This window comes from Acidithiobacillus sp. (assembly GCF_027322205.1).
Classification (GTDB): Bacteria; Pseudomonadota; Gammaproteobacteria; order Acidithiobacillales; family Acidithiobacillaceae; genus Acidithiobacillus.
On record NZ_DAHVHY010000006.1, the window covers coordinates 1 to 52,606 of the forward strand.

48 protein-coding genes and 4 tRNA genes are annotated in these 52,606 nt (G+C 56.8%); 45 read left to right on the plus strand and 7 right to left on the minus strand.

All coding sequences use genetic code 11. The features are described from left to right. The first annotated feature begins 95 nt into the window (after positions 1 to 95). Positions 96 to 1,175 carry a Druantia anti-phage system protein DruA gene (locus tag M7F93_RS01940; protein WP_298168228.1) on the plus strand — a complete coding sequence of 360 codons (1,080 nt, stop codon included), beginning with the start codon at positions 96 to 98 and terminating at the stop codon, positions 1,173 to 1,175. Continuing rightward, positions 1,154 to 1,906, plus strand: a complete 753-nt coding sequence (locus tag M7F93_RS01945; protein WP_298168362.1) for an ISAs1 family transposase — start codon at positions 1,154 to 1,156, stop codon at positions 1,904 to 1,906. The genes M7F93_RS01940 and M7F93_RS01945 overlap by 22 nt, the downstream gene beginning before the upstream one ends. Before the next feature lie 227 nt (positions 1,907 to 2,133). On the opposite strand, the gene M7F93_RS01950 is transcribed toward M7F93_RS01945, so the two are convergent. Beyond that, positions 2,134 to 2,209, minus strand: a tRNA-Thr gene (locus M7F93_RS01950). A gap of 58 nt (positions 2,210 to 2,267) precedes the next feature. After that, the gene (locus tag M7F93_RS01955) at positions 2,268 to 3,491 is read right to left on the minus strand and encodes a class I SAM-dependent rRNA methyltransferase (RefSeq protein WP_298168232.1); all 1,224 of its coding nucleotides are present in this window, start codon (positions 3,489 to 3,491) and stop codon (positions 2,268 to 2,270) included. Between the two features lie 154 nt (positions 3,492 to 3,645). Here M7F93_RS01955 and mtnA point away from each other — a divergent pair, with 154 nt between their 5' ends. The 22 genes from mtnA to M7F93_RS02065 all read left to right on the plus strand — a co-directional run bounded on the left by mtnA (position 3,646) and on the right by M7F93_RS02065 (position 27,534). Then, positions 3,646 to 4,698 (plus strand): S-methyl-5-thioribose-1-phosphate isomerase, encoded by a 1,053-nt coding sequence (gene mtnA, locus M7F93_RS01960; RefSeq protein ID WP_298168235.1) that lies wholly within the window; start codon positions 3,646 to 3,648, stop codon positions 4,696 to 4,698. A gap of 56 nt (positions 4,699 to 4,754) precedes the next feature. Continuing rightward, positions 4,755 to 7,292: a DNA gyrase subunit A gene (gene gyrA, locus M7F93_RS01965; RefSeq protein ID WP_298168238.1), complete on the plus strand. Its 2,538-nt coding sequence runs from the start codon at positions 4,755 to 4,757 to the stop codon at positions 7,290 to 7,292. A gap of 6 nt (positions 7,293 to 7,298) precedes the next feature. Beyond that, positions 7,299 to 8,387 carry a 3-phosphoserine/phosphohydroxythreonine transaminase gene (serC, locus tag M7F93_RS01970; protein ID WP_298168241.1) on the plus strand — a complete coding sequence of 363 codons (1,089 nt, stop codon included), beginning with the start codon at positions 7,299 to 7,301 and terminating at the stop codon, positions 8,385 to 8,387. 15 nt (positions 8,388 to 8,402) lie between these two features. Continuing rightward, positions 8,403 to 9,479 carry a prephenate dehydratase gene (gene pheA / locus M7F93_RS01975; RefSeq protein ID WP_298168243.1) on the plus strand — a complete coding sequence of 359 codons (1,077 nt, stop codon included), beginning with the start codon at positions 8,403 to 8,405 and terminating at the stop codon, positions 9,477 to 9,479. Beyond that, positions 9,479 to 10,576 carry a histidinol-phosphate transaminase gene (gene hisC / locus M7F93_RS01980; RefSeq protein ID WP_298168247.1) on the plus strand — a complete coding sequence of 366 codons (1,098 nt, stop codon included), beginning with the start codon at positions 9,479 to 9,481 and terminating at the stop codon, positions 10,574 to 10,576. Before pheA ends, hisC begins: the two co-directional genes overlap by 1 nt. 4 nt (positions 10,577 to 10,580) lie before the next feature. Continuing rightward, positions 10,581 to 11,597 (plus strand): 3-deoxy-7-phosphoheptulonate synthase, encoded by a 1,017-nt coding sequence (gene aroF, locus M7F93_RS01985; RefSeq protein ID WP_298168250.1) that lies wholly within the window; start codon positions 10,581 to 10,583, stop codon positions 11,595 to 11,597. 1 nt (position 11,598) lies between these two features. Then, positions 11,599 to 12,474 carry a prephenate dehydrogenase gene (locus tag M7F93_RS01990; protein WP_298168253.1) on the plus strand — a complete coding sequence of 292 codons (876 nt, stop codon included), beginning with the start codon at positions 11,599 to 11,601 and terminating at the stop codon, positions 12,472 to 12,474. A gap of 3 nt (positions 12,475 to 12,477) precedes the next feature. Further along, positions 12,478 to 13,779 (plus strand): 3-phosphoshikimate 1-carboxyvinyltransferase, encoded by a 1,302-nt coding sequence (gene aroA, locus M7F93_RS01995; RefSeq protein ID WP_298168255.1) that lies wholly within the window; start codon positions 12,478 to 12,480, stop codon positions 13,777 to 13,779. Then, positions 13,776 to 14,456 (plus strand): (d)CMP kinase, encoded by a 681-nt coding sequence (gene cmk, locus M7F93_RS02000; RefSeq protein WP_298168257.1) that lies wholly within the window; start codon positions 13,776 to 13,778, stop codon positions 14,454 to 14,456. Before aroA ends, cmk begins: the two co-directional genes overlap by 4 nt. 77 nt (positions 14,457 to 14,533) lie before the next feature. Then, positions 14,534 to 16,240, plus strand: a complete 1,707-nt coding sequence (gene rpsA / locus M7F93_RS02005; protein WP_298168259.1) for a 30S ribosomal protein S1 — start codon at positions 14,534 to 14,536, stop codon at positions 16,238 to 16,240. 162 nt (positions 16,241 to 16,402) lie between these two features. Further along, entirely contained in the window at positions 16,403 to 16,708 is a 306-nt protein-coding gene (locus M7F93_RS02010; RefSeq protein ID WP_298168262.1) for an integration host factor subunit beta, read from the plus strand. Continuing rightward, entirely contained in the window at positions 16,709 to 17,878 is a 1,170-nt protein-coding gene (locus tag M7F93_RS02015; protein WP_298168265.1) for a tetratricopeptide repeat protein, read from the plus strand. Next, the gene (gene pyrF / locus M7F93_RS02020; RefSeq protein WP_298168268.1) at positions 17,875 to 18,597 is read left to right on the plus strand and encodes an orotidine-5'-phosphate decarboxylase; all 723 of its coding nucleotides are present in this window, start codon (positions 17,875 to 17,877) and stop codon (positions 18,595 to 18,597) included. The genes M7F93_RS02015 and pyrF overlap by 4 nt, the downstream gene beginning before the upstream one ends. 71 nt (positions 18,598 to 18,668) lie before the next feature. After that, a complete protein-coding gene (gene pyrE, locus M7F93_RS02025; protein ID WP_298168271.1) occupies positions 18,669 to 19,256 on the plus strand; it encodes an orotate phosphoribosyltransferase in 588 nt (195 codons plus the stop codon). Positions 19,257 to 19,329: 73 nt separating this feature from the next. Continuing rightward, the gene (gene tig, locus M7F93_RS02030; RefSeq protein WP_298168276.1) at positions 19,330 to 20,616 is read left to right on the plus strand and encodes a trigger factor; all 1,287 of its coding nucleotides are present in this window, start codon (positions 19,330 to 19,332) and stop codon (positions 20,614 to 20,616) included. A gap of 45 nt (positions 20,617 to 20,661) precedes the next feature. Next, on the plus strand, positions 20,662 to 21,306 hold the full coding sequence (gene clpP, locus M7F93_RS02035) for an ATP-dependent Clp endopeptidase proteolytic subunit ClpP (RefSeq protein WP_298168279.1): 645 nt from the start codon (positions 20,662 to 20,664) through the stop codon (positions 21,304 to 21,306). 18 nt (positions 21,307 to 21,324) lie between these two features. Continuing rightward, on the plus strand, positions 21,325 to 22,596 hold the full coding sequence (gene clpX, locus M7F93_RS02040; protein WP_298168283.1) for an ATP-dependent Clp protease ATP-binding subunit ClpX: 1,272 nt from the start codon (positions 21,325 to 21,327) through the stop codon (positions 22,594 to 22,596). Between the two features lie 86 nt (positions 22,597 to 22,682). After that, a complete protein-coding gene (gene lon / locus M7F93_RS02045) occupies positions 22,683 to 25,112 on the plus strand; it encodes an endopeptidase La (RefSeq protein ID WP_298168286.1) in 2,430 nt (809 codons plus the stop codon). A 243-nt stretch (positions 25,113 to 25,355) separates the two neighbouring features. Continuing rightward, complete coding sequence (locus M7F93_RS02050; protein ID WP_298168289.1) at positions 25,356 to 25,628, plus strand: HU family DNA-binding protein; 273 nt, start codon at positions 25,356 to 25,358, stop codon at positions 25,626 to 25,628. A 12-nt stretch (positions 25,629 to 25,640) separates the two neighbouring features. Then, positions 25,641 to 25,716, plus strand: a tRNA-Val gene (locus M7F93_RS02055). Positions 25,717 to 25,727: 11 nt separating this feature from the next. Next, positions 25,728 to 25,804 (plus strand) — tRNA-Asp (locus M7F93_RS02060). 161 nt (positions 25,805 to 25,965) lie between these two features. Beyond that, the gene (locus M7F93_RS02065; RefSeq protein WP_298168292.1) at positions 25,966 to 27,534 is read left to right on the plus strand and encodes a SurA N-terminal domain-containing protein; all 1,569 of its coding nucleotides are present in this window, start codon (positions 25,966 to 25,968) and stop codon (positions 27,532 to 27,534) included. Between the two features lie 323 nt (positions 27,535 to 27,857). On the opposite strand, the gene M7F93_RS02070 is transcribed toward M7F93_RS02065, so the two are convergent. Further along, positions 27,858 to 28,271: a DUF2147 domain-containing protein gene (locus M7F93_RS02070; RefSeq protein WP_298168295.1), complete on the minus strand. Its 414-nt coding sequence runs from the start codon at positions 28,269 to 28,271 to the stop codon at positions 27,858 to 27,860. 341 nt (positions 28,272 to 28,612) lie between these two features. Here M7F93_RS02070 and M7F93_RS02075 point away from each other — a divergent pair, with 341 nt between their 5' ends. Both M7F93_RS02075 and lexA read left to right on the plus strand, forming a co-directional pair. Then, positions 28,613 to 28,948: a hypothetical protein gene (locus M7F93_RS02075; protein WP_298168298.1), complete on the plus strand. Its 336-nt coding sequence runs from the start codon at positions 28,613 to 28,615 to the stop codon at positions 28,946 to 28,948. Positions 28,949 to 28,999: 51 nt separating this feature from the next. Continuing rightward, the gene (lexA, locus tag M7F93_RS02080) at positions 29,000 to 29,620 is read left to right on the plus strand and encodes a transcriptional repressor LexA (protein ID WP_298168301.1); all 621 of its coding nucleotides are present in this window, start codon (positions 29,000 to 29,002) and stop codon (positions 29,618 to 29,620) included. A 209-nt stretch (positions 29,621 to 29,829) separates the two neighbouring features. On the opposite strand, the gene M7F93_RS02085 is transcribed toward lexA, so the two are convergent. Together M7F93_RS02085 and M7F93_RS02090 are read right to left on the minus strand one after the other, a co-directional pair. Further along, positions 29,830 to 29,914: transfer RNA gene (locus M7F93_RS02085), tRNA-Leu, on the minus strand. Between the two features lie 220 nt (positions 29,915 to 30,134). After that, on the minus strand, positions 30,135 to 30,452 hold the full coding sequence (locus M7F93_RS02090) for a hypothetical protein (RefSeq protein WP_298168304.1): 318 nt from the start codon (positions 30,450 to 30,452) through the stop codon (positions 30,135 to 30,137). A 319-nt stretch (positions 30,453 to 30,771) separates the two neighbouring features. Here M7F93_RS02090 and M7F93_RS02095 point away from each other — a divergent pair, with 319 nt between their 5' ends. Beyond that, entirely contained in the window at positions 30,772 to 31,047 is a 276-nt protein-coding gene (locus M7F93_RS02095) for a DUF481 domain-containing protein (RefSeq protein ID WP_298168364.1), read from the plus strand. A 50-nt stretch (positions 31,048 to 31,097) separates the two neighbouring features. On the opposite strand, the gene queF is transcribed toward M7F93_RS02095, so the two are convergent. Further along, a complete protein-coding gene (gene queF, locus M7F93_RS02100; RefSeq protein WP_298168307.1) occupies positions 31,098 to 31,523 on the minus strand; it encodes a preQ(1) synthase in 426 nt (141 codons plus the stop codon). A 61-nt stretch (positions 31,524 to 31,584) separates the two neighbouring features. Here queF and smc point away from each other — a divergent pair, with 61 nt between their 5' ends. The 5 genes from smc (at position 31,585) to polX (ending at position 39,473) form a co-directional block, all read left to right on the plus strand. Further along, positions 31,585 to 35,040: a chromosome segregation protein SMC gene (smc, locus tag M7F93_RS02105; RefSeq protein ID WP_298168310.1), complete on the plus strand. Its 3,456-nt coding sequence runs from the start codon at positions 31,585 to 31,587 to the stop codon at positions 35,038 to 35,040. A 79-nt stretch (positions 35,041 to 35,119) separates the two neighbouring features. Beyond that, entirely contained in the window at positions 35,120 to 36,127 is a 1,008-nt protein-coding gene (locus M7F93_RS02110) for a zinc-dependent alcohol dehydrogenase family protein (protein WP_298168313.1), read from the plus strand. After that, positions 36,124 to 36,903, plus strand: a complete 780-nt coding sequence (locus tag M7F93_RS02115) for a L,D-transpeptidase (protein ID WP_298168316.1) — start codon at positions 36,124 to 36,126, stop codon at positions 36,901 to 36,903. Before M7F93_RS02110 ends, M7F93_RS02115 begins: the two co-directional genes overlap by 4 nt. 168 nt (positions 36,904 to 37,071) lie before the next feature. Then, a complete protein-coding gene (locus M7F93_RS02120) occupies positions 37,072 to 37,740 on the plus strand; it encodes a phosphoribosyltransferase (protein WP_298168319.1) in 669 nt (222 codons plus the stop codon). A gap of 2 nt (positions 37,741 to 37,742) precedes the next feature. Further along, positions 37,743 to 39,473: a DNA polymerase/3'-5' exonuclease PolX gene (polX, locus tag M7F93_RS02125; RefSeq protein WP_298168322.1), complete on the plus strand. Its 1,731-nt coding sequence runs from the start codon at positions 37,743 to 37,745 to the stop codon at positions 39,471 to 39,473. 346 nt (positions 39,474 to 39,819) lie between these two features. On the opposite strand, the gene M7F93_RS11900 is transcribed toward polX, so the two are convergent. Further along, entirely contained in the window at positions 39,820 to 40,164 is a 345-nt protein-coding gene (locus tag M7F93_RS11900) for a late competence development ComFB family protein (RefSeq protein WP_366144662.1), read from the minus strand. A gap of 413 nt (positions 40,165 to 40,577) precedes the next feature. On the opposite strand from M7F93_RS11900, the gene M7F93_RS02130 reads away from it, so the two are divergent. From M7F93_RS02130 to flgL, 13 genes are all read left to right on the plus strand, one after another. Beyond that, a complete protein-coding gene (locus M7F93_RS02130; RefSeq protein ID WP_298168325.1) occupies positions 40,578 to 41,342 on the plus strand; it encodes a PilZ domain-containing protein in 765 nt (254 codons plus the stop codon). A 315-nt stretch (positions 41,343 to 41,657) separates the two neighbouring features. Beyond that, positions 41,658 to 42,071, plus strand: coding sequence for a flagellar basal body rod protein FlgB (gene flgB / locus M7F93_RS02135; protein ID WP_298168328.1), 414 nt, complete (start codon positions 41,658 to 41,660; stop codon positions 42,069 to 42,071). A 16-nt stretch (positions 42,072 to 42,087) separates the two neighbouring features. Then, a complete protein-coding gene (flgC, locus tag M7F93_RS02140; protein WP_298168331.1) occupies positions 42,088 to 42,498 on the plus strand; it encodes a flagellar basal body rod protein FlgC in 411 nt (136 codons plus the stop codon). 10 nt (positions 42,499 to 42,508) lie between these two features. Then, the gene (locus tag M7F93_RS02145) at positions 42,509 to 43,210 is read left to right on the plus strand and encodes a flagellar hook assembly protein FlgD (protein ID WP_298168334.1); all 702 of its coding nucleotides are present in this window, start codon (positions 42,509 to 42,511) and stop codon (positions 43,208 to 43,210) included. A 12-nt stretch (positions 43,211 to 43,222) separates the two neighbouring features. After that, entirely contained in the window at positions 43,223 to 44,461 is a 1,239-nt protein-coding gene (gene flgE, locus M7F93_RS02150; RefSeq protein WP_298168337.1) for a flagellar hook protein FlgE, read from the plus strand. Positions 44,462 to 44,473: 12 nt separating this feature from the next. Next, positions 44,474 to 45,214, plus strand: a complete 741-nt coding sequence (gene flgF, locus M7F93_RS02155) for a flagellar basal-body rod protein FlgF (protein WP_298168339.1) — start codon at positions 44,474 to 44,476, stop codon at positions 45,212 to 45,214. A 19-nt stretch (positions 45,215 to 45,233) separates the two neighbouring features. Further along, positions 45,234 to 46,019, plus strand: coding sequence for a flagellar basal-body rod protein FlgG (gene flgG / locus M7F93_RS02160; RefSeq protein WP_298168342.1), 786 nt, complete (start codon positions 45,234 to 45,236; stop codon positions 46,017 to 46,019). A gap of 6 nt (positions 46,020 to 46,025) precedes the next feature. Next, positions 46,026 to 46,793, plus strand: coding sequence for a flagellar basal body L-ring protein FlgH (locus M7F93_RS02165; RefSeq protein ID WP_298168345.1), 768 nt, complete (start codon positions 46,026 to 46,028; stop codon positions 46,791 to 46,793). 17 nt (positions 46,794 to 46,810) lie between these two features. Continuing rightward, complete coding sequence (locus tag M7F93_RS02170; protein ID WP_298168348.1) at positions 46,811 to 47,938, plus strand: flagellar basal body P-ring protein FlgI; 1,128 nt, start codon at positions 46,811 to 46,813, stop codon at positions 47,936 to 47,938. Further along, positions 47,935 to 48,903 carry a flagellar assembly peptidoglycan hydrolase FlgJ gene (flgJ, locus tag M7F93_RS02175; protein ID WP_298168351.1) on the plus strand — a complete coding sequence of 323 codons (969 nt, stop codon included), beginning with the start codon at positions 47,935 to 47,937 and terminating at the stop codon, positions 48,901 to 48,903. Before M7F93_RS02170 ends, flgJ begins: the two co-directional genes overlap by 4 nt. A 69-nt stretch (positions 48,904 to 48,972) precedes the next feature. Beyond that, the gene (locus tag M7F93_RS02180) at positions 48,973 to 49,335 is read left to right on the plus strand and encodes a hypothetical protein (RefSeq protein ID WP_298168354.1); all 363 of its coding nucleotides are present in this window, start codon (positions 48,973 to 48,975) and stop codon (positions 49,333 to 49,335) included. Position 49,336: 1 nt separating this feature from the next. Continuing rightward, entirely contained in the window at positions 49,337 to 51,346 is a 2,010-nt protein-coding gene (flgK, locus tag M7F93_RS02185) for a flagellar hook-associated protein FlgK (protein WP_298168356.1), read from the plus strand. 10 nt (positions 51,347 to 51,356) lie between these two features. Next, positions 51,357 to 52,606 (plus strand): flagellar hook-associated protein FlgL (gene flgL, locus M7F93_RS02190; RefSeq protein WP_298168359.1); only part of this gene is annotated, 1,250 nt, incomplete at its 3' end.

A 52,606-nucleotide genomic window follows, 5' to 3' on the forward strand; every position in this document is an offset into this window, starting at 1 on the left:
CACGGTAGATTTGTCCTACCTAGAACCCGGATATAAACCAAACCAGTAACCCCCGATGCTGGACTCCGGCCCGGATTTCCGGTATAACGGGCGGTATGGAATCGGCAAAATCTTTTAATCAAATGCTCGCGGATATCCGTGTGCGCCGGGTTGAACGCCACGAGGAAGCGCGTTACCAGGCACTGATGGCGGAGCATCATTATCTGGGTGCGCTGCCCAAGATCGGCGAGACGCTGTGGTACGTCGCCACCTGGCAGGATCAGTGGGTGGCGCAGATCAGCATGTCCGGGGCCGCATTGAAATGCGGGGTCCGTGATCGCTGGATCGGCTGGGACTTCCGTTCCCAGTATGGGCGTCTCCGGCTCATCGCCAATAACAGCCGCTTTCTGATTTTGCCTGACTGGCATCGCCCCAATGTCGGGTCGCGCGTCCTGTCGCTGATTGAGCGGCGTATCGCTGACGACTGGCAGACTCACTTCGGGCATCCCTTATTTCTGCTGGAAACCTTTGTCGACCCAGAGCGCTTTTACGGAGGCGTGTATCGGGCGGCCAACTGGATAGAGCTGGGATTGACCCAAGGCTATCGTCGCACCCCAAGCGGCTACAGCGCCACCGCTGCGTCCCCCAAACGGGTCTTTATCCGGCCTCTGGTCCGTAATCCTCAAGCCCGCCTGACCCACCCGAACTATGCCCACCTGCAACTCACCGGAGACCCTAACCGTATGCTCAATGCCGATGAAATGCGTTCACTACCGCTCTGCTTCTCGGATATTCCCGACCCCCGTCGGCCGCAAGGGAGACGGCATCGTTTACCGGTCGTGCTGGGGATCGCGGCGGGGGCCACGCTCTGCGGCATGTCCGGTTACAAGGCCATGGCGGACTGGGCCCAGGGACTGGGGCAACCTGCACGGGAGCGTTTCGGCTGCCGGTGCGAGAATAAACGTTATGTCGTTCCCAGTGAATTTGTGATCCGCGATTGCCTGGTGCGGGTTGAACCGGGAACACTGGACCGAGCGCTCAGTCTCTGGAATCAATCCTGGGGACAACCGGGGGACAGTGCCTTGGCCATGGATGGCAAAACCATGAAAAACGCCGTCGACGAAAAGGGTGCCCAGACTCATATCCTGAGCGCGGTGGGCCACACTTCGCGCACCTGTTATGCCCAAAAAAAGTAGGCACCTTACCCGTAGCCCATAGCGATGCGGTCAAACGCACCAATGAGATCGGGATGGCGATTCCCGTACTGGATCGCTGCGATATCGCCGGCAAGGATGTGACTGCAGATGCCCTGCTGACGCAACGGGCGCTGGCTACCTACCTGATAGAACAGCAGGCCCATTACCACTTTACCGTGAAGGGAAATCAGCCGACCCTGGAACACGATATCGCCGTACAATTCGAACATTGTGGTACGCCCGATTTCGTGGAAGTCTCGCCTGCGGATCACGGTCGGATCGAAACCCGCCGGATCTGGTGCAGTACAACCCTCAATGACTACGTCGACTTCCCCCATGTCGGCCAGACTTTCCGGATAGAGCGGGAATGTATCCAGAAGAAAACCGGCAAGCGCTCCCTGGAAGTGGCATTGGGGATCACCAGTCGTACTCCGCAGGAGGCTTCACCGCAGCGCCTGCTGGAAGTGAACCGTGGACACTGGGCCATAGAGAGCGTGCATTATCTCATTGACTGGAACTTCAACGAGGACCGCAGTCGCGTCCGCACCGGCTTCGGCCCGGAAAATCTCACCCGCCTGCGCCGCTTCGCCATCGGCATTCTTAAATCCTTCCAGAAACCCTCTCAGTCTATCGCAGAAATGATGCGCACCCTCTGCTTCCGTACCCGTCTCGTCTTCGATTATCTGCGCATGACGAAAAACTCGGCGCCCACAATCCCTGGAGGCGGCTGAGAACAAATTTACCGTGGGTTGCAGGCCTTTGAGCTTGAGGTGCTTGAGATGCGTCTGGTATTGCCGCTCAAAGTGATCGGCGGTGGGGGTCTTTATGCTGGTTTGTCCTCACGAAATATTGCAGAATCAACCCCTCGGCATTGAGGGGAGGAAGGTGCAGAATAATTCGTGGCGCCGCAGCAGGCGACTCCTCCGCGTAGCGGCTTCGTCCAACCAATTGTTCTGTATGGTGCCGGAGGCCAGATTCGAACTGGCTACCTACCGATTACGAATCGGTTGCTCTACCAACTGAGCTACGCCGGCGTGGGCGCGATTGTACCTGTCACCGGGCATGGCGACAAGAATCAACCGCGCTTGGTGATCAGGTGGCCTCTTCTGCCTCTTCGGATAACTCTTCCCGACGGTGGATGAAGAAGCCTTTGAGATAATTGCTTTCGGGCACCGCCGGGTGGACGGGATGATCCATATCTTGACTGCCTTCGCCAATAATCTGATAGTCTCCACGCTGGGCGGCAAAAGCGATCTGGCTGAGCAGCGTTTCCCGGCTCAGGTGATGCGAGCAGGACGCCGAGAACAGGATGCCGCCGGGGGTCAGTAAACGCATGGCCATGTCGTTGAAACGACGATAGGCGATGCTACCTTCCTTGAAATCCTTTTTCGATTTAATCAGCGCCGGGGGATCAAGGACGATGAGATCGAACTGCTCACCACGGTCGCGTAGATTGTGCAGCGTCTCCATGGCGTCGCCGTGAATGCTGCGCAAGCCTTCAACCTCGTTGCGTCGGGCGTTTTCTTCGAGGATCGCCAAGGCCGGCGCCGAACTGTCCACAGCGGTGACGGCGGTTGCTCCGGCCTTGGCCAGAGGGATGGCAAAGCCACCGAGATAGGCGAAGCAGTCCAGCACCCGGCGCCCCAGGGCGAAGTCCCGCAAGCGGCGACGATTGGCGCGATGGTCATAAAACCAGCCGGTTTTTTGCCCGCCGCGCGGGTCAACTTGGAACAGGCAGTTGTTTTCCCAAACTTCCAGTCGCTCCGGAATATGCCCGAAGAGGACTTCGACGCGGTCTTCCAATCCTTCCAATCGCCGCACCGCCCCGCTGGCCTTCAGCAAAATGCCCGCCGGGCGCAGCAGACCCTGCAAAGCCGCCGTGATCAGGGGCAAATCGCGATTCATGCCGAGACTGCCTGCCTGCAGCACCAGATGGTCCTCATAGCGGTCGATAATCAGGCCCGGCAAACCATCGCCTTCACCATGCACCAGGCGGTAAAAAGGCGCACTGAACAGACGCTCCCGCATCAGCAAAGCCTGCTGTAAGCGGGTGCGATAAAAGCCCTCATCGATGCTGACATGCGGGTCACGGCTCAACAAGCGCGCACAGAGCAGGGTATGAGGATTAACGTGGGCGAGCCCCAAGGCCTTGCCCTGGGCGTCTTCCATCCGGCAGACGCTGCCTGGAGTGACGGCGGTGAGGGGGGTTTTCTGGACGTCGATTTCGTTGCTGTAAATCCAGAGGTGACCGGCGCGCAGGCGGCGATCCTCCTTGGGACGCAGACGAAGAACAGGGTATGGGCTGGCAGAAGACATGAGTGGACCTGATGGTGAAAGCGGGAGTGCCCCAGAAGCATGGGGTCTGGACGTTCCGGCGCATTTTACAGACTTTTCAACTGCCCGTATATTGAGCACACCATACTGCGGTGTTCCGCTCCCGACTGACCTGGTATCTTGCCGAGGAGGATATGTGTCCAGTGCCGACCAAATTCGTGCCATCCGTTGGGAGGAGGGTCAGCTCTGCCTTCTCGATCAAAGACTGTTGCCGCAGCAGGAAACCTGGTTAAAGCTCGGTGATTATCGCGCGGTGGCGGTGGCGATTCGGCAGATGGTCGTGCGTGGTGCCCCGGCGATCGGCATCACCGCCGCTTATGCCATGGCACTGGCCGTGAGTGAGGCGAGCACACATGCGGACTGGCAGGCACGCCTGCTGAGTGCCGCCGACGAGATCAAGGCGGCGCGACCGACCGCGGTGAATCTCGCCTGGGCGACGGACCGGCAACTGGCATTGGCGCAATCGGCGTCTACCGCGGGGCAGGCCGTCGCCGCGCTTTTACAGGCCGCCCATGACTTGCTCCGCGATGATATCGCCGATAACCAGCGTATGGGCCGTTATGGCGCGGAGCTCTTGCCGGCGGAGGGTGGCATTCTGACCCATTGCAACACCGGCAGCCTCGCGACCGGCGGATACGGCACGGCACTGGGCGTGATTCGTGCAGGGATTTCTGCGGGTAAGCAGCTCCATATCTATGCTGATGAAACCAGGCCCTGGCTGCAGGGCGCGCGCCTCACCGCTTGGGAGTTGCAGAAGGACGGTATTCCCTTTCATCTCAATGCCGACAGCGCCGCCGCCTATCTGATGCAACAGGGCCTGATCCATGCGGTGATCGTTGGTGCCGACCGCATTGCCGCCAATGGCGACGCGGCAAACAAAATTGGCACCTACAGCCTCGCCGTACTGGCGCAATATCATCAGATTCCTTTCTATGTCGCGGCGCCTTTGAGTACGGTGGATTTCGCCATGCCCGATGGCGGCGGCATCCTCATCGAAGAGCGCCCCGCCGCCGAGGTGCTGCAGTGTGCGAGCCATGCGGTGGCACCAGAAGGTGTCGAAGTGCGCAATCCGGCTTTTGATGTCACCCCCGCCAGTCTGATCACCGCCATTATCACCGAGCGTGGCGTGGCGCGCCCGGGGTTTCAGGCGGCGCTCCAGGCGCTAGCCGCTGGCCACATGCAGGCTTAGCCCCGCTGTGGCATAATGCCGTGTTGAAAAAATAATCAGGGGTACTCAGTCTCCACATGATCGAATTCGCCAAAGAAACTATTCCTGTCAGTCTCGAAAAGGAGATGCGCCAGTCCTACCTCGATTACGCCATGAGCGTGATCGTCGGTCGTGCCCTGCCGGATGCCCGCGACGGCCTCAAGCCAGTGCATCGTCGTGTGCTCTTCGCCATGCACGAGATGAACAACGACTGGAATAAGCCCTATAAGAAGTCGGCGCGTGTCGTCGGTGATGTCATCGGTAAATACCATCCCCACGGCGACACCGCCGTCTATGACACGATGGTGCGGATGGCGCAGGACTTTTCCATGCGCTACCCGCTCATCGACGGGCAGGGTAACTTTGGTTCGGTGGATGGCGACAGCCCCGCCGCTATGCGCTATACCGAAGTGCGCATGTCCCGCATTGCCCACGAGATGCTGGCGGATCTGGAAAAAGAGACCGTTGATTTCGGCCCCAACTACGATGAGAAGGAGATGGAACCGCTGGTCATGCCGGCGCGTATCCCCAACCTGCTGATCAACGGTTCCGCCGGTATCGCAGTCGGTATGGCGACCAATATCCCGCCCCACAATCTGACGGAAGTGATCAGTGCCTGTCTGGCGCTGGTGGATGATCCCGAGACCCCGGATGAAGACTTGTTTACCTTGGTCCCGGCGCCGGATTTCCCGACGGCAGGCTTTATTCATGGCCGTGCCGGCAGTATCGAAGCCTACCGCACCGGGCGGGGCCGGGTGGTCATGCGGGCGCGCTGCGAGTTCGAGACGGACAAAAAATCCAACCGGCAGAGCATCATCGTCACCGAACTGCCCTACCAGGTGAATAAGGCCAAGCTCATTGAGCGCATCGCCGAGATGGTCAAGGAAAAGCGTCTGGAAGGCATCAGTGACCTGCGCGACGAGTCGGACAAATCGGGTATGCGTATCGCCATTGAACTCAAGCGGGATGCCAATGCCGATGTGGTGCTGAATAATCTCTACCAGCACACGGTTATGCAGAGTGTGTTCAATATCAATATGGTGGCGCTGCTGGACGGGGCACCGCGGACCCTCGGTCTGCGCGATCTGCTGCAGGCCTTCATCCAGCACCGCCGCGAAGTGGTCACCCGGCGCACCGTCTTCGAGCTGAAGAAGGCACGCGACCGCGCCCATATCCTCGAAGGCCTGGCGGTGGCGCTGGTCAATCTCGACCCGCTCATCAGCCTGATTCGGGCGGCGGCCAACCCGGCCGAAGCCAAGGCGCAGATGCTGGCGAAATCCTGGGAGCCGGGCATGGTCGCGGCGCTGTTGGTCGAGCGTGGTGAGCCTTCTGAGGGTATGCAGGCCGACGGCTATCATCTGTCCGAGACTCAGGCCCAGGCCATTCTCGATTTGCGTTTGCACCGTCTGACCGGGCTGGAGCAGGACAAAATCCGCGATGAATACTTGGCCTTGCTGGATCGCATCCGTGAGTTGCTGGAGATTCTTGGCTCAAAGACCCGGCTGATGGAGGTCATCCGCGAAGAGCTGGTGGCCATCCGCGATCAGTACGGGGATGCCCGGCGCAGCGAGATCGTGGCGGACACGGGTGATATTTCGACGGAAGATCTGATTACCGAAGAGGAAATGGTGGTGACCTTCACCCACGCCGGTTATATCAAGGCGCAGCCGGTGACGGTCTTCAATGCCCAGAGACGGGGCGGCAAAGGCAAGATGGCCACCACCACCAAAGAAGAAGACTTTGTCGAACGCATGTTCTGCGCTTCGACCCATGCCTATTGTCTATTCTTCAGCAATCTCGGTAAGGTTTTCTGGCAGAAGGTATATCAGTTACCGCAGGCGGGTCGCGGTGCCAAGGGCAAGCCCATCGTCAACATGTTGTCCCTGGCACCCACGGAGCGTATCACCGCCGTGTTGCCGATTCGAGACTTTACCGAGGGGCAGTTTGTTTGCATGGTGACCTCCCACGGTGTCGTCAAAAAGACACCGGTCATGGAGTATTCCCGCCCGCGCAGTCAGGGTATCAATGCCATCAACCTCGACCCCGGCGATCGTCTGGTCGCCGTTGGCCTCTCCGACGGGCAGCGCGAGTTCATGCTCTTTACCCGGCATGGTATGGCGGTACGCTTCCCCGAGGCGAAAGCCCGGGCCATGGGGCGTAATGCCCGGGGCGTGCGCGGCATCAGTCTGGAAGAGAATGATCGGGTGATCTCGGCACAGTGGGTGGACTCCAGTCAGGTGATCCTCACCACTACGGCCAATGGTTACGGTAAATTGACGGAAGTGGATGAATACCGCCGTACCAATCGGGGTGGAAAAGGCGTGATTGCCATCCAGACCAACGCGCGCAATGGTGATGTGGTCGGCGCGCTGGCGGTAACGGAGCGGGACGAACTGATGCTGGTCTCGGATCACGGCACCCTGATTCGTATTGCCATCAACAGCATCCGTCGTACCGGCCGGAATGCGCAGGGGGTGCGCCTGATTAACCTGGGCGAGGGTGAGCAACTGGCGGGACTGGCATTGATTGCCGATACGGAAGAAGAGGAGGGGGAGCAGACTGATCTGCCCCAGTAACACATCATGAACTATCCCGTTTATAATTTTGGTGCGGGTCCGGCGATGCTTCCCCGTGTGGTGCTGGAGCAGGTGCAGGCGGAGTTGCTCGACTGGCATGGCCGCGGTATTTCGGTCATGGAAATGAGTCATCGCGGTGCAGATTACATGCAGATTATCGCCGCGGCCGAGCAGGACCTCCGTGACCTCCTGCAGGTTCCCGTTCATTATAAGGTGCTGTTTTTGCAGGGCGGGGCGACCCTGCAGTTTGCCATGGTTCCCATCAACCTGCTGCGCGGTCATGCGCGGGCGAGTTATGTGCAGACCGGTATCTGGTCTGCAAAAGCCATAGCAGAGGCCAGGCGTTTTGCGACCGTGGAAGTGGCGGCCAGCAATGCGGATCGTCAGGCCCGTGTGGTGCCTCTGCAATCGGAATGGCAGGTTAGCGCCGATACCGCCTACGTGCATATTGCCGGTAATGAAACCATCGGTGGTCTGGAGTTCGATTTTGTCCCGGAACTGGGCGATATCCCGCTGGTCAGTGATGCTTCTTCCCATATCCTCTCAAAGCCGGTGGATGTCAGTCGTTTTGGCCTCATTTATGCCGGTGCCCAGAAGAACATCGGGCCGGCCGGTCTGACCCTGGTCATCGTCCGCGACGACCTCATCGGTCATGCGCCGACCGGTACTGCAACTATGCTGGACTACGCCGTGCACGCTAAAGAGGGCTCCATGCACAATACGCCCCCGACCTTTGCCATTTACGTGGCTGCTTTAGTGTTCAAATGGTTGCAGCAGTTGGGCGGATTGGGCGCTATGGCGGAGATCAATGCGCGTAAGGCCGCATTGCTGTATGCGGCGATTGATAACTCTGGCGGCTTCTATAACAACGCCATAGAGCACCGTAATCGCTCGCAGATGAATGTGCCCTTTACCCTGCACGATGCGGCATTAGACGCGATATTTCTGAAAGAAGCGGATGCGCAGGGGCTCCTCCAGCTCAAGGGGCACCGCCTGCTGGGTGGTATGCGCGCTTCTATCTACAACGCCATGCCGGAGGCTGGGGTGCTGGCGCTGGTTGACTTCATGCGGGATTTCGCCCGCCGCCAGGGTTAGGGAGGCAGCTTATCCGTGAGTGTACGAACGCTTCCCGAATTGCGCGGGGTCATTGATCAGGTGGATGCACAAATCCTCCAGTTGCTGGCGGAGCGGGGCCGCCTGGCTGCTGAAGTCGGTGCAGTGAAGCGCGCCGCGGACGAGACGAATTTTTATTATCCCGACCGGGAGTCGGAGATTCTTCGCCGGGTGATGGCGGAGAATCCGGGGCCCTTTTCTGCGGAGCAAATTGCCACTATCTTCCGCGAAATCATTTCTGCTGGTCTGGCCTTGGAAGAGCCGTTACAGGTGGCTTATCTCGGTCCAGCAGGCACCTTCACGCAAATGGCGGCACAAAAGCATTTCGGGCGGGCTGCGGTGTTGCAACCCACCACGGGGATTGCCGAGATTTTTCGTTTGGTGGACAGTGGGCAGGCGCAGTTCGGCGTGGTACCGGTGGAAAACAGCACCGAGGGCTCCGTCAATCTCAGCCTCGATCTGCTGTTGGATTATCCGCTGCATATATGTGGCGAGGTGCAGTTACGTATCGTCCATAATCTGGTGGGCAAAGGTGCTCTGGATGCCATGCGGAGGGTCTATGTGCACTACCAGACCCGGGCTCAGTGTCGCCAGTGGCTTGCGGCCCACTTGCCGCAGGTGCAATTGGTGGATGTCTCCAGCAATGCCGTGGCGGCTGAACGTGCAGCGGCGGATGCCGAAGGTGGTGCTATTTCCACTACGGTGGCTGCGGAAGCTTATGGCCTCGATATTCTGGCTGCCGGTATTGAAGACAATCCCGAGAACACCACGCGCTTTTGGGTGATCGGCAAGATCAGTACTCGCTCCACAGGGAACGACAAGACCAGTCTGGTGGTGGCCGCGGCCAATCGCCCCGGGAGCCTGCATGCGCTGCTGTCGCCATTGGCCGGTGCCGGGATCAGCCTCACGCGCATTGAGTCGCGACCGGCACGCTCCGCTATTTGGGAGTACGTCTTTTATCTCGATCTGCTCGGTCATTGTCGGGATGCCGCCATTGCACCGGCGCTGGATGCCCTCGCGCAACAGGCGTCTTTCTATCGCTGTCTCGGCAGTTATCCCAGGGCGGTATTTTAATGTGCAATAAATATCTGGAATATGCGGCAGCGGGGGTGTCTGACTTGCGTCCTTATCAGCCGGGTAAGCCCTTGGCGGAACTGGAACGGGAACAGGGCATCCGTGATGCCATCAAGCTGGCCTCCAATGAAAATCCGCTGGGACCGAGCCCCATGGCGCTGACGGCTATCCGAGCTGCGTTGCCTACCCTGGCTCTGTATCCCGAGGGATCAGCGCCAGAGTTGCGCGCGTTGCTGGCGCGGCAGTTAGATCTGGACCCCAGGCAATTTATCTTCGGCAATGGTTCTGATCAGGTGGTGGAGTTTGCCGTACGCGCCTTTGCCGGGCCGGGTACCGAGGTGATTGTTTCACAATATGCCTTTGCCGCTTATGCGATTGCTGCGCAAGCGAGTGGAGCGACCGTGCGGATTGCCCCGGCACGGGACTACGGTCATGACCTGGAGGCTATGGCCGGTCTGCTCAACGCACAAACCCGGCTGGTTTTTATCGCCAATCCCAATAATCCCACGGGTACGTACCTTACAGCGGAGGCGCTGGAGACCTTTATCGACAGTGTGCCTGCGCATGCCCTGGTGGTGCTGGATGAGGCTTATCTGGAACTGATGGATACGGCGGATTATCCTGACGGTAAGCTGTGGCTGCGGCGCTTCAGTAATCTGCTGCTTACCCGGACCTTTTCTAAGGCCTATGGGCTGGCAGGCCTGCGTTGCGGTTACGGCATTGGCCACCCTGACTTGATAGCAGTGCTGGAGCGGGTTCGTCAGCCATTCAATGTCAATACGTTAGCGCAGGTGGCAGCGCATGCTGCGCTAACGGACAATGACCACCTGCGGGCTACCTTGGCCAACAATCGCCAGGGGATCGTGGCCCTCCGTGATGGATTACGCCATCTTGGATTGACAATCCTGCCGCCTGCAGGCAACTTTACCACCTTTGCCGTACCAGGGGGTGGACAGCGTGTGTATGATGCCCTGTTACACCGAGGCGTCATCGTTCGACCGCTTACCCCTTATGGCATGCCGGATCATCTGCGGGTCAGTGTCGGTCTGCCGGTGGAAAATCAACGTTTTCTAAAAATGCTGGGTGAGGTCCTATAATTCCATGATCGTCATTGTTAATCCACAAGCTACCGCTGAGCAGATGGAGCAGTTGCTGGAGCGTATCCGCCAGTTTGGCCTGCAGCCCATGGTCAGCACCGGTTCCGAGCGCACCGTGGTGGGCCTGTTAGGAGATGAACGGCTGTTGCCTGAGGGCGCGCTGGAATCCTTGCCTGCTGTGGAACAGGTGATGCCCATTCTGAAACCCTACAAGCTCGTCAGCCGCGAGTTCAAATCCACTGATACCGTGATTGAGGTGCGTGGTATCCCCATTGGCGGCAAGCAGATTCAAGTGATCGCCGGACCCTGTTCGGTCGAAACACCTGAGCAGATGCGCAGCTCCGCAGAGGCCGTCAAGGCGGCGGGCTGCCGTCTGATGCGCGGTGGCGCTTTCAAACCCCGCACCAGCCCCTACACCTTCCAAGGCGTGGGCGACGAAGGCTTGGATTATTTCCGGACCGCCGCCGATGCGGTCGGTCTGCCCATCGTCACCGAACTGATGGATGTCCGCAAGATTGATCTTTTCCTCGAAAAAGGGGTGGATATCATTCAGATCGGCACGCGCAACATGCAGAATTTCGATCTTCTCAAAGAAGTCGGGCGTCTGGATGTGCCGGTCATACTCAAACGCGGCCTGAGTGCCACCATTAAGGAATGGCTCATGGCGGCCGAATATATCGCTGCTCACGGTAACCACCGGATTATCTTCGCCGAGCGCGGTATTCGCACCTTTGAGACGGCCTATCGTAATGTCCTTGACGTCACCGCTATTCCGGTCCTCAAGCGGGAGACGCATCTGCCGGTTATCGTTGATCCCAGTCACGCTGGCGGTAAGGCCTGGCTCGTACCGCAATTGTCCAAGGCCGCCATTGCGGCTGGTGCAGATGGTTTGCTGGTGGAGTCGCATCCCTGTCCCGAAGAAGCCTGGTGCGATGCCGATCAGGCACTGAGTCCGCAGCAACTCATGACGCTGATGGGTGATCTGCGTAAAATCGCCGAGGCCATCGGTCGCGAACTCTAGCATGCCAGACATTCCTTTCCAGCGAGTTATCATTGTCGGCCTTGGCCTCATGGGTGGGAGTGTCGCTAAAGCCTTGCGCAGCAGGGGCTTCGCCGGATCGCTGGTGGGTGTACTTGCGGATGCGGCTGCGGTTCAGCGCATGGGACCTGCAGTGCAGCAATGGCGGATCAGCTTGGCTCATGAGTTGGAATCGGCGCTGCGAGATGCCGACCTGGTCCTGCTGGCTACCCCCCCGCAAATCATCTTGCAGCAGTTGCCGGAATTGGCGCGTCATATATCTGCAGAGACCTTGGTCAGCGACGTCGCCAGCATCAAAGCGCCGATAGCGCAATTGGGTCGTCAGTTGCTGGGAGATCGCTTCATCGCCGGGCATCCCGTGGTTGGGGGAGAAAAAACCGGATTTGCAGCGGCGCGGGAGAGTCTTTATCAAGGGACGCGTGTTATCCTGACGCCGCTGCCGGGACAGGCACCTAATGCGGTAGACGCTTTAAGCGACTTTTGGCAGAGCCTCGGTGCGACTGTCTCGCAAATGACGCCGGAGGACCATGATCAAGCACTTGCTGCGACCAGTCATTTGCCTCATTTACTCGCCTTTGCCTATATGGCTGGCCTGGATGATCAGGCCCCTGCGCTGCGTGATCTCGCTGGCGGAGGGCTCCGTGACTTTACCCGAATAGCGGCCTCTGATCCCGATCTCTGGGCAGCCATCCTCTGGGAGAATCGTGCAATCGTCGAACAGCATCTGCAGGCTTTGCAAAAAACCCTCGGCAATGTCGAGCAGATACTCGCAGGGAATGACAGGAGCGCCCTGCGCGCCTTGCTGGAGCGCGGTCGCGACTGTCGTCAACAATTTCAATTTCCTCCGGTATATCCCTGAATCATGACCCGATATCTCGTCCATCCAGGCAGTCAGCTCAAGGGGCGTTTTCCGGTCCCCGGCGATAAATCTATTTCCCATCGCGCTGTTATTCTTGGTGCGCTTGCTGAAGGTGTGACGGAAGTAGAGGGGTTGCTGGAAGGTGCCGATGTACTTGCTACTATCGCCGCCTTTCGCACCATGGGCGTAGAGATGCAAGGACCGGATCACGGGCGCTTGCGTATACAGGGTGTCGGTCTGTATGGATTACGGGCACCTGGTGTACCGTTGGACTGCGGGAACTCCGGTACGGCAATGCGTCTTTTGGCAGGGGTGTTGGCCGGTCAGGCTTTCCCGAGTACGCTGATAGGCGATGCCAGTCTGCAGCAGCGGCCTATGGGCCGGGTGTTGAGGCCATTGACTGCTATGGGCGCGGAAATTGCCGCCCAGGACGGTAAGGCGCCCTTACAGATTCACGGGCGGCCCCTGCACGGCATCGACTATGTTCTGCCGATGGCCAGTGCCCAAGTCAAATCCGCCATCTTGCTGGCGGGCTTGTATGCCGAAGGCCAGACCTGCGTGACGGAGCCCGCGCCTACCCGTGATCACAGCGAGCGGATGCTGCGGGGCTTCGGTTACCCGATCGAGCGCCAAGATGCACGGACTTGCCTGCGCCAAGGTGGACACCTGCATGGGCAGTCGCTGCAGGTGCCCGGCGATATTTCTTCCGCGGCTTTCTTCCTGCTCGGCGCCACCATCGCGCCGGGTTCCGATCTCACCCTGGAAGGTGTAGGCATCAATCCGACGCGCACCGGCATCATTGAAATTCTCACCCGTATGGGCGCCCGGATTGATCTCACCGCGTTGCGCGTAGTGGGCGGTGAGCCGGTCGCCGATATCCGCGTCCGCTATGCGCCGTTGCAAGGCATTGCCGTTCCTCCCCATCTGGTACCTCTGGCTATTGATGAATTTCCTGTGTTGTTCATCGCCGCGGCGTGTGCGAAGGGGCAGACCGTGGTTACCGGTGCCGAAGAGCTCCGGGTGAAGGAAAGTGATCGCATTGCGGTGATGGCTAGTGGCCTGCGGGCAATGGGTATTATTGTAGAGGAGCGCGCGGACGGGGCCATTATCAATGGATCGCCTCTACTGGGTGGTCGTATAAACAGTCATGGGGATCATCGTATCGCGATGGCCTTCGCTATGGCGGCCCTGGTGGCGCAAGGTGATATCGAAATCCTCGACTGTGCCAATGTGGTTACGTCTTTTCCAAGTTTTCCCGCTTTGGCGCATCAGGCCGGGCTGCTGCTGGAGGTGGTGGGCGCATGAATAGCATTCCCGTCATCACATTGGATGGTCCCGGCGGGGTTGGTAAGGGCACGCTGGGCCGTCTTTTGGCCCGTGATCTGGGTTGGCATCTTTTGGACAGTGGTGCTATTTATCGGGCGTTGGCGCTGGCGGCACAGCGTGCCGGGTTGCCTGCGGACAACGCCGTGGCCTTATCCGAACTGGCGCGCACATTGCCCCTGAGCTTTCGAGGTGGCACCGACGAAACACATGTTTTGCTCGCGGGAGAGTTGGTCGATGCGGAAATCCGCAGCTCCGAAATCAGTGCGTTGACCTCTCAGATTGCCGCAATTCCTGCGGTGCGTGCGGCCTTATTGCAGCGCCAGCGGGATTTTCGCCAGGTACCGGGATTGGTAGCTGATGGCCGAGATATGGGGACCGTGGTTTTCCCGGATGCACCGCTCAAGGTATTTCTGACCGCCAGGACCGAAGAACGGGGCAAACGGCGTCTGAATCAGTTGATGGAACAGGGTATTAGTGCTAGTCTCGCCACAGTTGTGGCGGAAATTGCGGAACGCGATGCCCGGGATCAGCAGCGCAGCGTGGCACCGCTCCGGCCCGCGTCCGATGCGCGCCTCCTGGATACCAGCGAACAAAGCGTTTCCGACACATACAGGGTCCTGCAAAGCTGGGTTCAATCGGCTTTGCAGGAAAATTGAAACCGCCATTTATGGCATCGAGCAGTGATTCAAGGGGCGCCCATGGCGTGCCCGGTAAATGAGGCCTACTGAAATTTATGACCACCCCTAACGCTGAAATGCTTGTTGAACCCAGTTTTGCCGAGATGTTTGAAGAAAGCCAGAACACCCAGGGCCTCAAGCCTGGCGAGTTGCTCACCGGCATCGTGACCCGCGTCGATAACGACTTTGTCATCGTCGATGTGGGTCTCAAGTCTGAAGGGCCGATCCCCGCTGAGCAGTTCCGCAATGCGGAAGGCGAAATAGAGGTGAAGGTCGGTGACTCTGTAGAGGTCTGTCTGGAGCTGGTGGAAGACGGCATGGGCGAGACTCGCCTCTCCCGTGAGAAAGCCCGCCGCGCCAAGACCTGGGTCGACCTGGAGAAGTCCTTCAACGACAACGCCGTGGTGCATGGCTTCCTTACCGGCAAAGTGAAGGGTGGTTTTACGGTCAGCATCGACGGTGTGCGCGCCTTCCTGCCTGGCTCCTTGGTTGATGTGCGCCCGGTACGGGATGTCGCTTACCTCGAAGGCAAAGACCTGGAGATGAAGATCATCAAGCTGGACCGCAAGCGCAACAACGTGGTGGTTTCCCGCCGTGCGGTGGTCGAGCAGGAACAGAGTGTGGAACGTGGTGCACTGCTGGAGAGTATTCAGGAAGGTGCCATCCTGGATGGTGTGGTCAAGAATCTCACCGATTACGGCGCGTTCATCGACCTGGGTGGTATCGACGGCCTGCTGCATATTACCGATATGGGCTGGCGCCGAGTCAAGCATCCCAGCGAGGTGGTCACCGTGGGCGGCGAAGTGCGCGTCCTGGTCCTCAAATTCGACCGCGAGCGCGGTCGTATCTCTCTCGGTATGAAACAACTGGGTGAAGACCCCTGGCGCGATATCGCCCGCCGTTATCCGGAGGCCACCCGTATTTTCGGTAAGGTCACCAACGTTACGGATTATGGCGCGTTCGTCGAAATCGAAGAAGGTGTCGAAGGCCTGGTGCATGTTTCCGAAATCGACTGGACCAACAAAAACATCAATCCAGCCAAAGCGTTGCATGTAGGCCAGGAAGTTGAAGTGATGATCCTCGATATCGACGAAGAGCGTCGCCGTATTTCGCTGGGCATCAAGCAGTGCCTGCCCAACCCGTGGGATGACTTCGCGCAGAACTTCCAGAAGGGCGATCGTGTCTCTGGTCAGATCAAGAGTATTACCGATTTCGGTGTGTTCGTTGGCCTGGATGGCGGTATCGACGGCCTGATCCATCTTTCTGATCTCGCCTGGGATCGTACCGGCGAAGAAGCCGTGCGGGACTTCAAAAAGGGAGATACTCTGGATGCGGTCGTCCTCAGCATTGATCCGGAGCGGGAGCGTATCAGTCTGGGCATCAAGCAGATGGAAACCGATCCCTTCATCCAGTTTGTGGTGGCCAATGAAAAGGGTGCCCTGGTCGAAGGCGAGGTCATCTCGGTGGATAGCCGTGGTGCCGAGATCCGTCTTAGTGAAGGCGTCGAAGGCTTCCTCCCCCAGCGCGAGTTGGCCCGTGGTCAGGCCTTGGCCGTCGGGGATAAAATCGAGGTCGCTATTGCCATGGTCGACCGCAAGAACCGCACCTTGACCCTCAGCACCAAGGCGCATGAAGCGACTGTTTCTCAGGAAGATCAGGCGGCTGTGGTGCAGCAATATGCGCGTAGTGCAGCGACGGGCACCACCAGTCTGGGCGATCTGATTAAAGAACAGCTCAAGCGTAAGCAGGAAGAAGAAAGTTAAGAGTGACCCCTTTCCCCTCTCGGTCATGATGTTGATCGGGAGGGGAGGGTGAATGAGGTGGCGTTAGGTAAATGCCTTTTTTGGAGCGTCTACCTGCCGCTTACTTTTTAATTTTGTGATGATCTGTCAGTTCACCATTCTTTGTTAAGAAGCTAATAAACTATGACTAAATCAGAATTGATCAAAAACATCAGTGCACAATATCCGCATCTGAGTATGCGCGATATTGAAATGGCTACCCGCCAGATGCTCGATTATCTGAGCGATGCATTGGCTGAGGGGGAACGCATTGAAATTCGTGGTTTTGGAAGCTTTTCCATGCACGTGCGTCCTGCCAAGCAGGGGCGTAATCCGAAAACGGGAGAGCCGGTGCTGGTGCCCGAAAAACGGGTTCCGCATTTTAAACCGGGTAAGGAGCTCCGTGAGCAGGTTGATTACCCTGAGGCGGTTGTGGGTGGCAAGGTTTAATTGACGGCTCCTGGCGTGGATGCAGTGGTTATCCTCGTTTTGCTCGCGGCGATCGCGCTGGGCATATGGATCGGTCGGATTACCGCTCACAGAAAATCTGCGCTGGGTGCCTCCGACACAATTCCCGAAATTTATATTCAAGGGCTCAACCATCTCCTCAGTGAGCGCAATGATGAGGCGGTAGAAGTTTTTCTTGATGCGTTACGGCAACATCCGGAGAGCGTTGACATTTTGCTCGCCCTGGGACGCCTCTTTCGGCGGCGCGGAGAGCTGGAACGTGCCTTGCGGGTACACCAGCATCTTCTGGATCAACCGGCACTGGCGCCTGATCTGCGGCAAAGTGTGCTTTTCGAGATCGCGCAGGATTATCTCAAGGCAGGAATTCTCGATCGGGCGGAATCCATTCTTAAAGAATTATTGGATCGCCAACCCGATCATCTAGAGGGTCTTGCTACGCTTGCCGAGTTGTACGAACTGGGCAGTGAGTGGGCGCAGTCTATCGCGGTTCGTCAGCGTTTACATAAAACAGGTACGCGCGGTCAGCGTCCCGTGATTGCCATGCTCTATGGTGAATTGGCCGAGCAATCGCTGCTCGCAGGAGAGGCAGAGCAGGCAAAGGTTTTTTTGGAGTTGGCCCGGAAGGAGGATCCAGAAAATCCACGGGCCTTGGTGATTGGCGGACGCATCGCCTTCGATCGGCAGGATTGGGGTGGTGCGTTAAGCCTTTGGGAAAAACTCCTCGATTCTTCAGTGGAGTCTGTGGTTCTGCTTATTTTGGAACCCTTTCTGAGTGTTTTACGATATGCTGCGAACGACACAGGTGCGCAAGAAACACGAGAACGCCTGTTAAAAATGTGTAATTCGCCATTGGCCGTAAAACTTTTGGCACATGCCTTGCGGGCGGTCGAAGGAACCCCCGCGGCGACGGCATATTTAAGGCATGTTCTGTTGCGGCAGCCGGATATGCGGGTGATGCAGGTTTTGCTGGAACTGGATCCCGATGCACCGGATCCCGCATTGTATCCTGTTATGGCGCTAGCAGTCAGGGGGCTGTCGGTGGAACCAGCGGTTTTTCATTGTCAGTCTTGTGGTTATCAAAGTCCCCAGTACTATTGGCGCTGCCCTAGCTGCCGTCAGTGGGGCACCTTTTCCGGAGGGTGTAGTTTGTGATTTCACCGCTCATTGTTGCGCTGGATTATGCGAACGAACGCGACGCCCTGGTTTTGGCGGATCAGCTTGACCCTGCCGCGTGCCGGGTCAAGGTAGGTAAGGAACTCTTTACCGCCTGTGGCCCCGCCATTGTGGAGCACCTGCAGGAGCAAGGATTTGACGTATTTCTTGACCTCAAATTTCACGATATTCCGCAGACCGTCGCCAATGCCTGTAAGGCGGCAGCGCGTCTCGGCGTATGGATGCTCAACGTGCATGCGAGTGGTGGTAGCACCATGCTGCGCGCTGCGCGCGAAGCGGTGAATGACGCCGCTGGGACACGGCGGACTCTCCTGGTTGCGGTGACGGTGCTCACGAGCATGAACGACGCCGCTTTACGCGAAGTTGGCGTCAACAGTTCGGTGCAGGATCAGGTTGGGCGTTTGGCGACACTTGCAGCGGAATGTGCCTTGGATGGTATCGTCTGCTCTGCGTTGGAGGCAAGTCGTTTACGGGAGATCGTGCCTGAACTCCTGCGTGTGACCCCAGGGATTCGTCCCGCGCAGTATGTGGAGGATGACCAGAGGCGTATTATGACGCCCGCAGCGGCACTGGCGGCAGGATCGGATTTCCTCGTGGTGGGCAGGCCTATCACGGCTGCTAAAGATCCGGCACAGGCACTTAGCCAGATATTGAGTGAGTTGGCAGGAAATCCCGTTGATTCTCAGAAATCTGACTAATATGCTGGATTGAATGAGGTGGTAAGGGCTGTTGTGCTTCACGTAACATTGATCATGGAGAAGGGGTCGCTGTGACTGCAGACGAGGTGGTGGTGTTGTACAAAGAAAATGGGGCGCTGCTCCAAGGACACTTTTTGCTATCCTCCGGGCTACATAGTGATACCTACCTGCAGTCGGCCAAGATACTGCAACATCCCGGACATGCAGCGCGACTGTGTGCGGCGATGGTAGCGGGTATTCCTGCGGATTTGCAGCAGCGTATTTCCTGTGTCGTGGGACCAGCCATGGGCGCGGTTCTGGTATCCTACGAATGCGGCCGCGCGCTTGGAGTACGCAGCCTGTTTGCCGAGCGGGAAGCCGGGCAGATGGTGCTGCGCCGGGGCTTTGCGCTGGCGCCGGGTGAAGGCGTGTTAGTGGTTGAAGATATTACGACGACGGGCGGCTCAATGCGGGAATGCATAGCGGCCATTACCGCAGCAGGCGGGCAAGTATTAGCGGCATCGGCGATTATTGATCGCAGTTCAGGATTCAGCGATTTTGACGACATACCATTTTTTCCGCTGTTGACGCTCCCGGTACGTACCTGGGAAGCTGTTGATTGTCCGCTCTGTGCAGTTGACGGGACGCCCGTTAAACCGGGGAGTCGAGGTCTGCACTGACCTTGAGAGGCAGGTGGCTTGTGTTTACTATTAACATTTAGGCTTAGACAAAATGCAAAAGAAGGATCAGTTCATGCAAATCTCGACACCAGAGGCAGCGCCTTTGGAAAGGCACATCCATGTGACCATTCCCGCCAATGAGGTGGAGAGTGGGGTATCCCAGCGCCTGCGTAACAAGGCGCGCTCCGCGCGGTTACCCGGATTCCGGCCCGGCAAGGCGCCCATGGTCCTCATCGAACGCCATTACGGTTCGGATGCCCTCATGGAGACCTTCGATCATCTTATCAATGAACGCTATTCTCAGGCAGTGCGCGACGAGTCCTTACGTCCGGTTGGAAGACCGGAAGTGCAGGTCGAGAAAGGTGGGCGTGGTGAGGATCTCGTGTTTACGGCCGTGGTAGAGGTGTATCCCGAATTTGATCCGCAGGTGCCGGACGCCACCGTTATCCGCAAGACGGCTGAAGTGACGGATGCGGACGTGGATGCCACCATAGACATTATGCGTCAGCAGCGGCGTTTTTATGTGTCTGCCGAGCGTCCTGCCCAGGACGAAGACCGGGTCACCGTGGATTTTCAGGGGACCATTGATGGTGTCCCCATGGCGGGCGGTGATGTGACCGACTACCCCGTGGTGTTGGGCTCCGGTCGTCTGCTGCGGGACATTGAGCAGGGACTGCTGGGGATGTCTGCGGGAGAAGACCGGACCGTCGCGGTACAGTTTCCGGCAGAATATCATGCTCCGGAATTCGCCGGTCAGGCCGCCCAGTTCCATCTTCAGGTCAAGGAAGTAGCGGCCCCCCAATTGCCCGAAGTGGACGCGGCTTTTGCCCTGGCACTGGGTATTGAAGATGGGGATGTAGCCATACTGCGGCAGGAAGTACGGGAAAATCTGGAACGTGAAGCGCAGCGGATTAGCCGGGGCCAGGTGAAAGCGCAGATTCTGGAACTGGTAGCGGAGAGCAACCATCCCGATTTGCCCAGGCAAATGATCGGACAGGAATTGGAGCGTTTGCAAAAAGACGCCAATGCAGCGGCTGGCGGCAATGATCTGGAGGCGCTGGCCAGGCGGCGTGTGGTACTCGGCCTGGTTTTGTCGGAAATTGTCCGGCGCGAAAAGCTGCGGGCATCCCCGGCGGAAGTCACTCAGGTTATTCGGGACATGTCCGAGCAGTATGAGGACCCTGAGCAGTTCATGAGCTGGTACCGCAGTAATCCCGAGCAGATGGAGCAGGCCGAGGCCTTGGTGCTGGAAGACAAAGTGGTGGCATGGCTTCTGGAGCGTGTTAAAGTGAACGACGAGGCTGTCAGCTTTAACCAGCTCATCGGCCGGGCGCCGGTAGCCGAAGCAAACGCGGAATAACCGGTGTCCGTCGCGGGACCGTGTCAACAGACAGGAGCATGGATTATGTGGAAACAGGCAGGAGACCAGTTGGCGCCCGCCATACAGGGCTTGGGGTATGTGCCCATCGTGGTTGAGCAGACCGGACGTGGCGAACGATCCTATGATATTTACTCGCGGCTGCTCAAAGAGCGGGTGATTTTCATGGTGGGGCAGGTAGAAGATATGATGGCCAACTTGGTTGTTGCTCAGCTACTTTTTCTGACAGCAGAAAATCCGGATAAAGACATCGAGCTTTACATCAACAGCCCGGGTGGCTCTGTCACTGCGGGCATGGCGATTTACGACACGATGCAATTCATCCGTCCGAAGGTCAGCACGCTCTGCATCGGTCAGGCGGCGAGCATGGGCGCGGTATTGTTGGCAGCCGGTGCCGAAGGCAAGCGTTACGCGCTGCCTAACGCACGGATCATGTTGCATCAGCCCTCTGGTGGTTTTCAGGGGCAGGCGCATGATATCGAGATTCATACGAAAGAAATCTTGCGTATTCGTGAGCGGCTCAATGATATTCTGGTCCATCATACCGGACAGAGCCGTGAACGCATCGAGCAGGATCTCGACAGAGACTTTTTCATGTCGGCCGAAGAGGCCAAAACCTACCATCTTGTGGACGCCGTGATTGCCCGTCACGGTGAAAACGAGACCGCCTGAACAGGCAGGAGAACAGCTATGGCTGGAAAGCATGAGGGGAGTGGTGAAAAGACGCTCTATTGTTCATTCTGTGGCAAAAGCCAGCATGAAGTCCGCAAGCTGATTGCCGGTCCTTCGGTATTTATCTGTGATGAATGCATCGAGTTGTGCAATGACATCGTCAAGGACGAGATACTGGACGAGCACAGCGAGGGTCAGGACAAGTTGCCCAAGCCCATGGAAATCCGCAAAACGCTGGACGATTACGTCATTGGTCAGGACGTTGCCAAAAAGGTTTTGTCCGTGGCGGTTTACAATCATTACAAGCGTCTGGAACATGGTGGCAAGGACAACGAGGTGGAGCTGGACAAGAGTAATATCCTGCTCATCGGCCCCACCGGTTCGGGCAAGACCCTGCTGGCGCAGACCTTGGCGCGCCTCCTGAACGTGCCCTTTGCCATGGCCGATGCCACGACACTCACGGAAGCCGGCTATGTGGGTGAGGATGTCGAAAACATTATCCAGAAGTTGCTGCAGAAATGTGATTACGATGTGGAAAAGGCGCAGACTGGCATCGTCTATATCGATGAGATCGACAAGATCACTCGTAAGTCCGAGAACCCCTCTATCACCCGCGATGTTTCTGGTGAAGGTGTGCAGCAGGCGTTACTCAAGCTGATTGAAGGGACGGTGGCCTCGGTTCCGCCACAAGGCGGCCGCAAGCACCCGCAGCAGGAGTTCTTGCAGGTGGACACGCGGCATATCCTCTTCATCTGTGGTGGTGCTTTTGCGGGTTTGGAAAAGTCCGTCTCTGCGCGTCTGGAGAAGGGCGGTATGGGCTTCAATGCGCCCCTCAAGCGCCGCGATAAAGAAGCGACCGCAGCTATGCTGATGCAGAATCTGGAGCCGGAAGATCTGGTTCGTTATGGTTTGATTCCCGAGTTTGTCGGACGGTTGCCCATTCTGGCGCTGCTGGAAGAACTGGATGAAGAAGCGCTGATTTCCATCCTCACCGATCCGAAGAATGCTTTGGTGAAGCAGTATCAGAAACTATTCTCTCTGGAAGGCGTGACTCTGGAGTTCCGTACCGAGGCATTGCGGGCCATTGCCAAAAAGGCACTGACCCGCAAGACCGGAGCACGCGGCTTGCGCTCTATTCTTGAGCAGATTCTGTTGGATACGATGTACGAATTGCCCTCTATGAGTGGCGTGAAGAAGGTGGTAGTGGACCCCGCCGTCGTGGAAAGTGGCACCAAGCCGTTGCTAGTTTACGATGATGCTGCCAAGGTGGATATGTCTCATCCAGCCTGAAGTAGAGCGGGTTGTCATTGAAAAGTGCTGTTGACGACCCCATCTGCCCTGTTATTGGCAGTAATCACCTGCTTTTGGAGTAGACCATGGCCCAAATCGATAAAAGTCTCTTGGTGGAAGGGGAAGCACAGATGGTACCGGTGCTGCCTCTGCGCGATGTTGTGGTATTCCCGTTCATGGTTATTCCTCTTTTCGTGGGGCGGACGAAGTCGATTCGCGCCCTGGAAGAAGCGATGTCTGGCGAAAAGCAGATTTTGCTGGTATCACAAAAAAATGCTGCGGACGATGATCCTCAGCCGGAAAATATTTATCGGATTGGCACGCTGGCTACGATTCTGCAGTTACTCAAACTGCCTGATGGTACGGTTAAGGTGCTCGTTGAAGGCACTGAGCGGGCTAAAATCGTCTCCTTCTTGCCTGCTGAAGAATCCCTGCGCGCACAGGTGCAGATCGTTGCCAGTGGTGCGGCAAATGATCGTGAACTGGAAGCTCTTATGCGTTCGGTCAGCGCTCAGTTTGAGTCCTACGTCAAACTGAATAAAAAAATCCCCCCGGAGATTTTGTCTACTTTGGCGAGCATGGATGATCCGGCACGACTGGCAGACACTGTGGCGGCACATCTCAGTCTCAAACTCGAAGAAAAACAAGAAATTCTGGAGAAGGCGGATACTCGCGCCCGGCTGGAGCATTTGCTGGGCATGATGGAGTCTGAAATTGACCTGCTGCAGGTGGAAAAGCGTATCCGCGGCCGCGTCAAGCGGCAGATGGAGAAGAGTCAGCGCGAGTATTATCTGAATGAGCAGATGAAGGCTATTCAGAAAGAGTTGGGTGATCTGTCGGAAGAGGGCGGTAGTGAGCTGGATGAGTTGACGCGTAAAATCGACAAGGCCGGAATGCCTAAAGATGTGCGGGCCAAGGCGGACGCCGAGCTGAAAAAGCTGCGGATGATGAGTCCTATGTCCGCAGAGGCGACGGTCGTACGTAACTACATCGACTGGCTGGTGGGAGTACCATGGCGCAAGCGCAGTAAAATTACCAAGGATCTTAAGCGGGCTAAGGCCATTCTCGACGCCGATCATTACGGCCTGGAGGATGTCAAGGAACGTATTCTCGAATATCTTGCCGTACAGGAACGGGTCGGCAACAGCCGCGGTCCCATCCTATGTTTGGTAGGCCCGCCTGGTGTGGGTAAGACCAGTCTGGGGCGCTCTATCGCGGCGGCGACCGGGCGCAAATTCGTGCGGATGTCCCTGGGGGGGGTGCGCGACGAAGCGGAAATTCGCGGGCATCGGCGTACCTATATCGGCGCCCTGCCGGGTAAAATTGTCCAGAGTCTGGCCAAAATTGCCACGCGCAATCCGCTGATGCTGCTGGATGAAGTGGATAAGATGGCGATGGATTTTCGGGGTGACCCGGCCTCCGCCCTCCTCGAAGTGCTGGATCCCGAGCAAAATGCGACTTTCAACGACCATTACCTGGAAGTGGATTTCAATCTCTCGGAGGTGATGTTTGTCACGACGGCGAATACGCTCAATATCCCGGCACCGTTGATGGATCGCATGGAGGTGATTCGTATATCCGGGTACACCGAAGACGAAAAGATCCACATCGCCACCAAGTATCTTCTGCCCAAGCAGATAGAAAAGGCGGGGCTACTGGATGGGGAGATGCAAGTTTCACAGACGGTCATCCGGGACATCATCCGTTACTACACCCGGGAAGCCGGTGTGCGTAATCTGGAGCGAGAACTTGCCCGTATCTGTCGTAAGGTGGTGAAAGAACTCCTGCTTGACAAAAAGCGCACGCGGGTACAGGTCTCGGATCGCAATTTGGACAAGTATCTCGGGGTGCGGCGCTTCGACTTCGGCAAGGCGGAGAAGGAAAATCGTATTGGTGAGGTCACTGGTCTGGCTTGGACGGAGGTCGGTGGTGAACTGTTAAGTATTGAGGCGGTAGTCGTGCCTGGCCGTGGCAAGCTGCTCATTACCGGAAAGCTGGGTGATGTGATGCAGGAGTCTATCCAGGCTGCCATGAGCGTGGTGCGTGCCCGGTCGCGGGCTCTGGGCATCCCTGCAGACTTTTATCAGAACCGTGACGTGCATATCCATGTGCCGGAAGGTGCCACGCCTAAGGACGGGCCAAGTGCCGGCATTGGCATGGCCACCGCCTTGGTATCGGCACTGACGAATATTCCGGTGCATGCCACGGTCGCCATGACCGGGGAGATCACTCTGCGCGGTGAGGTTTTGCCCATCGGTGGATTAAAGGAAAAGTTGCTGGCAGCGCATCGCGGCGGCATCAGCACGGTCTTGATTCCGGCAGAGAATGAAAAAGATTTGCAGGAAATCCCCAAAAATGTGCGTGATGCGCTGACTATCAAACCGGTCCGGTGGATCGACGAAGTTCTAGCCATTGCGCTGGAGTCTTCGCCGACACCTCTACCTGACAGCGGAGAGCCGTTGGTTGGCGTCGTGGTTGTTCAAGAATCTTCTGAGGACAAGGCAACGGCGCATTAAGGATGTGATGTGAAAGCGGCCTCAAAAACTTTAGTTACATAGGAGAGGTGCAAAATATGGCGATATTTATGTCGTGCATTCTCGACAAGGATGGTTCCCTCGCGAAGGCTGGCCTATGATTTGTGATGCTGGCCGTTTTGTGCACTTTCTTGACAAGTCTTTTTTTACCCTGCTATAACGTTTTCTGGATAGAGTTGATGCGCAGTTATACTTGTAACCGAGTCCATAACAGGAGAAAGAAATATGAATAAATCGGAGTTGATCGAGAAAATTGCAGAAGAAGCTGGTGTGACCCGTGCTGCCGCTGGCCATACTCTGGATGCGGTAGTCAAGGTGATTACAGAGGCGCTGAAGGCTGGTGATCAGGTCACTCTGGTCGGTTTCGGTTCCTTCCTTGTTTCTAGCCGTGAGGCACGTAAAGGCCGTAATCCTGCTACTGGTGCCGAAATCATGATCGCCGCAAGTCGTACGCCTAAATTTAAGGCTGGTAAAGCACTGCGTGATGCAGTAAACTAGCGCGTCTGGTTTGGGCGGTTAGCTCAGTTGGTAGAGCGTCGGCTTTACACGCCGGATGTCGGGGGTTCGAGCCCCTCACCGCCCACCACAAATTTTATTGGGGTGGTAGTTCAGTTGGTCAGAATGCCGGCCTGTCACGCCGGAGGTCGCGGGTTCGAGCCCCGTCCGCCCCGCCAATGCGAGTAAGGCGACCCTTGTGGGGCGCCTTTTTTTGTGTCTGTTTTTTGTATGGCGAGGCACTGAGGCGGTCAGTATGGTTTTGAGAGATATTCCTTGATGGCCGATCGCTAAATATGGGCAGCGTTACCTCGGTACTATAGCTTTTGGAGATGTGCTTATGATGGATACATTTCGGAATTTCGGCCAGTCTTGGGTAGCCAAAATACTCATAATCTTAATTGCATTGTCTTTCGTGCTCTGGGGCGTAAGCGGTTATTTATTCTCGGGGAGTTCAAGTTCATCGACCGTGGCGACGGTGGACGGCCAGAAGATTAGCGATGCCATATTTCAGAAACGTATGAAGGATGTTCAGACGCGTTACAGTCATATTTTTGGTGCAGCAGCTGCAGCGAAGATGGCGGAGGACAAGAGCTTTGGGCTGGATGTGCTTAATGGATTGATTGACAACATGCTTCTAGGTGCGGAGGCAGAGCGTCTAGGGTTGCAGGTGCCCGATGCTGCCTTAGTGAAAAAAGTTGAATCCATTCCGGCCTTTCAAGATAAGGGTGTTTTTTCTAAAAGTCATTATCAGAAATTGCTGGCCGCTAACGGAATGACACCAGCACAGTTTGAAGGTATGTTGCGAGAAAGTATGCGTCTGGAACAATTGCAAGTCATTCCCCAAGCTATTGCTACCGCCTCGGATGCGGAGGCAACCCAGGTTTGGGCCTGGTCTCAGGAATACCGTGATGTCAGTGCGGTAGATATCCCGGACGCTGACTTCGCGGCGGCAGCCAAGCCAACAAGTGCTGAAGTAGCCGATTACTATCACGCCAACGTCGATCAATTCAAATTGCCCGCGCAGGTGCAGGTGCAGTATGTCGTGCTGGGACCGAAGAACTTTGTCGGTAAGAGGGTATCTCCGACGACCTCGGCCAGCAGTGTTTCCACAGTAGCGGCCGGGCAGAGTGCAGCGCCTTTTGACAGCCAGGCGGAAAACGCCTTCCAGGCTCAGGTGGAAAACTTTAAGGATCGCCTGTTCAGTAGCCCCGATGGTTTGAGTGCAGTTGCCAAAGCCTATGATCTGAAAATTGAAAGGAGTGGTATACTAGTCGCCGGGAAGGTGCCTGCTCAGGGGCCTTTTGCAGAGACCAAAGCTCTCGACCTTGCCTTTAGTAAGGCTGTGCTTGCCGGCAAAAATAGCACGGCGCTCACGTTGGCGAATGGTGATTTACTGGCTGTGCATTTGCTCCATTATACGCCGGGTAGCGCGCAACCCTTGAGTGCTGTTGCGGGAACCATTGCTGCAAAGTTGACCTCTGAGAAGGCGGGGCAACTGGCTAAAAACAAGGCGGAAGCGCTACTGGCGGCGGCGCGGCGAGCGAAAAATATGAATGTGCTAACAGATCATGGTGCTTATCCGCTGCACGCTTATCTCGATATAACCCGGCGTAATGGGCAAGGGCTGGATAGTGCTGCGTTAGTGGCCGCTTTCACGATCCCCGCACCAGTGGACGGAATCCCCTCTATGAATATGGTGAAGACGTCATCAGGCTACCAGATTTTTGCGACCACTCGCGTGACCGCACCTTCGGTAGCGGCCATGAACCCCAAAGTGGCGGCGCAAATTCGCGCATCTCTGGAGGAACAAAGAGGCCGTTTGCTGTCGACAGCTTACCTGAAGGACTTGCGTGAGCATGCTAAAGTGACGATCAATGATGCGCAGTTGGCCCAGATCTCTCACTGATCAATGGGGTTTTCAGTACGGATGCCCACAACAGATTGTCACAGGTTTCACAATGTACCCAGTGGCGGGTGGAATAATGGGAATAATGCACGCACGGAGTTAAGTACATAACCAGCAGCTTTGACAGCTTGAATATAAGCCAGTACTTTATATATTGACTGGGAAGCAGGAATGGGGAAGGCGCGCACGTTATGGGTGTCTGGTAAATGGTTTGGTATGGCGAATTGGGCAATACGGGTTCGGTGAAGTTCCCGGAAACTTGTGGGGTGAGCGATATTGCTACCGGGAGATCTGCTATAAGTGCGGATCTCCGTGTTGCTGGTTTAATTGGTCGAAACCCGGGTCCAGATAGTGTGTCCACCGAGCCAGGGAAAACCGATATAGCCGGATACTTTAAGTTCATCTGGGTCTAAGGCTGTCAGCGTGCCATGAAAATAAATTTTGTTGTTCGGATCGTAAATGCGGCCCTGTGCCCATTCTCCCGGACGCTTGGGTACGAAGTCGGCCAGAATCTGCGGTTGGCCCCTGGCGCGAGCCTGCTGTACAGTGTCTTGCAAGTGCCCCACGCTTTGCCCGAATAGTGCGCCATTTTTCTCATAAATACGAATATAACCGTTGCCACCTGCAGTTTGCCACAGGCCAGTGATGCCCCCACTGCTCGTACTTGCGGAAGTGATACTGGTGCTTCCAAGAAGTAATCCGACGAGAATCAAGCAACGAATTAAAAGATGCTTCATTTTTTGACCTTTTCAGCCTTGTATTCCTGTTACACATGACTATCTTAAAATTTTAACAAAGTAAGAATTGTTAATCAATATAGGCGGATTGTAGGCGGCTATTATTTTATTGTTAGTATTCGTTCCTTCGGCTAGGTTTGTGGAACATGGGTAGTTGATTTCTTTAGTGATGGCTATGGGCGCGCTATGATGCCTGTACATCGAAACAGCTGGAATTAGAACTCCAAAAAAGTCGTGGGTTTCGCATAGATCGTGTTGCTGGTATTGCGGCGCTAGCTGGGGAGCCGGGGCAGCGGATTCAGATCAATGTGAATCGGGCGCATCGCGTTACCAACACGGTTATGACTGCCGCCCTGCAGGCGAGCACCGACGGAACCAATGCGCAACGCCGGGGCGCTGCACAATCGGAGTTCGCCACAGTGGCCCGCGAAACCGCCGCTGTATCCCCAGTAAGCCTGCTGTTTAAAGGCGTGGTCCGGGTTTTTCAAGATGATCGCCTGGATCTGGTGATCGAAGCCTTGTTTAATTTGCTGCCGAAACCGAAACCGAAACCGAAACCGAAACCGAAACCGAAACCGAAAACTGATGGCTACCAAGCCAGTCTAAGTGCTGCGCCGGGACTGAACAAAGGTGCTGCTCTGAATCACTCTCTTGCATTCCGTAGGGAGACTGTATAAAAACATAGTCATTATCGGCAATGGTAACCCGCAACCCTCAGGAGATGTCGTATGGACGAACTTACCCCTAGGCAGACCGAGATTCTCGCCTGGATTTGTGCCCGCATGGCGGAAGACAGGCTGCCACCGACCCGTGCTGAACTGATGCGTGCCTTTGCTTTCCGTTCACCCAATGCCGCCGAGAGTCATTTGCGGGTACTGGCACGCAAGGGCTATATCTTGTTGCAAAGTGGTACCGCCAGGGGCATTCGTCTATGTGAGACTGAAAAAGAGGAAAGTGGTTTGCCACTGATCGGGCGGGTGGCCGCCGGGCAACCCATGCTGGCTGAAGAGTTTCGGGAGGGGCAATTGCCCGTCGATTCCCGGCTCTTTTCACCGAAGGCTGATTATTTGTTGCGGGTGCAGGGTATGAGCATGCGTGATGCTGGCATTCTTGATGGCGATATCCTCGCAGTCCGTCGCGAAACCTCGCTTACTCCCCAGGCCGGGCAGATGGTAGTTGCTCGTGTCAACGGCGAAGTGACGGTCAAGCGCTGGAAGCGGGACGGTGATCAGGTCTGGCTCCTGCCAGAAAACCCCGATTTTTTGCCCATTCCGGTAGATTTGCGGTGCGACAGTCTGGTGATTGAGGGTATTGTGGTCGGACTCTTGCGCATTGGAAGCAACCTATGATGGTGTCCTGAACATAGCCATACAGCACCGCTACCCAACTATTATCAAGCCACCTCATCGCGCTTCGCGGATGCGCCGTCTTGGTCTTCCCGTGAATTTATGGTAGCCATGCTGCACTTGAGTTCAAGCTTGGTGTTGCATAAATGCAGCGTGTATTCAAATGGAAATAATAAAGGGTTCAGGCAGTCTGCCCAACCCCTTGTTTTACTTGGTGCCCAGGGCGGGACTCGAACCCGCACTCCCTTCGGAGAGGGATTTTAAGTCCCTTGCGTCTACCGATTTCGCCACCTGGGCAGAAAAATCTGGGGTCTATTTACTGTATCTACCCCGACGGCTTGCAGCGTATCATAGGCCGAGGGGCTTTGGGAGGGGGGTCATTGCATTTTGGAGGCTGGAGCCGCCACCTAAGCTCATGGAACTTTTGGTCGGCGATCGGAATGGTTACGTATTTTGCTCATATTGTTAGGGTGTTGTTTGCAGTGGTCGACAACTGTCGACTTGATAAAATAAATAATTATCGGTATTCTGGTGCGGTAGTGTTAATTGATTCAGTGGCGTGCATGTAAATTATTTTTGAGATAATCGGATAAACATAGTCCATATCACGACGATCTTTGTGAGTGAAAATACCCAACCATAATGAACAGGAGAGCATATGAGATTGCCGAAAACTTCCCAAATTCCATTCCATAACAAATATGGGAAGCGCACAAATATTTGTTTTAATTTTCATTTTCATATTTCCCGCATGGATAGCATCAATCACATGCGCTATGGCCAAAACTTCGAAGCCTTGGTCGGGTAGTGCCGCATTTGGGCTTTCCAGTGCCACCGGAACATTTCCCTCTTTAAATCTCAATAGTCATGATTGGGTGCGTTGGCAAAAGCATCATTGGCAAAATCGAGCGCACGTGAGTTACAATTACACTGCCGCGTCGTCGGCTATTTGTGCCAACCGCCTCGTGTTGGGAAACCAAACTCGATATTACTTTAAACCAAAGATTCGCTATGTTTTCGCTATGATCGCAATCAATTTAATGGATACTTTTGCCATCTGACAGAAATTATAGGCGAAGGTAATGTTATACATCTAAATAGGACTATGTCCTTTAGATTACCAAGGAGGCATCGGCGCTCAGGAAGATCAACCTATAGGTCAGAAACATCAAACCAGCCCAGCCGCCCGGCTGGCGGTTAGTTATCGATGGCACTTGACCCATCACGCAACTTTCAAGGAAGCTATAACTACGCTACTATCAACAGCCAACAATAATACTTATGAATCGATTACCAGCCTTGAATCCCGACTATATGGGAATTTTAATTTGCAATTATCTTATACCGCCATATATAATGAGTTTCCCGTGATTAGCTATTATAAAAAATTTAATACCATTACTACGGCGGATTTGATGTACCACTTTTAGTAGCTCATGGCGCCATCAGGAGTGGTTAAGCTGCTTCGTAGATGTGCCCGTTAACAGCCTGGCTGGTGTTGTGCCCAACGCACGGGCGGCAATTGGCTGAGGAGGTCCGGATTTTGCCAGTCCGGCTGGCGATGTTCGATGAGCACATCGGTGGTGATGCCGCCGCGCACATACCAGCGACCCAGCAGGCGTAGATAGCGTGGGTTGATCAGACTGATCAGATCGTCGGCGATGCGGTTGGTCATGGCCTCGTGAAAGGCGCCCGCGTCGCGAAAGCTCCAGAGGTACAGCTTGAGGGATTTCAGCTCGATATTGTGTTGATCCGGAATGAAATCCAGCACAAAGCGCGCAAAGTCGGGTTGCCCGGTTAGGGGGCAGAGGCAGGTGAATTCGGGCAGATCCATGTGCACCACATAGTCGCGCTCGGGGTGGGGATTAGGAAAACGCTCTAACGCTTTGCTGGGTTGACTGGGCATCTGGAACTCCTCATCATCTGTGCTTCACCATTTCGGCACACTATAGCAAAAACCTCCCTTCATGCGCCTCTCGGCCATCCTCCTCCAGGGCTTTAAATCCTTCCGCGAAAGCACGCGCATTCAGTTCGACGCCAATCCGGTGGTGATCGTCGGACCCAATGGTTGCGGCAAATCCAATACGGTCGATGCCCTGCGCTGGGTGCTCGGTGAATCCTCGGCGCGCCAACTGCGCGGCGGCACCCTGAGCGATGTGATTTCCAATGGCGGCGGCAGTCGACCGGCCGCGTCGGTGGCAACGGTTGAATTGCGCTTTGATAACCGTGACGGGGTGGCTCCCGGCGCTTTCGCCGATGTGGCTGAAATCAGTGTCAAACGCAGTCTGGACCGCAAGGGCGACGGCCATTACCAGATTAATGGCGCCCGCTGTCGGCGGCGCGATGTGGGGGACCTGTTTCTCGGCACCGGGCTCGGCGGCAATGCCTACGCCATTGTTGAGCAGGGGACCATCGGGCGGGTTATCGAAGCGCGCCCGGACGAGTTGCGCGCCATTCTCGAAGAGGCGGGCGGCATCAGCCGTTACAAGGAGCGCCGCCGGGAGACCACACAACGTATTGCCGAAACGCGGGAGCATCTTCAGCGTTTGCATGACATTCACGGCGAGATGGATGGTCAGTGGCAACGCTTGCAGCGGCAGGCCCAGGCGGCGCAAAAGTTGCGCACCCTACGGATGGAGGAGCGTCAGTGGCAGTGGTGGAGTGTGGTCCTTCGCATGGATGTCCTCGAAACGGAGCGCCAACAGACCTTAGCGCGGCGCACAGCGCTGCAAGCAACCTATCAGCACGAAGAGCAGCATCTTGTTGCCGCATCGCAGGCTCTGGATCAACTGCGTGTGGAAGAACGCCATGGCCAGGACGCCATTGCCGCCGCCCAAGGCGAACTGTATGCGGTGCAGGCCCGGCAAAGCGATGTGGAACATCAGCTTCGGGAACAGCAGGCGGCGATCCGACGCTGCCAGAGTGGTTTGGATCAGCAGCGGGCACAACAGCAAAAAATCCTATCTGAACAAACACGTCAGGCGGAGAGCGAAAGCCAGCGGCAGCAGCGTTTGCAGACGTTAACCGCAGGCCAGCACGCACTGATCGGAGAGGAGGAGCGCGCCCGGCGCGAACGGCAGGAAGCGGAGCGCGAGCTCGAAAAACAGGATCAGGAACGTCAGCAACAGCAACAGGCCTTGGCGGAACTGCGCCGCAAAAGCGATGTGACGACGGCGCAAATTCGTGAGCTGGAGCCGCGCCTGAAGGATATTGAACGACGCCTGCAACAGCAGTCCGCGGAAATACCTTCGGAGTGCCCCGCTTTGGAAGCGCTGGAGGCGCGTTGCCAATCCGGGGAAATGTCGTTAAAAGAGGCTGCAACGGCGCTTCAGGGGCAACGCGATGCCCTGGAAACGGCTCAGGCCCAAGCCGCTGCTTTGCGCGAACCCCGCGATAGCGCGCAGGCCAGGGTGCAGGAGTACGGGGCCCGGCAAAAGGCGCTGGAGAGTCTGCTGCAACGGCTGCAAAAACCGGCTGTTAAAAGTGACACTGCGAGCGCCCGACTGGTGGAACAGATACGGGTGCGGCCTGGCTGGGAACGTGCGGTGGAGGCGGCGTTGCGTGGTCGCCTGCACGCCTCGGTGATGGAAAGCGGCAGTACGGTCACTCAGGGCAGCATATTGTGGAAGAGCGCGGTGTTACCACCTGATCTGCCGCCGGACGCGCTGGTGCAGGCGTTGGAAAGGCCCGAGACCCTGAGCCGGGGACTGAGTGACTGGCTGTGGGGACTGCGTATGGCTCCGGATTTGGCCTTCGCCCTCAGTCAGCGTCAGCAATTGCAGGCGGGGGAGGCCTGGATTACGCCACAGGGTATATTGGTGCATCGCTCGGGGATGGAATATCCAGAACATGAAGATGGCGCCAGTCTGCTGCAATGTCGCCGCGAGCTGGCGGAAAATAGCGAGAGTTTTCGTCAAGCGCAGGCCGCGGCCGCGACCACACATGCTGCATTGGCGGACGCCGAACAACGGGCACGGGCCGCACAGGAGCAACTCCGAACGGCAGACAGCCGCTGGCAAACCTTGAGTCGGCAAAGCGCCCAGGAGCGGGAATCCCTCGCCCGCCTGCGCAGCCGGGTGGAGGCGGAAGACCGACAACGGGCAGAACGCGTCGCTGAATCCAGGCGACTCAGCGACGAACGGACGGTGTTGGAGGCACGCCTGCAAGGACTGCACCAGGATTTGGCCACCGATGAAAGCGGCTGGCAGGATTTTGAACAGGCGGTACAAAACGCACAGCGGCTGGCCGATGGGTTGCGGCGTCGGGTGGGAGAATTACGCGCAGCTTATAGTCGCTTGCGGGACGAACGCCAGGCGCTGGAAGTCCAGCAACAGCGTTTGCAGGCTGAGTCAGAGGCCGCCGTTGCCCGTGCCATAGATCTGCAACAGCAAAGTGATCAGCTTGCCATGACGGCGGCTCAGGGAGACGAGGAACTTGCCCGCCTGCAAGCGGGGCTGCGGGAAATGGAGATGGCACGGGAGGCCGTAGCGCGTTTGCGGGCCGAACGTAATGCCCAACTGTTGACCCTGCAGACGGCGGCACAGACCGCAGAGCAGCAGATCCGCCAACAAGAAAGCCAGCGCCACCGTCTGGAGGAACAGTTGCACGTCCTGCAAAAGTCCGGGGCCGCCGCCGATCAGCAACTGGCGGGCCTGCAGGCGCGACTGGAAGAATTGCAGCAACGCGCCGCGCTACTCGCGCAGGATTTGGGTGAAGACCCCGGACCCTGCCCCGATGCGACCCTTTGTGAAGAAAACATTGCCTGGATCGGCGCGGCCATCGTCCGTCTCGGCAATGTGAATCTCGCCGCCGAAGAAGAGTTGCAGGAGTTGGAAGGGCGCCGCGGCAACCTGCTTACGCAGGTCGAGGATGTGGAGTCGGCACTGCGCAGTCTGGAAGAGGCGATGGCGGCGATGGATCAGGAGACGACTGCGCGCTTTCGGGACACCCTCGACAAGGTCAACCAGGTCTTGCAGGAACTTTTCGCCATTCTCTTTGGTGGTGGGCAGGCGCAACTGAGCCCGGTGGGCGAAGACCTGCTGGATGCGGGACTGGTCCTGCGCGCGCAACCGCCGGGCAAACGCAACGCCAGTCTGCAGCAGCTCTCCGGTGGCGAGAAGGCGCTCACCGCCATTGCGTTGGTATTTGCCTTGTTCCGCCTGAATCCTGCACCCTTTTGCGTGCTGGATGAAGTGGATGCGCCGCTGGATGATGCCAATGTCGGACGTTTCTGCCATCTGGTACAGAAAATGGCGGCACAGACCCAGTTTTTGATTGTGACCCATCGCAGTCTGACCATGCAGGTCGCCGAACAACTGGTGGGCGTTACCATGACCGAGCCGGGTATCTCCCGTATTGTGCGGGTTGAGGTAGCCGATACGCTTGCGCAGGCAGCGCGTCGCGAGGAAACAGCTCCTTTATAACCTTGCTTGCTTGCCTGGCTGGTCTACAATTGCAGAATCAGGCTTGTTGCTTTCTGCAAACCCGCGTGGGAGGTGTTTCATGCATGCCATGGTCCTGGAAGAGGTGGGTAAGCCTTTGGTGCCCGCTGAATTGCCGCGACCGCAGCCACAGCCCAGCCAGGTTTTGGTAAAAATACTGGCGTGCGGAGTGTGCCGTACCGATCTGCATGTAGTGGACGGTGAATTGCCGAACCCCAAACTACCACTCGTTCCCGGCCATGAGGTAGTCGGCCAGATAGAATCGGTGGGAAGCCCCGATATTTCCTTACAGAATGGACAGATGGTGGGGATTCCCTGGCTCGCATGGACCTGCGGTGCCTGCGAATATTGTCGCGCAGGGCTGGAGAATCTTTGTGAGCAGGCGCGTTTTCATGGTTACACCGTGGATGGCGGTTACGCCGAATATATGGTTGCCGATGCGCGTTACTGCTTTCCTCTTCCAGACATTTACGCCAATCCGGAAGGTGCCCCGCTGTTGTGTGCGGGACTCATCGGCTTTCGGGCCTTACGTTTTGCGGAGGGGAGACGACGCCTGGGTCTTTATGGATTCGGCGCTGCCGCGCATTTACTGATTCAGGTGGCGCGTTACCAAGGCATGGAGGTCTATGCATTTACCCGCCCAGGCGATAGCGAGGCACAGGATTTAGCGATTAAATTGGGGGCTGTGTGGGTAGGTGGATCGGATATCCTACCGCCACAACCACTTGATGCGGCAATTTTGTTTGCGCCGGTTGGAACCCTGATACCTATTGCTCTTCAGGCGGTCAAGAAGGGGGGCATTGTTATCAGTGCGGGAATTCACATGTCGGATATCCCAGCTTTCCCCTATTCCTTACTCTGGGAGGAGCGACAGGTGCGATCCATCGCCAATCTGACGCGCAAAGATGCCGAGGACTATTTCCCACTGGCACGGCGTGTCCCGGTGCAAAGCCATATCACGACGTATCCCTTGGCCATGGCGAATGCGGCATTGGCGGATCTGAAACGTGGCGCGGTCCACGGTGCGGCGGTGCTGGTTATGGGGACATGGCAGGAACGCGAGACATGAAAAGGGCGTGGATTCTGATGTGCCTGCTGTGGCTTGCTTCTGCCACTGGCGGCACACTAGCGGCAACAGCGCAGACACCGGCCTGGTTGCGCGCTGCCCGCGCGCTCGCGCAAATGCACTATTTGCCGGGCCAAGTGGGCTGGACCGGGCTACAGGGTACAACTCCACAAATATGGTGGTTATGGCCGTCAGGTGCGCCATCTTCACTGCAGGTGCTCACCCCGGATTCTCCTGGATCGCCTTTGCTCTTCGGGGCTCTGGATTTTTTTGCCAAGGTGCATGGGCTGCCATGGTCTAACCAAAGCAGCGACTGGTTTGATCAGGACAACCGCCATCGCCTTTATGCGGCCGTCCTTGCCGCCCATCGGCACGGGGAAGGAGCGCCAAAGCCATTTGTGTGGGTTTATGTGCGCAAAGGTACGCCAGAAACTTTGTCCATTTGGCGGTACAATGCGGAAACGGATAGGGGTAAATGGGTGTTGCATAGTCTGAGCAATACTGGAGTGCCCGGTGCGATCACCCCCAACGGTACCTGGGCGGTCTATGCGCGCTTTCTGAGCACGCGAATGACCGGTTGTTTTCCCCATGGCGAGTGTTATAACGATCCGGGCGTGCGCTTCGTCAATTATTTCTGGGATGGTCGTGCGGTACACTATTTTCCACGTCTCGCGTACGGGTTTCGGCAAAGTAATGGTTGTGTGGAGCTGCCGTTAAAGGCGGCACAAAAGGCCTTCGGGATGATGCATATCGGTACCCCGGTGACGGTAGCACCGTGATCCGTTTTGAATGGTTACTATGGACACTGCTGCCCTTAATCCTGTCAGGGCAACACTTCACGCCAGCCAGTCGTCCAACAACAGGCCACGGATATTGCCATATCCGCCCCTTTTTACGTGTCCGACTGAGTCTGTTACTGCTCCAATGAGTTGGAAATTGAATAACATATGACCACGATTCCACAACATTTTGCCAACCGTGAAGCGGCAGCGGAATTACTAGCCCATCGCTTGGCCTCTTATGCGGGTAAACACCCCTTGGTACTCGCTATTCCACGCGGAGCGCTGCCCATGGGGCGCATCATCGCCAATACCCTCCACGGGGACCTTGACGTCGTCCTGGTGCGCAAAATCGGGGCACCGGGCAACCCCGAATACGCCATAGGCGCCGTCGATGAAGATGGGCGGATATGGACCGATCCCATGGCCAGTCGCCTGGGTATCGACGCGCAGTACATTCGCGACGAAGCGGCCCGGCAACTGGAGGTGATCAAAGCGCGGCGCACGCAATACACGCCGATTCACCCGGCCATTGACTCCCAGGGCCGCATCGTTATTGTGGTTGACGATGGCGTCGCCACCGGTGCTACTCTGGGGGCTGCATTGCGTCTCCTTCGCCAGCAGCGACCTGCCCGCCTGATCGCCGCCTTTGCCGTGGCTCCTCCCGACACCATCGCGCAGTTGCGCCCCCTCGCCGATGATCTGGTTTACCTGTCGGCCCCGGAGCCGTTTCGTGCGGTAGGAGAGTTCTTTACGGACTTCCGGGAAGTCAAGGACGAAGAGGTGCTGGAAATTTTGCGCGAAACATCGCCGCGGCAGGAACCGGAGCAGCCATAAACATGCCAATTCTCAATCCTGATATTGTCCACATCTTCGACGAAATCGCCGATCTTTTGGAGATTGAGGATGCCAATCCCTTCCGGGTACGGGCCTACCGCAATGCCGCCCGTCTCGTACAAGGCCTGAGCAGCGACGTCAAGACCATGGTAGAGGCCGGCGAAGACCTCACCGAACTGCCCGGCATCGGCGACGACTTGGCTAAAAAAATCATCGAGATCGTTACCACGGGCCACTGCTCCTTTCTCGAAAAGCTGGAAAAACAGACCCCGCCGGCATTGACGGAGCTGCTCAAGGTGCCGGGCCTTGGACCTAAGCGGGTCAAGGCGCTTTGGCATGAACTGGACGTGGAGACCGTGGAGCAGCTCACCCGCGCCGCCAGGGAGGGGCGCATTCGCAGTGTCCCTGGTTTTGGCGAGAAGACCGAAACGCGCATCCTGGAAGCCATCCAGGCCCAGATCGCCGCCGTTCCCCGTTTCCCTATCGCCATCGCCGCCCCGTATGCAGCCGCCCTGGTCCACTACCTGCAAAACATACCCGGCGTGCGGCGGGTGGTGGTGGCCGGCAGCTTCCGGCGTGGCAGGGACACGGTGGGCGACCTGGATATATTGGCTACGGCTACTGCCGACAGTCCGGTGATGGAACGCTTCACCGCCTATGAAGATGTGGCGGAAGTCCTCTCCCAGGGCACCACCCGGGCCACCGTGATCCTGCGGAACAAACTCCAGGTGGACCTGCGTGCCGTGGACGAATCCGCCTATGGTGCCGCCCTGCATTATTTCACCGGCTCCAAGGCCCACAACATCGCCATCCGTCGCATGGGTCAGGATATGGGTCTGAAAGTCAACGAATATGGGCTTTTTCGCGGGAAAGAACGTATTGCCGGCGATACGGAGGAATCCGTCTACGCCGCTGTCGGCCTGCCCTATATTGAGCCGGAACTGCGGGAGAACCTCGGCGAAATCCAGGCCGCCCGCGCCGGACATTTGCCGAAACTGGTGGCGATGGGGGATTTACGCGGCGACCTTCACGCCCACAGCAAGGCCAGCGATGGTCGCTATAGTGTGCGGGACATGGCCGCGGCGGCCAAGGCCGCAGGTTTGGAATATCTGGCTATCACCGAGCACAGCCGCCACCTGACCGTCGCCCATGGCCTCGACCCGGTGCGTTTGCGCCGGCAGTTGGACGAGATTGACGCCCTTAATAGGGGACTCGATGGCATCACGCTCCTCAAGGGCATAGAGGTGGACATCCTGGAAGACGGCAGCCTGGACTTGCCCGACGGCATCCTGGGTGACCTGGACCTGGTGGTGGCTGCGGTGCACTACCGGTTCGATCTGCCCAGGGGCAAACAGACCGCACGCATCCTCAAGGCCATGGACAGCCCCCATTTCACCATCCTCGCCCATCCCAGCGGACGGCTCATCGGCAGCCGGGAAGCCATGGATGTGGACATGCCCCACATCATCCGCCATGCGCGCGAGCGGGGCTGCTTTCTGGAGATCAACGCTCAGCCCGAGCGTTTGGATCTCGTCGACACCCATGCCAGGATGGCCAAGGAAGAAGGGGTGCTATTGGCCGTCAATTCCGATGCCCACAGCATTCACGACTTCGACAACCTGCATTTTGGCCTACAGCAGGCGCGGCGCGGCTGGCTGGAGAAGAAAGACGTGCTCAATACGCGGACCCTCAAGGCATTGCGGCCACTGCTGGCGGCGACCATGAGCAGCTAGTCCGAGGCATGCACGAACCTGTTTCGCTGAGGCTTTCGTCTTCATACACCGTCGTCGGTGCCTTGGCGGAAGTGATCATGATGGGTCCCCGTTGTCTAGTACTCCTTGGGGCTGAGGAGTTGGAATAGACCGCGGCTATTGTAGTGTCTCTGCTTCTCCCGAGCGCACGCCCAATAGGTCCAGGACGGCCCAAGTGAAACCTGTTTCCACTTCAATCCGTGGGGTAGCCGTCATGATGAATTCTCCAAGAAATGGCCAACTCCCGAAATTATATCGGCAACCGCCGCTAGGCGCTAGCTTGGCCGATGCACTACATGATGAGCCCGATGGGCAGATGTGGCGGATTCTACAATTTTTGTGGCTTTGGGTAATGACGCACATAAGTCAGTGCCCTCTTGGCTGACTCCTCCGCCTGGAATCGGCAATCCTCCGTTTCCGCAGCATTCATCATGGATATGGCTTCTGGTCTGCAGTAATAATGGGGCTGTATACCATTTAGCGCCATGGCCATAGCATCCCAAAACTCTTCCTCATCATCCGTAAACCGTCGCAGAACATCTTCCACCAGGGACTCGAAAAGATTTACTGGCCTACCCATGACAAAACCCCTCCTGTCAAATATTGACGGCTCTGTCATTATAGTTGTCCCTGTGGAACGACGTAGTTTTCGGTGCCCCCCATACCCTCCCATTTTTTTCCTATGTGGGGATCGTGGAGTATTGCGGCCCACGAATTTGCTGCCGACGGCAAAAAAATACCATATCCCAGATGATCAGCAACCAGCGCGACGAGTACATCCCGCACCTGTTCATTATGCGTAGATGATGGTGCTGGCGCCGGCGCTGAACAAAAAATGAGGTCCGCTACGCCACCACTGGCATGCTCGCCAGATTACGGTCGAGCTCGCCAATCCGCCAAAAACGACTATATGACTAAAAGATAAGCTAAATGCCTTGGTAGAGGCATTGCACGGCACCTGCGTTTAGGCCGATGATGAACATATTCCGCCACTGGTGGAATAAAACTCAGAATGCTGGGCCAAGAAGTTGCCGTGCTGAACGCAAGATCTGGTAATGCCGGGGAAATTCCCCAAGGAAACACAACATGTCGCTGACTAAGGAAATTGACAACCTGACCATGATCCTCCCGATTCGCGGAGAATTCAGTCTACCGGATTATTTCGCTCTGCTGCAGGCAGATCAGAGCGTCATCAAAGGTCCCTTTGACCTCGGTAGTCACCTTGAGGAAGGACATCCGATGATCGTGTTCTCCGAAAACCCACAAGACTACGGGTGTCCCTTTCATTTCAGCGGAACCGAGTCAGGGCGAGTTTTGCTGACGCCGAAGTTTCAGGTTGATGTGGCGGATTATGACTGCGCGCTGGTCTTCGCAGAAAAAGATGATGTGGTCTGTTTCTTTCTCGCACGGCTGGAATATGTGGCGGATGGTGTTTTTCATTACACCCCGACCCCGGAACTCTTTCAGAGAAAAGTCCGTGTCCACAAAAGACTTTCCATGCCCGGACACGTCATTGTTCGAAAACAGGATGCCAGGACCTTCACCTGCGATATCATCGATTTCAGCCCGGCAGGGATCAGCTTCAAATCCCATCACAACGATTTTGCCATTGGGGAAATGCTGCTGTTGGAAATGGAGATCCCTGATTGCGGGCTCTGCGAAACCACGATCACCATTAGCCGTCGGGAGGAATGCGGACTGAGCAACGACATTTACGGTGCCCAACTGCGGCTGACCAAGGAGCAAACGAAAAAGGCCGAACATCTCTATCTCTGCAAGAAGGGAGAGCAGATTCAAAACCTTTCTAAAAATAGCGCATCCCGCCTCCACGATTTGCGCTGGCGAGACTGAAACAAGCATTTATTCAAATACGGTGGAACCTCCACCGCATCATGATCATCAATAATCTCGTTCGGGACAACTCAGGACACGCTGTGGAGTTCATTGATGCCCGGTGGTGTTGTTGTCGGCAAAATCATGCCGCTCAGGGATGCTGCACGCAAAGGTTTGCGGTTTAGCTCTGCCGGTTTTTTGCCTGCGCGTGATACACCAAGAAGAAGAAAATAGAAAATCCTCGGTAAAACAATGCAAAATATGCCCCGCCTTGTAGGCATGTGTTTTGCTTGTGTTGTCGCGTTATGATTTTTGTGGTGGGAGATGTTGATTATGGGCGGTTTGCTGGATCAGGCATTCAATCCCCTGGCGGATGCCTTGCGGGTCAGCGGCTACCGGCAGCAACTGCTGTCGGCCAATATTGCTAATGCTGATACACCTAACTATAAGGCGGTGGACATTCCGTTCAGCAAAACCTTACAAGCGGTTCAGGCGGGTGATCAGGGCGGGATGGCCATGCAGACGAATAATGTGCGGCAACTGGCGGGGGCGCCTTCAAGCGTCGGCCTGGCTGCCTTTGTGCAATATCAGCGCGGTAGCCAGGTGGGTCTGGACGGCAATTCGGTGGATATGAACCGCGAACAGGCCAGTTTTTTACAGAATAGTGTCATCTATCAGGCTGATCTGACTTTTTTGACCGGTGAGATCAAAACCCTGAACTCAGTCATCTCTGGCACCGTGATTTAAGGAGAGCTTCGATATTATGTCCATGTTTTCAGTGCTTGATGTCGCCAGCTCGGCGCTTACTGCACAGAGTTACCGGCTTAATGTGGTTGCAAGCAATTTGGCCAATGCTAATTCTGCGACTAGTTCGGACGGCCAGCCTTACCGTGCCCGAGAGGTGATTTTTGCCGCTCAGCCCCTCTCCGGTAACGCAGCGCCTGCTGGCGTCAGTGGCGTGCAGGTGGCAGGCGTGGTCACCAAACCCGGACCTTATAAAATGGAATATCAACCGGGCAATCCGCTCGCTGATAAGGCGGGTTATGTGAAAATGCCAAACGTGAATCCGGTGGAGGAAATGGTGAATATGATTTCGGCATCCCGCGCCTACCAGGCCAATGTCAATGTCATGAATACGGCCAAAATTCTGCTGCAAAAAACACTCACCTTATAGGAGCCTGATTATGAGCGTCAATTCACTGACATCCAGCATCAATCCTTTCTACGCCTCTCTGCAGAGTAATTCGGCAACGACCTCAGGCAGTGCGAGCAGTGGCGCCAGCGGACTCGCCAGCGAGAATACCTTTTATAATCTGCTGGTTACCCAATTGACGAATCAGGACCCGCTCAACCCCATGAGTAATTCGCAACTGTCATCACAACTGGCGCAATTCAGTGTTGCCAACGGGGTGCAGGCCATTCAGGGGTCGCTCAGTTCATTGATGGGGCAGATCAATCAGAATCAGGGTTTGCAGGCGGCATCTCTCATCGGCAAGTCGGTTACGACTTCCGGCAATCAGTTGACTCTGAGTGGTAGTACTTCAACCGGTGCCTATGACCTCAGCAGTGGTGCCAACGCTGTCGATGTATTGGTGCAGAACAGTGCCGGGCAAACCCTGGCGGTGTTGCCTCAGGGACCGCAGGCAGCGGGGATGCAGAGTTTTAGCTGGAATGGTGCCGATGCCAGCGGCAACGTTTTGCCGGCCGGGACGTATCAGTTTTCGGTGCAGGCGCGTGGCACTAATGGTCAGAATGTGAGCAGCACGCCCTACATGACGGGGGTTGTCAATGGTGTCACTTTAGGCACCGCTGGTGCAGGGCCGACACTGGAACTACAAGGTCAGCAAGGTTCAGTGCCATTCAGCGCCATTCAGAATATCATTTAAGGAGCCGGTGATATGGGTGCTTTCAATATAGCATTAAGTGGTCTGCAGGCAGCCAATTCCAATCTGCAGGTGCTGGGCAATAATATTTCCAATGCCAGTACGGTGGGGTTCAAAAGTTCCAATGCGCAATTCTCCGATGCCTATGCCGCCGCCATGGCTAATGCCGCGCCTGCTCAGGGCCAGGTGGGTATCGGGACTCAGGTGCAGACGGTGGCCCAGCAATTTACCCAGGGGAACATCCAAACGACCAGCAATCCTCTGGATGTTGCGATCAATGGCAACGGTTTTTTTCAGTTCAATTACAACGGCTCTACTGTGTATAGTCGTAACGGTCAACTCCAGCTGAGCTCGGGCGGGGTCGTGGTGGATGGCAACGGCGGCCAACTGATCGGCATTCAAGCCCAGAATGGTGCGCTGACCGGCGCAAACGGACCGCTGACTGTCAGTCAGAACGCCTTGCCGCCGCAGGCTACCTCGGGTCTCAGTCTCGGGCTTAATCTGGATTCGATCAATACGCCGATTACCGGGACTGCCATCAATCCCAATAATCCTAGTACTTATAACTACTCTACGACGACGACGGTATATGACAGCCTGGGTACACCGCAATTGTTAACTACTTATTATCAGTTGTCTTCGGCTAATTCCACCAGTGGCCAAGTGTGGAATGTGGGTTACTCCGCGACGGGGACGGCCAGTGGCACGGTAGCCAGCGGAACGCTTGCAACCCCTCTTCAGTTCAATTCAAGCGGGCAAGTTCAGCCGCCTAGTAGTGGAACTGTCAGCCTCCAGTGGGCAGATGGGGCCGCCCCTAGTACTCTCGCGATCAATTTCAGTGGCAGTACGAATTATAATTCTGCCAACGCGGTCATTACCGCTAACAGCAATGGCTATGGCGTCGGGCAACTTTCGGGCCTATCTATCGATCCGGGCGGTAATATCTTCGCGCGTTACAGCAATGGACAGTCCCAGGTGCTGGGCCAGATTACCCTCACGCGTTTTCCGGATAATAACGGGTTACAGAACTTAGGCAATAATTACTGGGCGCAGACCTACGTGTCCGGTCAGCCTCTGTCGGGGTCGCCAGGCAGCACCAATCTGGGGGTGCTGCAGTCGGGTGCGGTGGAGCAGTCCAATGTGAACTTATCTCAGTCTCTGGTGAATCTGATTGTTGCGCAGCAGGCCTATCAGGCTAACGCTCAGACCATCAAGACCCAGAATGCCGTGGTTCAGACGCTGTTGAGCCTGTGAGGATAAGGGACCATGGATACCCTCTATATCGCCATGACCGGAGCCAACGCGATTCTCCAACGGCAGACGGTAACGGCCAATAACCTGGCTAATGCCAACACCACGGGTTTCCGCGCCGACGAGGCGCAGTTCAGGGCCTTGCCGGTGTATGGTCAGGGGCTGCCGACCCGTGCTTATACAGCGACAGTGAGTCAGAGTGTGGATTTTCAGTCCGGACCGGTAGTGCATACGGGGCGGCCATTGGATGTGGCGGTCAACGGTCGGGGCTGGCTTGCGGTGCAGGGTCCTGGCGGCCAGGAGGCCTACACGCGCGACGGTAATCTGCAGATCAGCGGGCAAGGGATTCTGACGACGGCGACAGGTCATCCAGTGTTGGGCGTTAATGGCGCGCCCATCTCTTTGCCTCCGATGCAATCCTTAGTGATCGGGGCCGATGGGGTGATCTCCGGGGTACCGGTGGGGGGGCAGCCGGACGCTATCATGGCCATTAACCAGATCAAGCTGGTGAATCCGCCGCAGCGGACTTTGCAGAAAGGTACGGACGGCCTTTTTCAGACCAACGGCGGTAAATCTGCGCCGGAAAATGGCAACGTGGTGCTGGAGCCGGGAGCGCTGGAAGGCAGTAATGTCAATCCAGTGAATAGCATGATCCAGATGCTGCAGGACAGTCGTCAGTTTGAAATCCAGACCAAACTGATGCAGACCGTTTCGCAAGACCAGCAGAGCGCCACTCAGCTGCTGGTGGTGCCATGATAGACAGGAGGAAAGTCCAATGATGCGATCTTTGTACGTGGCCGCCACCGGTCTGGAGGGCGAGCAAACCAAGATGGATGTCATCGCCAATAATCTGGCGAATGTGAATACCACCGGTTTCAAACAATCCCGGGCGGTTTTTCAGGACCTGCTGTACCAAAACCTGCGTCAACCCGGTGCGCAGTCTTCCCAGACAACACAGTACCCTTCCGGTCTGCAACTGGGTACTGGCGTGCGCGTGGTTTCCACAGAGCGTCTGATGACCCAGGGTAATCTTACCCAGACGGGTAATTCTCTGGACGTGGGCATCAATGGGCAGGGTTTCTTCCAGATCATGCAGCCCAATGGCACGATTGCTTATTCCCGGGATGGTACCTTCCAGATGAATAATCAGGGACAACTGGTTACTTCCAATGGTTACCTGTTACAGCCACCAGTTACCATCCCGCCCAACTCTCAGTCCATTACGATTGGCAGCGATGGTACGGTATCGGTGGTATTGCCCGGTCAGGCGCTACCACAGCAGGTGGGTACCATCCAGCTCGCCAATTTTATCAATCCCACGGGTCTGCAGAGTATCGGTGACAACCTCTACCTGCAGACGGGTTCGTCCGGTGCGCCCCAGACCGGCCAGCCGACTCTGAATGGTCTCGGTTCCGTGCAGCAGGGTTATTTGGAATCTTCCAACGTCAATGTGGTATCAGAACTGGTGAACATGATTTCTACCCAGCGCGCCTATGAGATTAACAGCAAGGCGGTATCCACATCAGATTCTATGCTGGGATATCTTACCCAGAATCTTTGAGGACATATGATGCGCACACGGGACGGTGAAGTGAGGATCCTGAGTGGTATGAACGGCTTCTTCCCGAATGCTTGGCGTGGCTTTGTCCGTGTTGCCATGGCCGTCGGCTTGCCACTCAGTCTAAGCGCCTGCGCATCGTTAGGGGGGCACCATGATCTCCAGCCGCTGACACCGCTGCCTATCCCGGCGAAGCCGGAATCTCTTGCCGCGCACCCCGCCAATGGGGCTATCTGGCAGACGGGGACCAATGTTTCCCTGTTCAATGACAACCGGGCCAATCGCGTCGGTGATCTCATCACGGTGCTGATTCAGGAGAACTCCAGCGCCTCCAACAACACTAACACTGCCATCAATACTTCTGATACGTTGAGTGCGGCACTGACCAATTTCTTTGGGATCGCCCCTGCCATTGGCAGTGTGGCGGGCAGCCCCTTCAGCCCCAGTATGGGAGCTAACAGTGCGCAGAAATATGGTGGCACTGGCGCCACCACCCAGAGTAATACCTTTACCGCGACGCTGGAGGTCACCGTGGTGCGGGTACAGGGGAATGGCAATCTGGTGATTGAGGGATCCAAAGAGGTGTTGCTGAACGGCGGGCATGAATATATCCGTGTGGCCGGGATCGTGCGGCCCGCGGATGTGACGCCGCAAAATACCATTCTCTCGACCCAGATTGCGGATGCTCGGGTGGAATATAGTGGTAACGGTAGCATTTATTCGGCGGCGCGGATGCCTTGGATGGCGCGCTTTTTCCTGTCGTTGTGGCCGTTTTGACGGATAGGGTCTGAATTATGGGAATGCTTCGTTGGCAACGACTCCTGCTGATCTTGATAATCATGACTCTGGCGGTCGGGTCTCTGGCCGAGGCGCACGCGGAAACGGTACGCAATCTGGTGACGATCGGTGGTGTGCGCAGCAACCAACTGGTGGGCTACGGACTGGTAGTGGGGTTGAATGGAACGGGCGATCAGGCTACTCAGGTGCCGTATACCACACAGTCCCTGCTCAACATGTTTCAACGCCTCGGCATCAATCTACCGGCTGCTGTAGCCACCAATCTGCAGCCCAAGGATGTGGCTGCTGTGATCGTGACCGCGCATCTGCCGCCTTTTGTGCAACCAGGGCAGACCATCAATGTCACGGTGTCGGCAGTCGGCAATGCCAGCAGTCTGATGGGAGGTACTCTGCTGATGACGCCACTAAAGGGTGCGGATGGGCAGACATATGCCGTCGCCCAGGGCAATCTGATCGTCAGTGGTTTTGGGGCCAGCAGTAACGGTGCCTCGGCCCAGGTCAATGTGACGACTGCTGGTACTATCCCTAACGGGGCGAATGTGGAACGCACCGTCACCAATGGATTCGAGCAGGCAGGACCTATGACCCTGGAACTGCATACCCCGAGTTTTACCACCGCCGCGCGGATCGCGGACGTCATCAATCAGCAACTCGGCTATGGTATTGCCGAGGCCATGAACGGCGGAGAAGTAGAAGTGCAGGCACCGGCATCCCCAGGAGCACGGGTGACCTTCCTTTCCGAGATCGAGAATCTGAATGTTACTCCGGAAACCCCGCTCGCCAGGGTGATTATTGATGCGCGTAGCGGAACTGTGGTGTTGGGCCAGAATGTGACCTTGGGCGCTTGTGCTGTCGCCCACGGTAACCTCTCGGTAACTATCTCTCAGAAATATCTGGTCAGTCAGCCGAATCCGCTGGGTGCCGGACAGACCGTAGCGGTTCCGCAAGCCAATGTGAACATTAAACAGGCTGGCGCCAAGCTTCTGATGTTTAAGCCGGGTGTCAGTCTGGAGGCGGTTGTACGTGCCTTGAATGCGGTGGGTGCGACGCCTACCGACCTAATCGCCATATTACAGGCCATGAAGGCTGCGGGTGCACTGCATGCGCAACTGGAAGTGGTATGAGCGGCCCGATAAGTCTCGGCGCCGGTACTCAGGTGATGAACGACAACCCTAAGGCGGCATCCGTGGCAGCCAGTGATGCCCTGAGCTTCTCGGGGTTGGCGCAACTGCGCAGTGATGCGCAGGCGCATAACCCGCAGTCCATAATGGCGGTCGCTAAACAGTTTGAGGCGGTGCTGATGCAGGAAATGCTCTCGGCGATGTCTGCCACTTCATTTGGCTCCGACCTGACCGGAAAAAATGCCGGACCGATGTTTAAGTCGATGTTCAACCAGCAGATCGCGCAAACCGTCAGTCAGGGTCAGGGGATGGGTATCGCGCAGACGCTCGCCAGGGAGATCGCCAGTCGTTACCACTTGCACTGGGGTGAAAATGGTAAGCCTGCACTGGCAGAAGCCGAAGGTGGAATGCCTGTTCCAGCGCGCAATGCTGCCCTGCAATCTCCCGCAGCCTCATCGCCCTTCTGGGCCAAACCATCGCAGGCGCTGGTTCAGCAGGCCACTGCCTTTGTCGCTGCCATCCTGCCCGCCGTGCAGACCGCAGCGCGAAAACTGGGTGTCGCGCCCAAGACCATCATTGCTCAGGCCGCGCTGGAAACCGGTTGGGGCAGCCATGTGGCGGGAAATAACCTCTTTGGTATAAAGGGGGCCGGTAGCTGGCAGGGTCCATCGGTGAGCAGTCTGACTCACGAATTTGAGGATGGCGTGAATCAGGTGGAAACGGCTGCTTTCCGCGCCTATGGCAGTTTCCGCGCCAGCGTGCAGAATTACGCCCGTTTGTTGCTCGATAATCCGCGTTACCAGTCAGCGCTGGGGCAGGGGAATAATGTCGCGGCTTTCGCAGCGGCCCTGCAGCGGGGTGGATATGCCAGCGATCCACAATATGCCAGCAAGCTGGTGGCTGTGGCGGGTAGCCCATTGATGGAGCAGGTGATGGCCGGGTTTCCGCAAGGCGCTGCTGGGGGCTAAACTCCGGCAGTTTTTGTGTCGTTATAACGAAGAAGTGGTGTTTCCTGCTATCGGGAGAAGGAAGACAGCATGGGCGAGCATACCCCGGAACGGGATGAGCTGGAAACGGTGCAGGCGTTGACCAGCTTGCTGCAGCTACAGAAGGCATGCTTGGCGCGCGCTGACTGGGGACAAGGTTTGCCCGATTCCGAGCGGAGAAATTTTCTGGCCCGGCGTTTATTGCAGTTGCGTGCGGAAATGGTTGGTAATGCCGCACCCACTCCGGATCTGAATCAGGCGGTGCTAGGCCTGCAGGAAGCGTATAGCGAACTGGATCATGCCTTGCGCCTTGCCAGTGCCGCGCTGCGGGATGCGCTGGCGCTTCTGCAGGGGCAGAAGACCGCCGTATATGGTGATCACGCCGGTCCGGGTCGTTCCTTGGGGAGTGCGTAAGATGTCGGGAATCAGCGGAATCGTCAATACAGCGCTTACGGGACTGCAGGCCGCACAAAACGCTTTGCAAGTAACCGGCAATAACATTGCCAACGTTAATACGCCCGGCTATAGCCAGGAAAATGTGGTGCAGTCTACCGCCACGCCCACTTTTGTGGGGGGGCAGTACTATGGTAACGGTACCCAGATCACGACGGTGCAGCGGAGTTACAGCGCTTTCCTGCAAGGGCAGGTGTGGTCGGCGACGGCCAGTGCGAGTGGCCAGGCCACGCTTTCGAGTTCGTTGCAGCAGGTCCTCGGGATACTCAATAACGGCGGCGTCAGTTCACAGGTCAGCCAGTTTTTTTCCGGGGTGGCGCAGGTGGCTGCCAGTCCCAGCGATATTCCCGCGCGTCAGAGTATGCTCAGTAATGCCCAGAACCTCAGTCAGACCTTTCAGTCCCTCGGTCAGCAATTAAGCAGCATCGGCACCGGCGTCAACCAGCAAATCGGCCAGTCGGTCACCCAGATCAATGGTCTCAGCCAGCAGATCGCCCAATTGAATACACAGATCTCTACGTTACAGGGCGCGGGTAATGGTGCCGTCAACGACCTCCTCGACCAGCGCGACCAGCTCCTCACCCAGTTGAACAGCCAGGTGGGCGTGCAAGTGCTGCATCAGAACAACAGTCAGATCAACGTCTATCTCAGTAACGGTCAGGTGCTGGTGGCGGGCAGCAAATCCTTTGACCTCAAAACCCAGCCCAGCGCTTACAACCAGCAGACCATGGACGTCGCCTACGCCGGCAATGGTGCGAACATCAGCCATAACCTCAGCGGTGGCACCCTCGGTGGCCTGCTGCAGTTCCGCAGCCAGTCTCTCAACCCTGCCGAGAATGGCTTGGGGCAATTGGCCGATGGCATATCGGCGGCCCTCAATGCACAGCAGGCGCAGGGGCTGAATCTCAACGGCAGCAGTGGCACGGCGCTCTTTGCTACGGGCGGTGTACAGATCTTTGCCAATCAGGCGAATGCGGGTAGTGCGACTATCAGCGGCAGCATTACCAACGGCGGCGCGCTGACCGCCTCCGATTATATTTTGACAGATGCGGGCGGTGGTAACTGGACGCTGGCGGATCGCGGCAGCGGACAGGTCGTAGCCACCACCAGCGGCAGCGTCAGCAGCGGCGTGACTACCTTGAACTTCGGAAGTTCGGGCTTCAGCATCAGCGTCTCCGGTGCCGTCTCCGGCAATAGCTTTCTCGTCGAGCCCACCCGTCTGGGCGCCAGCGGTATGCAGACCGTAATGACCGATCCCTTGGGCATCGCCGCCGCCAGCCCCTACGTCAGTAGTCCGGGGCAAGTGGTCAGCGGTAGCCTGGTCAACACCAATCTCGGCAATATGACCCTGTCTGCGGGTCAGTATGTGAGCGGTACGGGTTCCGGTGCCGTGCTGGTCTCCGGACTGGCCAGCTTCCCGACCCCATTGCAGGTCACCTTCACGCAGGGAGGGTCGGGCCATGCAACCGTCAGTTTTCAGATCAGTTCGGGGAGCGGGGGCGCCGGGGTGATCACCAGCGGCAGCGTGACCCTGGGCGGGTCGGGTACCAGCATCGCTATTCAGAACCCCAATCCGCCCGGCGGCTACTGGCAGGTGAATCTCAGCGGCAGTCTGGCGGCATCGGGCGACGCCTTTACCCTCAGTCCCGGCGGCGTGGGTAGTAACGGCAATGCGCAGGCCATGGCCGCGCTGGCGACCAGCAAGGTCATGAATAATGGCAGCACAACCTTCAATGGCAGCGCGGCACAGTTGATTACGCAGGTGGCTTCTCAGGCCGGACAGGCGCAGACCAGCGCGCAAGCACAGGCGGCGGTCCTGCAGCAGGCACAGGCCTCCCAGCAGTCGGTGTCCGGGGTCAATCTCAATCAGGAGGCTGCCAACCTGATCCTCTATCAACAGGCCTTTCAGGCCGCCGCCAAAGCCATTTCGGTGGGAAACACGCTGTTCGCGTCCCTCATTCAGGCCCTGTAAGGAGATCAACATGCGTGTCAGCACTTCCGAAGTCTTTCAAAGCAGCCTGAGCGGCATGCTGAACCAGCAGAGCACGTTGAACACGCTCAGTCAGCAGCTCTCCACCGGTAATGCTTTGATCAATCCGGCGAGCAATCCGGTGGCTAATGCCCAGGTGCTCAACCTCAACAGTCAGATCGCCAATCTCGGTAGCTACCAGCAGAGTAATCAGTATGCCCAGCAGAACCTGCAACTGAGTTCCAGTACCCTGCAGGGGGTGGGTACCCTGATCAATCAGGTGCAGCAACTGGCGGTGCAGATGAATAACGCCACCATCAGTCCCAGCGATCTGCAGAATGCGGTGACCACCATGCAGGGCAACTTGCAGCAACTGGTACAGATGGCGAACACCCAGAATGCCAATGGCACCTACATGTTTGCCGGTTCGCAATCGGGTATTACGCCATTTCAATTGCAGGGTAATAACCAGGTGCAGTATTTGGGCGATTCCGGCCAAAAAACCCTGGAGATTGGACCAGGGCTGACGACGCCGGTGTCGCAGGCGGGGAATTCGGTTTTTATGAATATCCCGGCGGGGAATGGTAGTTTTACGGTGACGGCGTCCAGCGGTAACTACCAGATTCCGGTGGGTGGTACCGCCACCGATGTGGGAACCACCACCCTAGGACCGGGAAGCGTTCTGAATCAGGCCGCCGCTAATGATCAGTTCGTGGTGAATGGCGCGCAGTATCAGGTGACGATCAGCAATAATGGCTCCAGCGGACTGACCTATAGCGTGAGCAGTGGCACGGGGCAGGTGGGCTCATCAGGCTGGAGTGGCAGTTCCGGGACGGTGGTATCCGGCAACTACACGCCGGGCCAGAGCATAGCCATACCCAGCACACCAGGAAGCAGCCCCTTTATCAGTGTGCCCACCAACGGACAGCCGGGCATCGGGCAGAGCGCTTCGTTTACCCTTGCCGCCGCTCAGCCGCAGAGCTTGTTTCAGACCTTTAATAACCTTATCACGGCCTTTCAGGCGGGCGGAGGATCGCCGGGCGCCAACACGCAACGCGCCCAGGATATCAGCAACGTTCTCGCCAATCTCAGTCAGTCGCAAACCACCCTGCTCAGTACCCAGAGCCAGATCGGATCACAACTGCAACAGGCACAGAGTGTGCAGACGCTCAACGCCAATCTGACGGCACAGTTTCAGACCACGCAGGGCAATCTGGCTGATATCAGCTACCCGCAAGTGATTACCCAGTTTCAACAAAGCAC

Bases quoted from the DNA above. Each gene is read 5' to 3' on its own strand.
- M7F93_RS02180 (WP_298168354.1), top strand. From the start codon at position 48,973: ATGGGCGAGCATACCCCGGAACGGGATGAGCTGGAAACGGTGCAGGCG.
- hisC (WP_298168247.1), top strand. From the start codon at position 9,479: ATGTGCAATAAATATCTGGAATATGCGGCAGCGGGGGTGTCTGACTTG.
- M7F93_RS02050 (WP_298168289.1), top strand. From the start codon at position 25,356: ATGAATAAATCGGAGTTGATCGAGAAAATTGCAGAAGAAGCTGGTGTG.
- M7F93_RS02065 (WP_298168292.1), top strand. From the start codon at position 25,966: ATGATGGATACATTTCGGAATTTCGGCCAGTCTTGGGTAGCCAAAATA.
- M7F93_RS01940 (WP_298168228.1), top strand. From the start codon at position 96: ATGGAATCGGCAAAATCTTTTAATCAAATGCTCGCGGATATCCGTGTG.
- M7F93_RS02075 (WP_298168298.1), top strand. From the start codon at position 28,613: ATGACTGCCGCCCTGCAGGCGAGCACCGACGGAACCAATGCGCAACGC.
- M7F93_RS01990 (WP_298168253.1), top strand. From the start codon at position 11,599: ATGCCAGACATTCCTTTCCAGCGAGTTATCATTGTCGGCCTTGGCCTC.
- smc (WP_298168310.1), top strand. From the start codon at position 31,585: ATGCGCCTCTCGGCCATCCTCCTCCAGGGCTTTAAATCCTTCCGCGAA.
- M7F93_RS02165 (WP_298168345.1), top strand. From the start codon at position 46,026: ATGATGCGCACACGGGACGGTGAAGTGAGGATCCTGAGTGGTATGAAC.
- tig (WP_298168276.1), top strand. From the start codon at position 19,330: ATGCAAATCTCGACACCAGAGGCAGCGCCTTTGGAAAGGCACATCCAT.
- M7F93_RS02115 (WP_298168316.1), top strand. From the start codon at position 36,124: ATGAAAAGGGCGTGGATTCTGATGTGCCTGCTGTGGCTTGCTTCTGCC.
- serC (WP_298168241.1), top strand. From the start codon at position 7,299: ATGAACTATCCCGTTTATAATTTTGGTGCGGGTCCGGCGATGCTTCCC.
- M7F93_RS01955 (WP_298168232.1), bottom strand. From the start codon at position 3,491: ATGTCTTCTGCCAGCCCATACCCTGTTCTTCGTCTGCGTCCCAAGGAG.
- flgC (WP_298168331.1), top strand. From the start codon at position 42,088: ATGTCCATGTTTTCAGTGCTTGATGTCGCCAGCTCGGCGCTTACTGCA.
- flgK (WP_298168356.1), top strand. From the start codon at position 49,337: ATGTCGGGAATCAGCGGAATCGTCAATACAGCGCTTACGGGACTGCAG.
- rpsA (WP_298168259.1), top strand. From the start codon at position 14,534: ATGACCACCCCTAACGCTGAAATGCTTGTTGAACCCAGTTTTGCCGAG.
- aroA (WP_298168255.1), top strand. From the start codon at position 12,478: ATGACCCGATATCTCGTCCATCCAGGCAGTCAGCTCAAGGGGCGTTTT.
- M7F93_RS02110 (WP_298168313.1), top strand. From the start codon at position 35,120: ATGCATGCCATGGTCCTGGAAGAGGTGGGTAAGCCTTTGGTGCCCGCT.
- clpX (WP_298168283.1), top strand. From the start codon at position 21,325: ATGGCTGGAAAGCATGAGGGGAGTGGTGAAAAGACGCTCTATTGTTCA.
- flgE (WP_298168337.1), top strand. From the start codon at position 43,223: ATGGGTGCTTTCAATATAGCATTAAGTGGTCTGCAGGCAGCCAATTCC.
- aroF (WP_298168250.1), top strand. From the start codon at position 10,581: ATGATCGTCATTGTTAATCCACAAGCTACCGCTGAGCAGATGGAGCAG.
- M7F93_RS02170 (WP_298168348.1), top strand. From the start codon at position 46,811: ATGGGAATGCTTCGTTGGCAACGACTCCTGCTGATCTTGATAATCATG.
- lexA (WP_298168301.1), top strand. From the start codon at position 29,000: ATGGACGAACTTACCCCTAGGCAGACCGAGATTCTCGCCTGGATTTGT.
- flgJ (WP_298168351.1), top strand. From the start codon at position 47,935: ATGAGCGGCCCGATAAGTCTCGGCGCCGGTACTCAGGTGATGAACGAC.
- clpP (WP_298168279.1), top strand. From the start codon at position 20,662: ATGTGGAAACAGGCAGGAGACCAGTTGGCGCCCGCCATACAGGGCTTG.
- M7F93_RS02130 (WP_298168325.1), top strand. From the start codon at position 40,578: ATGTCGCTGACTAAGGAAATTGACAACCTGACCATGATCCTCCCGATT.
- lon (WP_298168286.1), top strand. From the start codon at position 22,683: ATGGCCCAAATCGATAAAAGTCTCTTGGTGGAAGGGGAAGCACAGATG.
- M7F93_RS02070 (WP_298168295.1), bottom strand. From the start codon at position 28,271: ATGAAGCATCTTTTAATTCGTTGCTTGATTCTCGTCGGATTACTTCTT.
- cmk (WP_298168257.1), top strand. From the start codon at position 13,776: ATGAATAGCATTCCCGTCATCACATTGGATGGTCCCGGCGGGGTTGGT.
- flgF (WP_298168339.1), top strand. From the start codon at position 44,474: ATGGATACCCTCTATATCGCCATGACCGGAGCCAACGCGATTCTCCAA.
- M7F93_RS02120 (WP_298168319.1), top strand. From the start codon at position 37,072: ATGACCACGATTCCACAACATTTTGCCAACCGTGAAGCGGCAGCGGAA.
- M7F93_RS11900 (WP_366144662.1), bottom strand. From the start codon at position 40,164: ATGGGAGGGTATGGGGGGCACCGAAAACTACGTCGTTCCACAGGGACA.
- M7F93_RS02145 (WP_298168334.1), top strand. From the start codon at position 42,509: ATGAGCGTCAATTCACTGACATCCAGCATCAATCCTTTCTACGCCTCT.
- queF (WP_298168307.1), bottom strand. From the start codon at position 31,523: ATGCCCAGTCAACCCAGCAAAGCGTTAGAGCGTTTTCCTAATCCCCAC.
- M7F93_RS02010 (WP_298168262.1), top strand. From the start codon at position 16,403: ATGACTAAATCAGAATTGATCAAAAACATCAGTGCACAATATCCGCAT.
- flgB (WP_298168328.1), top strand. From the start codon at position 41,658: ATGGGCGGTTTGCTGGATCAGGCATTCAATCCCCTGGCGGATGCCTTG.
- polX (WP_298168322.1), top strand. From the start codon at position 37,743: ATGCCAATTCTCAATCCTGATATTGTCCACATCTTCGACGAAATCGCC.
- flgG (WP_298168342.1), top strand. From the start codon at position 45,234: ATGATGCGATCTTTGTACGTGGCCGCCACCGGTCTGGAGGGCGAGCAA.
- gyrA (WP_298168238.1), top strand. From the start codon at position 4,755: ATGATCGAATTCGCCAAAGAAACTATTCCTGTCAGTCTCGAAAAGGAG.